The sequence below is a fragment of the Kineosporia sp. NBRC 101731 genome (assembly GCF_030269305.1).
Classification (GTDB): domain Bacteria; phylum Actinomycetota; class Actinomycetes; order Actinomycetales; family Kineosporiaceae; genus Kineosporia.
This window is the reverse complement of sequence record NZ_BSTC01000027.1, coordinates 1-43,816: the sequence shown is the minus strand read 5'-3', so window position 1 is coordinate 43,816 and position 43,816 is coordinate 1. Positions and strand designations below refer to the sequence as shown.

Sequence of the window (43,816 nt, the reverse complement as noted above, 5' to 3'; positions counted from 1 at the left end):
GGTCCTGCCCAAGATCCTGCGCCTGCCCACCAGCGCCTGGATCAACAAGCCCGCCGAACCCGAACCCGAACCCCGCCTGACACCAGTCGGTTAACACCCGCTGGCCTCAATCCCTTGACACTTACCGAGATGGGTGCCCACGACGGCCAGGACCGCTACGGCAAAGGCGATGTCGGTGGCGGTGGGGATGGCCCAACCCTGCAGCGCTCCGTCCCCGGTGGTGGCGTTGATCAGTACGTAGATCAGGGCCGGCACCGTCATGCCGCCCACTGCGGCCACGACCGGCACCAGGGCGCGGCGGGGGTCACGCAGATCACCGGCGACGAACTCGCGTTTGAGTTCTAGGCCGGCTAAGAAGAAGAAGATCGCCAGCAGGCCATCGGCTGCCCACTGCCCCAGGGACAGGTCCAGGTGCAGGGCGTGAGGTCCGACGGACGTATCACGCAGATCCGTGTAGGAGTCCGCCCACGGCGAGTTGGCCCAAGCCAGTGCCGCGATGGTGGCCAGCAGCAGCAGAGCGCCCCCGACGGTCTCCTTGCGCAGTAGTTGGGTGGCGCGCTGAGTTTCCGGCCACGAACCGCGACTGAGGAGTCGATGCTCAGGGGATGGAGTGCGGGGGTTCAAAGGTCTGGCCGCCTTCTGGTGAGAGGTTTTTTGGGATCCACGAAGGAATCGCCGACCAGACTTCCCGGCACACCAGTAATGAACGTATACGGCCTCCGTTCATGCGGCAACAGGGCCTTTACGGCTTCTTCATGATCCACCGGGCCGTTGCCGGGAGCGGGTCCACCACGATGGCGCGAGCCTTCCCATCTCGACGTGGTCGGCGTACCATTTTCACCAGGTGTGCCGGGAAGTCTGGTCGGTGGTCAATGTCCGCTGCCTGACCGGGGAGGCCACTTTCCATGACCGACATCGTTCTACGCGCCATCAGGCTGAGCAAGCGATACCGGCGGCTGACAGCAGTGGACGACCTCAGCCTCGACGTCGGAGCCGGTGAGGTGTTCGGCTTTCTCGGGCCCAACGGGGCCGGAAAGTCAACCACGATCCGTATGATGCTGGGTCTGGCCCGCCCATCGTCCGGGCAGGCCACCATCATGGACGTTGAGGCTCAAGATGTGGCCCGCGCACACAGGTCTCTGGCCTACGTACCCGCAGACGTCGCGCTGTGGCCTCAATTGACTGGTGCGGAAAACCTGCACCTGCTGGACCGGACCGGACCCGGGGCCGATCTCGTCTACCGCGATGAGCTGATAGAGCGGTTCGCTCTGGATCCAGCCAAGCCGGCGCGCACCTACTCGACCGGCAACCGGCAGAAAGTGGCGCTCATAGCCGCTTTCGCCACTCGCGCACCGCTGCTGATCCTCGATGAACCCACCAGCGGTCTGGATCCTTTGATGGAGCGCGAGTTCCGCACCGCAGTCGCCCAGGCCCGCGACCGTGGTCAGAGCGTCTTCCTCAGCTCTCACCAGCTCGCCGAGGTGGAAGCGGTCTGCGACCGGGTGGGGATCCTGCGCGCGGGCAAGCTGGTGGAGGTGGCCTCCATATCCCGTCTACGCGCGCTGCACCGCACCGAGGTCAGCGTGACGTTCACCGGCTCCCCACCGGACCTGTCAGGAGCCTCGGGAGTGGAAGCGGTTCACGATTCGGCCCCGGGACATCTACGGTTCTTTATCAGCGGCTCACCCGGCCCTGTCCTGGCGGCCCTGGCTGCGGCCGACGTCACCGCGATCGCCGTGCGGGAGCCGAGCCTGGAGGAGATCTTCCTCGACTATTACGGCGCCGAGGCCCGGCCATGAGCCTCGTGGCTGACTCCTCCGGCCCTGCCGTAACGGTCCTGGCCCTTCGGCAAACCTGCCGCGGTGGGCTCATCGTGGTGGCTCTAGCTGCCGGAATGTCCGGGCTCATCGTCGGCACCTACGCTGGGCTGACGACCGACCCGACCGCCGGTGAAGAACTGCAGAAACTGGCCGAAAGCCCTGCGCTGAGGATGTTGTTCGGCCGGCCGTGGTCTCTCGACACCGCCGCCGGTTTCACCGTCTGGCGATCAGGAACCGTCCTGGCCTGCATTCTCGGGGCGTGGGCCATCCTGGCCACCACTCGGATCACCCGCGGACAGGAGGAAGCAGGACGCTGGGACCTCCTGCTCTCGGGTCGTGTTCCGTTGCCCGCCGTCCTCGTCCGGCATTTCGCCGTCATCGCTGCTGTGCCGCTGGCCAGCGGCACAGCAGTGGCGGCAGTGCTATCGGCATGGAGCCCATCGAATTCAGCCGGTGCGCTCATCCACGGCACCGGTCTGATCTGCCTGGGGCTGTTCGCCGCCGCGACCGGTGCACTGACGGCCCAGATCTTTCCCACCCGGGCAGCCGCCTCCGGTGTCGCAGTCGCTGTGCTCGGGACGGCTCTGCTCGCCCGCATGGTCGCCAGCGGCATCGACGCCCTGGCCTGGCTGCTGTGGCTCTCCCCGTTTGGGCTGCTGGAGATCAGTGCGCCGTACGAACGCAACCGTCCTCTGCCCCTCATGCTGCTGACAGCAGCAACGATCGCCCTTTACCTGGCGGCCCTGCGAGCTGCAGCGAGCCGTGATGTGGGCAGCGGTCTGTTGTCAGCACCGGCCGGTCACCCGCCTCGTCTCCAGCTTCTGACATCGGTCGAGGCCTTCGCAGTGCGCCGACTCCTGGCCCCGTTGGCCGCCTGGACAGCAGGGGTGGGGGCCTACTTCCTCTTGGTGGGCCTCACCATCACCTCGCTCACCGATTTCCTGGCCGACAATCAGGCCTTCGCCAACGCAGCTGCCCAGGCCGGATACAGCGGTCTGGAAACCGCCGACGGCCTCACCGCCACGCTGTTCGCGCTGCTGGCCTTACCCGTCAGCGCGTTCACCGCGGCACGCCTGGCAGCCTTCACCACAGCTGAATCACACCGCCACCTCACCCTCCTCGCGGCAGGGCCCACCTCTCGCCTGCGAATGCTCGGCGCCGAAGCTGCCGCCACCACAGCCGGTGTTGTCACCCTCCTCGCCGTCGCCGCCGTCAGCATGTGGTTCGGCGTCACCGTCACCGGCGGCCGGTACTCACTCGCTGCTGCTATCAGCGGCACGTACAACATGTTGCCGATCGTCCTGCTCAGCCTCGGCGCTGGCCTGTTGGCCGTCGGGCTCGCGCCTACCACTGTCATGCTCGCCGGATCCATCCCAGCCACAGGGGGTTACCTGTTGAAAGTCATCGCTGACAGCACCGGTGCTCCGGCCTGGATCACGGCGATATCCCCGTACACCCACCTCGCCGCAGTACCTCTTGCAGGCGTCAACTGGTCGGGCGCTGTCGTCATGGCAGGCGCCGCCGGCATGCTCGGCGCGGCTGGGGCACGTGCATACCAACGGCGCGATCTGGCGGGATGAAATCATCTCGCCCGATGACCTGCCGGGCCCATCCTCATGGGACGGGGCCTGGCGGTCCTGACCGCGTTGGAGACCGAAGGGTTCGCTCGTGATCTACAGCCGCACGACGTGAACGTCAGAGACTGCACAGCCGCCATCGTGGACACAACGACATCCCCCGCCTCCAGGACTCCGGTCGGTTCCAGACCAACGGTCGGCTGCCACTGCCTGACCGCATCGATCAGCGAGGTCGTGAGAACACCTTCCCCGCCCTGACCTTCAACGTGCGGGAGGCCGGTTGCTCTCCCTGGTCTTTCCACGTGTCGGGGTCTGATTCCTTTGCCGGGGATTTGCCGGGCGCACGCCCGTCCCCTTCCCCGGTGACGTCCGGGGTGGGAGCGCGCCCCTGGGCACACCCAGATCAACCGCGATGTCCTTGATCGTCGCGCCGGGCGTGGACCGGTACCGATCCACCGCCTGCTGACGAAACTCCTCCGAGTACAACTTGCGTGCCACGAGAGGATCATCTCGCTTCCTCCAGCATCATGCCGGGCTCAGCGTGTTCAAGGTCCGGGGGTAAGTCCCGAATGCCGTTGTCCTCGGCGTGAAGCGCCCTGGGACTGGCGGAGGCTCTGAACCAGCACGGAGACTGGATCAGTGGCTGCACCGCGTAAGTACGACGATGAGACCCGTGCCCGGGCCGTGAGGATGGTCCAGGACCGCGTCCGTGAGCACAAGGATTCCCAGGTCGGTGCCCGCCGGCATGTGGGTGAGTTGTTGGGCATCAACCCTGCGACGTTGCGGAACTGGGTTGAGAGGGACGAGGTCGATGCAGGTCAGCGACCTGGAACACCGACCGAGGTGAGTGAGGAACTGGCCGCGTTGCGGCGGGAGAATGCAGAGCTGAAACGGGCGAACGAGATCCTCAAGACCGCTTCGGCGTTTTTCGCGGCGGGGGAGCTCGACCGCCGCTTCAAGTAGTCCTGGCCTACATCGACGAGCACAAAGACCGGTTCGGGGTCGAGCCGATCTGCCGCCTGCTGAGCCAGCACGGCGTCACGATCGCCCCGAGCACCTACTACGCCCGCCGCACCCGGCCCGCCACGGCCGCCGAGATCGAGGACGCCTACGCGGCCAACACGCTGATCGATCTGCATCGCGGCAACCGCGGTGTTGACGGCACCCGCACATGCTGGCACGCCCTGCGCCGGGCCGACCACCGCCTCGGCCGTGACTTGGGAAGAGATCAGGTGGCCCGGCTGATGCGCATGGCCGGGATCGACGGCATCCGCCGCGGCAAGCACCAGACCGTGACCACCCAACGCGATGAGAAGGCGCCCCGCCATCCAGATCTGGTGGATCGGCGCTGGGATGCTCCCACGGCTCCAGATCAAGGGTGGGTAGCAGATTTTACCTATGTCTGGACGCTGGCCGGGTTCGTTTACGTGTCGTTCGTGACCGACGTGTTCTCCCGCCGGATCCTCGGTTGGCGAGTTTCTACTACCAAGACCACACCGCTGGTTCTCTCAGCCCTGGAGCAGGCACTGTTCACCCGACGGCGGGCCAATACTCGTTTCACGGCAACAGGTTTGGTGCATCACAGCGATGCGGGAAGTCAATATACGTCGCTGGCTCTGACCGAGGCCCTCACTGAGGCCGGGATCGCCGGCTCGATCGGATCGGTCGGTGATGCACTGGACAACGCGCTCATGGAATCGACCATCGGGTTGTTCAAGACTGAGCTCATCGACCGGCAGCGGTCCTGGAGCGGCCGGGCCGAAGTCGAGCGGGAGACCGCGGCCTGGATCCACTGGTTCAACACCAGCCGACTGCACTCCTCGATCGGCTACCTGCCACCGGTCGAGTTCGAACAGCATTACCGTGACACCATCACAGAAGCAGCCTCAACCCCCGAGGTTGCTTGAACCGAGCCTCCATCAGATCCAGGGCGCTTCAGATCGTCTTCTTCGTCCTGCCGGGCCTTTTGGGTGGGGCCGGGTGACTGTGCGGCGGACCTTCGCGATCTGGCAGGCTCCGGGGAACTGGATCCAGGCAGGCGCGGTCGTGATCTTGATGGCGCGGTGAACTCGCCGGCCGTGACCGTTCTCGATGCCGCTGTGGGTCGGAATATGGTTTCAGGGCATTCGTTTGCAGGCCAGGTAAAGAGACTTCTGGTTCCCTGTGACGGTCAGGACGTAGTCTGCTTTAGCGGCGATGATAGCTTGCGCGGTCTCGATCTGGGTGTGCATGGCGTCGAGCGTGAGGACCGAGTCGGCCAGCATCTGTGCCTGGTCCAGGATGGTGAGCAGGTCACGGGCGGCCGGGATCTCGTTGCTCTTGGCCGCGACAGCGATCTGCCCCAGGAACGTGCCACTGCCATGATCGAACGCGGCGACCAGGTGCGGGGCGGCAGCGTCCCGGGTGCGGGCGCCGCGCACGGTCTTGCCGTCGATCGCGATCACCCGACGTCCGTTCACCAGCATGGTCGATGTGTGAAACCAGCTACCCAATAACAGATCCAGCTCGTCCGGGTCCACCATAGTCACGGCCCGCCGGAACATGGCTTCGCAGGGGCACCGGCGCAGACCCAGCCGGGCCAGCAGATCCAGTTCGGTGTCGGCGGCCCACTGCGCCATCGCGGCGAACGAGCAGGCCCCGGCCAGCGTGGCCGCCATCCCGGCAGCGAGGACGCCGGCCAGGCAGTGTCGCTGTCCGCGACGCGCCCGCGGGTCTGCAACCTGGCCGAGGAGATCGAGCAGAACTTGCTGCGGCGCAACCTGTTCAACGAACACACCATCGGCCCCACCGGTCTCAGGAACGCCCGTTGCGGCAGCAGGATCGACGGCAGTGCGAGAGGATGACATGGCGGATGTGGCCCCGGGGTCCGATGGTTTGGTGTGGTAACCCCATCAAAACGGTTCAGGTCACATCCGTCACCAATCGGACACGGAGTGTCACGCTATAACTTCGCAGGTCAGAGCCGGGTCAAAGGACTTTGACAGCCCCCTGTGGGGTTCGGCGACCCAGTTCATGCCGTGTGCACCGATGGGAATCCCCGGGCAGCCGGCGTTGACGAAGTCCATGAACCACACCCATAACGGCCGAAGGCTGTCGAGGGAGGCGTCGAGGTCGTTCCATGGACCCTGGGTGCTGAGGATCCAGTGGGACAGCTCTGCCAGTCGGTCCGGTTCTCTCGTGATGAGGGCGTCGCGGTAGGACTCGCCATCGCGTTTCGGCAGGTCGGGCAACTGGTAGTAGGGCACCAACATCTCCTTGGATCCCGGGGACGTGAAACGAAGGGTATTTTCACCGAGCTCAATTCATCGGCATCGCCGGGCTGAGTCCGGGGTAGTGTCGCGGCGCTACCCCGGACGGTGGATCACTCATCGGAGTTCGAGGCGCCGGGTGTGCGAACGCTGACCCGTTCGGGGACGTCGGCGCTGCGCGCGACCTGCTCCCAGGTGGTGACATCGGCGCGGATCTGCTCGAGCTTGTCCAAGGCGCCGTCCACGACATAGTTGCCGATCGGCAGACGCAGAGGTGGCTTTGTCAGCGTTCAGGGCCGTGATGATGGCTCTTGCGGCACGGTCCGGGTCACCGGCTTCGCTACCGGCACCGTCGGAGTAGGACGGGAAGCGGGCGTGGACGCTACGACCGGCGCGTCACGATCAAGCAGCACCACGACCCGGAAAATCTCTTCCGCGCGAACCACAACATCGCGGCCGCCGGCTGATCGACCGCTCTGCACCGGAAAAGCTTGCCGGGCAGAACTTCTCGAACCGGATGGTCTGTTGGGAATCTCGTTCTGGTTGCACCGCGTCGAGACCCGCCTACCGTGGACGGGCGACGGCCGTCACCGGTCCCTGGTCCCCGCCCGAAGTCGCCAGCCGGGCGCCGGACAAGGCCAGGGCATCCGGGGAGGGCCGCGGTGACAGGGGTGGGGCAGAGCGCTGGCCAACGCCCGGTACCCGGCCGGTAACCGGCGCCCTCACGTCCGGAAGATCATGATCGTGAGGCCCGCCTGCCCTCGGCCCGGACCTCACAATCAGGCAAACGCCAGCTACAGCTGGATATCGATGCCGCTACCGGTGGATGAGAGTCGGCTCAGGGGGCGGCGTTGAGCAGGTCCAGCGCCGTGTGCTGGCAAGCGTGGGCGCTGGGGACGAAGGGTCCGGCCAGGTGGATGCCATAAGCGTCCAGGCTGTTGCGGTCCTTGGCGTAGGCGGTGTCGGCCTGCCGGGTCAGGTACGCGTTGTACCTACCGCTGGTGGCCTGGTTCAGTACCCCGAGCCCGCGCAGGTACGAGCCCTTCCAGGACGGCTGGTCGCCGGTGCAGGATTCGCCTTCCCCCGGCTCGCGCAGGATTCCGTCCTTGTTCAGTGCGGTCGATGTCGTGGAGGCGTCACCGATGCGCTGGGCGGTGGCCAGGGCATCGGCGTTGCCGGTGGCCTTGTTCAGCTGCACGAGGGCGTTCATCAGGACGCCGGAGTTGTAGGTCAGGGGGCCGCTGGCACCCTTGCAGGTCTTGAGGTCGATGCCGTCGATGACGATGTTTCCGCTGGTGAGCATGCCAGTGCCCCTGAACCACGACCAGCCCGCGCTCGCCCGGGCGCGGTAGGTCGTATCACCCGGAACGCGCTGGGCGAGCGCGGCATTGAGCTGGATGTACAGGCTGTTGGCGATGGCGACCTTATTCTTGCGGTCGGTCTTCCACCAGATGCCGCCACCGCAGGTGGTGTCCCAGTACCGGTGCATGTGCTCGGCGTCGGCGCGGGCGGTGTCCAGATAGCGCTGCTCGCCGGTGAGGTCATAGGCCGCGATCCAGGCCAGGCCCCACCAGCCGGTGTCATCCAGGAACTCGTTGCGGAACTGGCCGTCGTAGGCGTTGACCTGCCGGTCGTAGGTGTTGGCGATGGCGTACCGGTAGCTGGCCATCTTCGTGGTCCGGATGTTGTCGATCAACGCTGTCAGCGCGTTGGCGCTGGTCCACCAGGCGTTCTTGTCGAAAAGCCCGGTGGACTGGTCGTAGCTCATCATCAGGTTGGTTGCCGCTGCGGTACGCCGGTTCCCGGCGTTCCAGGTGCTGCGCGTCCAGGCGGTACAGGTGATCTCGGTGCGGTCACCGGCCTTGCCACAGGCCCGCAGCGCACCCACTCCACGGGCGGCCCAGTCGTCGACGTTGAACATGGTGGTGCGGGTGCTGGTGGCGTTGGCCGCGATGCTGGTGGCACCCAGGCGGCTGCCGCTGCCCCAGGTCCTGCCGCCGTCGAAGGAACGGTCGAGCCAGACCTGGTCCCCGGCCTTGCCGGTGGCGAGTGTGGCCCAGCCCATCGAGGTGGTGTCGTCGATGTGCACGGTGAAGGTGCGCCCGTACAGGGTGGACGTCACGGGGGTGCGGTCCTTCGCGGTCCGGGCCGCGTCGAGGCCGTCGCACTGCTGGTTGCAGATGCCCGGCTCGGCGGCCGAGCTGACCCCGATCCCGGTCTGTGTCAGCACGCCGGCCGTGACGGCTACGGCCGCGCCCACAGCGGCGATCCTTCGCCAGTGCACCATGTGTTTCCCTCACCCATAACGCGCATCGACGCGACCGGTCATCCCGGGCGGGACCGTAGCCCCAGGGATGAGTTCTGCACCACAGCAACTTTGTTAAGGGAATGGGACTTACCCTGCATTTGACGGTGCCTCAACGAAACGGTCGCTGAGGGCTCTGAAGGTTGCCTCTACGGACGTTCGGGCTGAAGGAAAGAGACAGGAAGCGCCGGAACTCCCCGGGTGCATCTCGGATGACCCACCCGGGTGGACGGGCATACGTTCGGAACCGGGTCGTTCCTGTCCGGAGCGGCTCCGGATGGCGGAGGGATGATCATGTCGAAGGTGTTCGGCTTCACCCGGTACGGCCGTCCCGAGCACCAGGACTTCTGACATCAGCCGAAAATTGCTCCGGGAAAAAGCCATTTGCTCGTCGCTGTTCACGCCGCCGCGGTCAACCCGACGGCTGGAAGATTCGCGCGGGCTGGATGAAAGACATACCCAGTCCTGACCTGCCGCCGTTCTGGGGTAGGAGGCCGCCGGCGTGGTCGAGGCGTTGGGCCAGGACCTTGAGGCGTTTGCGGTCGGTGATCACGTGCTGGGTCCGAAGGCGCCGAACTCGGGTTCCTACGGCGAATAGGCTCTGCTGACGGCCGAACTGGCGGTCGGCGAACGGCGATGACGCCGGCGGGGAGGGTGGCGGCTCGGGTGCCGACGTCCCACCGCCGGAGGGGTTCACGATCTCGGCCGGGACGTTCCCGCAGGTGCGTACCGCGATCACCTGGGCCCTGGCGCGACGTTGGGGTTTACTGAGGGTTTTCCAACCTCCTCAGGAGTTAAGGATCAAGACCTGAACCGCGTTCACCAGGCACGTTGCGTGAGCCGGGCTGGAGCGGATCTTCTGAAGGATCCGCCAGTTCTTGAGCTCGGCGTTGGCTCGCTCGCCCGGAGCGCGCATCTGTGAGATCGACGTGTTGACGGCCTTTTGGCCAGTCGGAAGCTCACGACGAACGAACAGACGCGAGCCCGGGTCACGACGCACGCGGCGGAACGGCGCCCGGATCGTGGCCCCGGCACCGATGTAGGCCGTGTCGGCAAACGTCGTCACGCCGGCTCCACCGATCAGCCAACGGGGGGCTACGGCCCTCGTCGAAGCGCGTCTCACGACAGAGGCGGTCCAGCCTTGCGCTTAGCTGAACAGATCAGTATGGTTAAGCCATAACCGAACGGACCTGTTCAGTTAATGCATCGACCTGGGAGTCACCATGACCACGCCCGCCTACTTCGACAAGTACGAGAACCTCGCCTTCGAGCGGGGGGATGACGGCGTGCTCGTCCTTCGCTTCCACACCAACGGCGGGCCGCTGACCTTCACCGGTCAGACCCACGAGGACCTCCCTCAGGCACTCGAGGACATCTCCCTCGACCGCGACAACAAGGCCCTCGTGATTACCGGCACGGGCGAGCACTTCATGAAGGACATCGACGGCCCCAGCCTGGGTGAGATCTTTAAGCCCGCCGCATGGGAGAAGACCCGCGTTGAGGGGCGCAAGGTCCTCGAGCGCCTCCTCGACCTCCCGATGCCGGTCATCGGCGTCGCCAACGGCACCGCTACGATCCACTCCGAGTACCTCCTCCTCGCCGACGTGCACATCGCATCCGAGAAGGCGACCTACGGCGACTTCCCGCACCCCGCTTTCGGCATCACCGCCGGCGACGGCCTCCACGTGGTCTGGGAAGAGATCGCCGGCACCCAGCGCGCGAAGTACCTCCTGTGGACCGGCGAGAACATCGACGCCCAAACTGCGCTGCAGTGGGGCGTGGTCAACGAGGTCGTCGAGCACGACCGCGCTCTCGAGCGCGGCCTCGAGATCGCCCGCAAGCTCGCCGCCAAGCCTGCGCTCTACCGCTCCCTGCAGAAGCAGACCCTCAACCTCAACCTCCGCCGCCGCCTCACCCAGGACGTCCCCTTCGGCATGGCTCTTGAAGGACTCACCGCAGCCGACCTCGCCTACCAGCAGCAGAACTGACTCATCCCGCCCCTGTGTGGGCGCCACCCACACAGGGGGGCCTACGCAGGGGCGATCACGCAGCGGCGTAGAGTGAAGGATCGGGTTCAAGGAGGTCACTTTGGCAAGCACCACGCCCCGAACTCGCCGACGTCCTGCTCTTGAGCGGGTGGTGAAGACGGCAGATCATCTCTTCTACACCAACGGCATCCACGCTACCGGCGTCGACACGATCGCCGAGGCGGCCAACGTTTCCAAAGCATCCATGTACACGTACTTTCGTACCAAGGACGACCTGGTGGGAGCGTACGTAGCTGGGCGCAGCCTCGCCTGGCAAGAGCACGTGACCAAGCAGCTCGACGCATCTGGGGCCTCTCCGATGGAGAAGATCCTCATGGTCTTCGATCTCCTTGGGCAATGGTTTACCACCGAGGACTTCAATGGGTGTCCGTTCATCAACGCGGAGGCCGAGAGCACGAAAGACTCGCCGGCCCATACCGTCAACCTGAGCCATCGCAGCTGGGTGCGCAGCCTTTTCGCCGACCTCGCCCGGCAGGTAGGGGTCGACGATGCCGTTGCAACGTCGATCCGTTTAGCCATGCTGTACGACGGGGCAATGGTCGGAGCCCACGCTGAACCATCGATTGCTTGGGCCGCGGAGGCACGGCTGGCAGCTGCCCAGCTTCTGCAGTAGTGCCTCCGGGTGCTGCGGATCAAGCTGCACCGCGCGCCCCGCACCAGCGGGGCTCGGAACGCGTGTTTGAACCGCCCCGGAGTGTCCCGAGGCTGATGTGCCCCGTGTTGGCCGGAGTCGGGTTACTGGATTCTGGGTCAGGCTACTGACTCCGGCGGTGTTGGCCAGGGTCCAGCCGATCGGATCGGCGGAGAAGGTCCCGCCGGACAGCCAGTCGATACCGACCAGGGCGCCGGTGGAGGGCATCGTGTCCGAGACGATCATCGGCCACAGTCCAGGCGTCTGGTCATGGTCCTTCACCCAGGTCATCCGCTGGCAGTCGGCCACCGCTGCGGTGGCGGTGGCATGCATGGCCGTCTCGGCGACGTAATCCACGCAGGCCACGACGTAGTCGTCTCCTACGCGGCCCTTGATCAGGCCCATCGCCGGGACGAACCGCACCGACAGCTGGGGGGAGCCGGTGCTGGGTAGCTCTGCAGCGTTCAGCAGCTCGGTCATGGACTTGCTGACCGACCACGACGAGGGGGTCAGGCCGCCAGGTACCGCCCACGAACTGATGAGGGCGTGGCCACCGGTCAAGGACACCGACTCCATGGCGGCCTGATCGATCGCGGCCAGCTGGGCCACGGCACTCTCGGGCATGCGACCGAAACCGGTACTCACTCCCGCCGGGCCGATACCGGTAGCCGTCGGCACCTTCATCAGCTGTGGCTTTTCGCTCGTCATGTCCGAGGCAGGTGCGCATCCGGATCGCCGTTGTCCGGCATCGGCACGGCCGCCAGCTCATCGCGTGCAGCCTGGGTGTCTGCTCTGCGGTGCGGCGCAGCTGCGCCTGGGCCCGGGGCGCCGGCGGTGGCCGTCTGGGAACGGGTGTCGTCCATGCCGGTGCCGTCGATGGCCTGGATCACGGTCAGGGCCAGGCCCCAGACGATCATCACGACCAGCGCGAGGACCCAGACCAGCAGGGCGGCCAGCTGCAGGGGGAGTACGGGGTATCGGTGGGCCGCTGCGTGCGCGACCAGTGGGATCGGGGACGCCACAACATCGCAGGCACCCCTCGCCGGTCATGCCCAGCGCGATCCCGGGGACGGTCACATACAGGATCGCGCTGCCGATCACGACACCGATGACTTCAAGGCCCAGCCGAGCTCCTTGGGGTGGTTGGTGCCCCGGCCCCGGATCACCATGCCGACCCCTGCAGGAGCGGCTGAGGACGGATGGGCCCCTCACCACGTCACCGTCTCGCAGCGGCGTACGGCTCGTACTGGATACGGCGGCCCCAGCGTCGCCATCCAGGCAACGGGATGAGCGAGACCAGGCCGCCTCCGTATCCCGTTTCACGGACTATGCCCCCGCTGCTCAGCGCGAAGGCAACGGTCGATCTACTCGCGGCGAATGTCTCCACCACACGGCCTGCCACGACAGCCGCGACGAGGTCGCCCAGAAACTCAAGATCTGCAGCAGTCGGTTCCAGCTCCCATCGCCCGCCTTCGCGGCCTGCCTCAAACACGACCTCGTCCGTCCAGATCCAGGAGAATGCAAGACTACGAGGATTGGCCGGTATGGCGGAGACCATGTGTCCCCCAGCCGGACCGAACTGCTGATGGGTCATTGTGACCACGCTCCCCAGGTCCGACACAAGATCTTCAATGGACCGCAGATGCGCCTCCACCTGTGCGCTTTCCATCTCAGTCATGCAAGCCCGTCGACTCCCCACCCAAGAACGCTGCGAATCTACTTCTTCGCCGCAGTTGTTGCTCCATGACGGAACTCGACCACATCACTGTTTACGCCAGATCCTCAAACGATGCCTCGCCTGGGCGCCACACCATCAAGCTCCTGTCCTCGAACCCCGCCAGCATCGTGATCTCCGGACCAACGAGCTCGTCCAAGGTCGGATGCACAACCAGACGGCCGGATGGAAACGAGATGACGAGACCAACACCGGATTGCTCGACGGTTGCTGTCACTTCCTCGGGCACGAAGGAACGCAACGCATCCCCGTAGCCTGGATCAGGCTCGGCAAAGGTCTTTCCGGGCGCGCTCATTCAGGCGGGAGGAGGCTGGCGGCCGCTACGGCAGGGTCCTTTACAGCCAGAACGGCTAACCCTCCGGATAGGGCAGCGACGAGCTCTCGTAGACCGTGGGCAGATTCTGACTGTAGATGGCCGCGGTGTACCCGGAGGGGCCGGATCCGATGATCAGGACCTCGCGCACCGCGTCCTGGCTGTCGCCGGATGGTGTGGTGTCCGTGTCGGGGTCTGCGTCTGGGTCTGCTCGGGGCTGGCGCCCAGGGTGATGAAACCACCGGTGGGGATCATGTTCACGCCTGACCGGTCCCGGCGGCAGCACTGGGGGTGGCAGCGGGGGTGCTTGCCTGGGTGGGGACGCCGTCGGGCAGCAGGTCGGCCAGTAGGGCCTGGACCCGGTCGCGGATCTCGTCGCGGACCTGGCGCACGACCTCGATGCCCTGCCCGGCCGGGTCGGTCAGGGTCCAGTCCTCGTACCGCTTGCCCGGGTAGAAAGGGCACGCGTCGCCGCAGCCCATGGTGATCACGGCGTCGGAGGCCTGGACCGCCTCGGGGGTGAGAATCTTGGGCTGCTGTGCGGTGATGTCGATGCCGACCTCGGTCATGGCCTGCACCGCGACGGGGTTGATCTGCTCGGCGGGCATCGACCCGGCCGAGCGGACCTCGACGGCTCCGCCGGACAGCGCGGTCATGAAACCGGCGGCCATCTGGGAACGGCCGGCGTTGTGCACGCACACGAAGATGACGCTGGGCTTGGCGCTCATGAACGAGGACTCCTTGCTGATCAATGCTGAGGGGCTGACAGGTGCTGACGGGTTGCTGAGAGGTTCGGTGACATGCCGTCTAGGAGGCCGGAGTTCGGGCATGGTCGCGGCCGTGACGGCGGCCGGTCCTCACGACGGCTGTTGAGGACCGGCTCCATTCCTGCCGAGTGGCCTTAGCAGCCGGTGGATGCCGGGGAAGCGGCTTCGCCGGAGCGGCCGTGCAGGAAGCCGGTGGAGAAGCCCACCCCGGCGCCGATGGCGACCGGCTGCGGCGCGGGGGTGCCGCAGCAGGAACCGCCCTCGCTGGTGGAGGAATCGTCGATCTGCACCGTACCGTCCGTGGCCACGACCGGGGTGGAGGTGGAGCACACGCCGGTCTCGGGCAGGTCCAGGGCCACGTTCGCGGCGGCCTCGGTGTCCCCGGCCAGGTGCGCGGCGATCGAGCGGACCTGCTCGTAGCCGGTGGCCAGCAGGAATGTCGGGGCTCGCCCGTAGCTCTTCATCCCGGCGATGAAGAAACCGCTCTCGGGATGGGCCAGGACGTCGGCGCCGTGCGGGGGCACAGTGCCGCAGGAGTGGAACTGCGGGTCGATGAGCGGGGCCAACCGGGAGGGCGCCTCGACCCCGGGGTCGAGGTCCAGGCGCAGCTCACGCAGCATGCCCAGATCCGGGCGGAAACCCGTGGCCGCGGCGATGACATCCACCCTCTCGTGTCGCTCACCGGAGGGAGTCTGGAAGATGACAGTGACCTCGGCGCCGTGATCGCCGGCGTCCGTGCGCAGGGCACTGATGGTGGCGCCGGTGATCAGCTCGATGCGCCCGGCTTCGACGGCATCGCGCAGGCGTGAGCCCAGAGCGCCACGGGCGGGCAGACCGTCGAGGTCCCCACCACCGTAGGTGCGGGCCACCGAGGTGGCGCGCACGGCCCAGATGATCCGGGTGCCCGGCTCCTGCTCGGCCAGGCGCACCAGGTTCAGCAGGGTGTTGGTCGCGGAGTGCCCGGCGCCCACCACCAGGACTCGACGCCCGGCGAAACGCTCACGGTGGGAACCCAGGACATCGGGCAGCGGTCCGGCCATGACATCGGCGGCTTCGGCCTCACCGACCGCTACCAGACCCGAGACCCCCAGGGGATTGGACTGGCCCCAGGTGCCGGAGGCGTCGATGACCGCGCGGGCGTGCAGGTCGCTGATCGTGCCCTGGGTGGTCTGGACGCGTACGAGGAACGGGTGCAGTTCACGTCCGATGCTGTGGGTCTTGTCCAGGCCTACCCGGCTGACCGCGATCACGCGGGATCCGGTACGGATGCGCGGCGCCAGCGCAGGGGTGGCTGCCAGCGGTGCCACGTACTGCTCGACCAGGTCCGCGCCGGTGGGCAGGCCGGTCAGTTTCGGGTGGCTCCAACCGGTGGGCTCCAGCAGCCGGGCAGCGGCGGCATCGACGTTGTACCGCCAGGGCGAGAACAGGCGGATGTGCTTCCAAGCCCTGATGGCCGAGCCGGCCTCATCCCCGGCCTCGAGAATCAGCGGTTCCAGGCCCTGTTCGAGCAGGTGCGCCGCAGCGGCCAGGCCCACAGGTCCGGCACCGACGACGACGACGGGCAGACCGGCGAGGGCATCGGTACCGGCAGAGGTGCTGGAAGACGTGCTGGTGGGGGTGCTCATGGGAAGTGCCTCCTCGGTAGGTGGCTCAGCAGGTTCGTCCGTCGATGGGTCGGTGGTGCCAGCTCAGTGCCGGTGCTTCAGTGCGTAGCTGTCTTGGGGAGAAGATCGGCCAGTAGCCGGTGCACGTGGGCTTCGATCTCGCCGCGGATGGCGCGTACCGCGTCCAGGTTCTGGCCGAAGGGGTTGGCCACGTCCCAGTTCTCGTACCGTTTGCCCGGTTGGATGGGGCAGGCATCGCTGCAGCCCCTGGTGGTGACCATGTCGGCGGCCTGGACGACTTCATCGGTCAGCGGCTGGGGGAAGGGACCACGACCTGGCCGTCGGTGCCATCCGTGGTGTTGATCTGCTCGTTCGTCATCGGTTCCTGACCGTGGGGGTGGGGACGGTGGGATCACCGGGGAAGAAGCGCCGTCCGGCCCACAGGGCCACGTAGACCAGGGCGACCAGGACCGGCACCTCGATCAAGGGGCCCACCACTCCGGCCAGGGCCTGCCCGGAGGTGACGCCGAAGGTGCCGATGCACACCGCGATGGCCAGCTCGAAGTTGTTGCCGGTGGCGGTGAAGCTCAGGGTGGAGGTCTTGGCGTAGCTCAGGCCGATGGCCCGGCCCAGGGCGAAGGACCCGGCGAACATGATCAGGAAGTAGGCCAGCAGCGGCAGCGCGATCCGGGCCACGTCACCGGGCTGGGAGGTGATGGCATCGCCCTGCAGGGCGAAGAGCATCACGATCGTGAACAGCAGCCCGTACAGGGCCACTGGCCCGATCCGGGGAAGGAAGCGCTCCTCGTACCAGGCCCGGCCGCGGGCCCGTTCTCCCAGCGTGCGGGTCGCGAACCCGGCCACCAGCGGGATGCCCAGGAACACCAGGACCGAGATGACGATGGCGCCCACGGAGAAGTCCGCGCTGGTGGTCTCCAGGCCCAGCCAACCGGGCAGGACCTGCAGGTAGAACCAGCCCAGAGCAGCGAACGCGACGATCTGGAACAGCGAGTTGATCGCCACCAGCACCGCCGCGGCCTCCCGGTCCCCGCAGGAGAGGTCGTTCCAGATCAGGACCATCGCGATGCACCGGGCCAGGCCGACGATCACCAGGCCGGTGCGGTACTCGGGCTGATCGGGCAGCAGCAGCCAGGCCAGTGCGAACATCAGCGCCGGGCCGATCAGCCAGTTCAGCACCAGCGAGCTGATCATGAGCCGACGGTCGGCGGCGATGCGGGCGGTCTCGGAGTAGCGGACCTTGGCCAGGACCGGGTACATCATCAGGAGCAGCCCCACCGCGATCGGCAAGCTGACCGAGCCGACCTCCACGGCACTGAGGGCATCGTCCAGACCCGGGATCAACCGGCCCAGCAGCAGGCCCAGGGCCATGGCAGCGATGATCCACACCGGCAGGAACCGGTCCAGCACCGACAAGCGTGCCAGCACCGGGGCGTCCGGGGCGCCCTGCGGGTTCTCGGCGACCAGGTCGCTCATCAGGCACGTTCCTCTCATTGATGACTGTCTATGTCTACCCTGACAGTGGGCATTGACGGCTGTCAATATCGACGTCGATGAATGTCCATGGCATAGTGAGGTATGAGCATCACTCCTGCCATCACGCCGGTCAGGACTCTGCCGCTGGCCTCGCGGACACAGCCGGACCAGCCGCAGGTGGATGTGGAACCTGGTGCTGCGTGTTGTGCTCCGCTGGCCAGGCAGCCGCTGGACGCGCAGGAGGCCGCGAAGCTGGCGCGCACGCTCAAGGCCATTGCCGACCCGGCCCGGCTGCGGCTGCTGTCCCTGGTGGCCGCGCACGAAGGCGGCGAGGCGTGCGTATGCGACCTGATCGAGCCGCTAGGACTGAGCCAGCCCACCGTCTCGCACCACCTGAAGGTCCTGGTCGAGGCCGGGCTCTTGACTCGTGACAAGCGCGGGGTCTGGGCCTACTTCACGCTCGTTCCCGAAGCCCTCAATGCTCTGGCGGCTGTCCTGGTCGCTCCTGTCGGTATCTCCGCCGACTCCGTGGGCTGAGAACCGGCGCCAGAGCCGCAGGTTCGGGCAGGCCGCGTTCCCGATCGCTCAGCGGCGACGGCGTGGCGAGGGCATCGATGGTGCTCGGGCACCTGCATGGATGCGCGCAGCGGCCGCACCTGGGCAGAGGGGATCGGCGGTGACGAGCGAGCTCAGTCCTGGTCGTTGGTGACGGGGCGGGCACCGCGCGGGGAGTCAGCACGGTTGGTTGCCGCTACCCATGCGGTGCTGTGTTCCGTCAGCCGGGTTGCGGTCCAGGCCTCCAGGAGACGCAGCGCGTCCTCGGAAGGGCTACCGGATTCGGCGCTGAAGGTGTCGATGGCCAGGCCGCGTTCTGCGGGAAGCTCCAGGGCATCGAAGACCAGGTGCAGTTCGCCGACGACGGGGTGACGGAAGTGCTTGGAGCCGGTCTGGTGCAGATGGACGTTGTGCCGGGCCCAGAGCTCACGGAACGCGAGGCTGAGGGTTGACAGTTCGCCGATCAGGGCGGTCAGGTCGGCGTCCAGGGGATTGCGGCCGGCCTCGATGCGGAGCATCGAGGCACTGATCTCACCGGCGCCCTCCCACTCGGGGTAGAAGTCCCGGGCGCGCGGATCGAGGAAGATGAACCGCGCGATGTTCGCCGTCCGGTCGGTGTCGAAATGGGGCGCGTACAAGGCTCGGCCCATCTCGTTGGCCGAGACCAGATCCAGGCGGGCGTTGCGCACGACAGCAGGAACGTCCATCCCGTCCAGGACCCGCTGAATCGAAAGACGCACCACAGGCTGAGGACGCACATGCGGGCGACGCGAGCGGGTCGCCTCCACGGCGCGAGCGAGGTCGAACAGGTGCTCGCGCTCGGCATCGTCCAGCTGCAGGGCCCGGGCAATCGCCTCGATGACGCTCTCGGATGCACCCCCGAGCTTGCCTCGCTCCAGACGAGTGTAGTAATCCACGCTCACACCGGCGAGCATCGCGACTTCTTCCCGGCGCAGACCCGGCACCCGCCGCTCGCCACCGAACGTGGGCAGACCAGCTTGTTCCGGGGTGACCCGGGCACGTCTGGTGACCAGGAACTCGCGAATCTCGTGCTTGTCCACGCTCAGACGCTACGCCCGTTCCCCGGACCGTGGGAGGCCCTGACCTGCGGGGGTCCAAGAGGGCCTCCCACCCCACCCCGGAACCGCCGTAGCGTCGAAGAGCAGGACACCCCGGAGCCCGGCTGTCGAGTACGGCACCTGGTCAGCCCGCAGCCCTGCGCATCCAGAACATGCGGGATCAGCCCGCCAAGAAGGAGAAACCCACTCATGCGTGGTGCTGTCATCTACGCCCCCGGCGACGTCCGCGTCGAAGAGCGCGAGAACCCGAGGATCGCTCACCCGAGCGACGCCATCATTCGCCTGTCCGCCACCTGCGTGTGCGGATCGGACCTGTGGGACTTCCGCGGGATCAACCCGGTGCACCAGCCGACCCCGATGGGCCACGAGTACGTCGGCATCGTCGAGGAGGTCGGCGAGGACGTGAAGAACGTCAAGATCGGCGACTTCGTCGTCGGCTCGTTCTTCGCCTCGGACAACACCTGTGACATCTGCCGGGCCGGCTACCAGACCTCCTGCATCCACCGCGAGTTCGTCGGCGCCGGCGGCGCGCAGGCCGAACTGCTGCGTGTCCCACTGGCCGACGGCACCCTGGTCGCGACCCCCGCCATTCCCGACGCCGAGCTCATCCCCTCGTTCATGGCCGCCTCCGACGTCCTGGGCACCGGCTGGTTCGGTGCCGTAGCGGCCCAGGCGGGCCCGGGCAAGACCGTCGCCGTGGTCGGTGACGGCGCGGTCGGGCTGCTGGCGGTCCTGGCCGCCCAGCAGCTGGGTGCCGAACGCATCATCGCGATGAGCCGTCACGCCTCCCGCCAGAAGCTCGCCCTGGAGTTCGGTGCGACCGACATCGTCACCGAACGCGGCGACGAGGGCGTGGCCAAGATCAAGGAACTCACCGATGGGCTCGGCGCGCACTCGGTCATCGAGGCCGTCGGCACCCAGGAATCGATGATGCAGGCCATCCGCTCGACCCGCGCCGGCGGGCACGTCGGCTACGTCGGTGTCGCCCACGACGTGAGCCTGCCCGGCGAGGAGATGTTCTACTCCCACGTGCACCTGCACGGCGGCCCCGCCCCGGTGCGTCAGTTCCTGCCCGAACTGATCCAGCTGATCTGGGACCGCACGATCGAGCCCGGGAAGGTCTTCGACCTCGAGGTCGCTCTGGAAGACATCGCCGAGGGGTACCAGGCCATGGACGAGCGCCGCGCCATCAAGGCCCTCGTCCGTCTGTGAAACCCCACACGGCCCGGTCCTGAAAAAGCCAAGACAGATCCAGGTTTCGTCAAACAACCACCCGGGCAACGACCCGGGTGCGCAGCGGCGCGGTGGAACGGGCCGTGACAGCGCTCGCACCGGATGGGGGAGCCGAAGATCCGATCCACCCAGGATCGACGCGGCCTACCGGGAGAAGTACGGACGGTACGTGGACACCGGCTGGCCCAGGGCAATGTCCGCGATGGCCGTGGCCAAGCACGTCGTCAATTAGCCCTGACATCAGCCGAAACGGAGCCCGACATGGAACGTCGACCCACCACCTGGCTGGAACCTCTCACGCACGAGCAGTACCGCACCGCCAACCAGACGAAATAGCGCCGGGTCGCGGCACATTCTCGCAGAAGGGACGTCGTTCATGAAGACGCGCATCCTCGGCCAGGGCCTGGAGGTCTCGGCCATCGGGCTGGGCTGTATGGGCATGAGCCAGAGTTATGGCCGCAACCCCGGTGATGAGCAGGCCATGATCCAGGTGCTGCGCGACGCCGTGGAGCGAGGCGTCACCTTCTTCGACACCGCCGAGGTCTACGGCCCGTTCCTGAACGAAGAACTGGTCGGCAAGGCCCTGGCGCCCTTTCGTGACCAGGTCGTCATCGCCACCAAGTTCGGGTACGCATTCACCGACGACGGAAAGACGGTCGGCCCCTCCAGCCGGCCCGACCTGATCCAACGCGCGGTCGAGGGATCCCTGCGCCGCCTCGGCGTCGAGACCATCGAGCTCTACTACCAGCACCGCGTCGACCCTCAGGTACCGATCGAAGACGTCGCCGGTGCCGTCAAAGAGCTCATCCAGCAGGGCAAAGTACGCCACTTCGGGATGTCCGAAGCCGCCGCGAGCACGATCCGGCGGGCCCACGCGGTGCACCCGGTCACGGCGGTACAGAGCGAATACTCCCTGTGGCTGCGCACCCAGGAGAGCGAGGTGCTGCCCACCCTCGAAGAACTCGGCATCGGGTTCGTCCCGTTCAGCCCGCTCGGCAAGGGCTTCCTGACCGGGACGATCGACACCCGCACCAGCTTCGAGGCCGGCGACATCCGCGCCTCGATCCCGCGCTTCGAGCAGGACGCCCGCCAGTCGAATCAGGCGCTCGTCGCACTCCTGGCACAGGTGGCAGCCGGCAAGGGCAGCACCCCGGCGCAGATCGCCCTGGCTTGGCTGCTGGTCCGCAAACCCTGGATCGTGCCGATCCCCGGCACCCGCCGGATCGAGCGGCTGGAAGAGAACATCGGCTCGGCACAGATAGAACTGACCGACAACGATATCGCCGAGATCAACGCCGCAGCAGCAAACATCGAGATCCAGGGCGCCCGCTACCCCGAACACCTGGAACGCCAGACAGGACGGTGACCACCCGGGGCGCCAGCGGGCCGTCCAGGCTGCCGACAGTCAGCCGGAGGATCATGATAGTGCCCAGCCCGAGCGCGCTTCCGGTCCAGTGGTAGGCGAAAAGGTTGATCACCAACATGTTCAGCTAGTTGCCGAATGAGCTAGCCGCGTACGCACCGGCCAAGAACAGGAAGCGTTGGGCCTGGGCCGCGGCGTTCAGCGTCAGGACGTGCCTTTCGCAAGTGAGGAACTACGCGTGGTGGCCCACGACAGAGGGCGCGAGCAGGCCGCTGTCGACCCCTCGCGTCGCGTTGATCATGGCGGCCGGGCCGACGGCGACCCCGGCCAGGAGGACGATGGAAGCCAGGACGATCCAGCCCACCCAACCCAGATGCGTGGTCAGGAAGACGGTCAGGGCCGGTCCCACGATGCTGCCAGCTGCGACGCAGATGTTGAAGGCGCCAAGATATTCGGCCCGCGCCGACTCGGGGGCCAGCGCGAACGACATCCCCCACCGGCTGGCCGCTTGACGCAGTTCGCCGCCGGTCAGCACGAGAACGGCCACGGCCAGGGCAATTGTGCCTCCGAGTTGACCCAGTCCGGCGGTGACGGCGATGCCCACGCAGCCGGTTGCGACCAACCAGCTCGACTGCCGCGCGGCCCGGGCCGACCCCCGCACCTGCTCCGTTCCCCGAGCCGCGTACACCTGCAGGGTCACCGACAGCACGGTGTTCAGTGCGAACAACGCGCCGATGGCGGCCGGATCGATGGAGGTATGCCCGAGGACCCACAACGGCATGGCCACCGTCATGATTGACCCATGCAACCCGAGGAGCGTGGTGAGTGCCACCACGTAAAGGAACCGGAGGTCGCGCAGGGCGGTGAACCGGCGACTCCCCAGAGCCCGAGGGGCGTTCCGCGGAGGCGGAAGGACCCGGACCAGGAGGACGCAGGCCAGGTACGAGAAGGCGTTGGTCCCGACGAAGATGGCCAGGAGATGCCCCGAACGCAGGCCGACCGCGGCCGCGGCGAGGGATGACCCGCCGAAGAACCCGGCGTTGAATACGGATCGGAGGGCGGCCTTGTTGCGCACTACGCTGTCACCGGTGGAGGTGGCCTCTGCGATCACGGCGTTGAAGGCGCTGGCCTTGCCGAAGTCCAGGAACGAGATCGCCGCCACCAGGAGCGTGAACTGCCAGAACGCGTCGACCAGGAAGAAGAGCAGATAACTGATGCACTGCAAGGCGGTCAGCACCAGCAGCACGTGCTTGTGGCCCAGTCGGTCGGCCACCTGGCCCATCACCGACGTGGCGATCAGCCCGGCAAAACCGGCCAGGGACAGCCCGGTTGCGACCTGACCGGCGGAGAAACCGAAGATCTTCACGTAGAGCACCGAACTCCCGGCCAGGAAGACGCCGCTGCCGACCGCGTCGATGAGCTGGATGGCGGCCAGGCGCCGCATGCGTGGATCCACGAGCACGTCACGCACCCAGCTCACGGGCCCACCGCCGCGGCCAAGAGCGCGACTTCCCGCCCTGGACGACCGTTATGCTGCCTTACATGGGTGAAGAAAGAACAGACATCCGGTTGGTCGAGCCCTCGGACGCCGAGGCCCTGAGCACCCATCTGGCCCGGGACCGAGCTGCGTTCGCCCGCTGGGAACCGGCCCAGCCGGACGGGTATTACACCGCCGTCGGCCAGTCCGCGCGGATCGGGCGGCTGCTCGACCAGCACCGGGAGGGCCTCACCTGGCCCGGGGTCGTGCTGGCCGATGGGGTCGTGATCGGCCAGGCCACGGTGGGTTCGATCATCGCCGGCCCGTTCCGTAAGGGATCGGTGGGCTACTGGATCGGAACCCCACACCAGAACCGGGGTCACGCCCGGCGGGCCGCTGCCTTGCTGCTGGAACGGATGGCCGAGGAACTCGGTTTGCACCGGGCCGAGGCGAGCACACAACTCGAGAATCTCCCCTCACAACGGGTCCTGAAGGCCGTCGGATTCTCCCCTTACGGGATTGCCCACGAACACATCTTTGTCGACGGTGCCTGGCGAGACGGTCTGCTCTGGGAACTCACCCTGGGCAACTGAACCGGAGGCCGGTCAGCCGCCGGCGACCGCGCTGATCAGCGTGATGCGTTGCCCCGCAACGATGGTCGTGTCCAAGCCCTGAAGGAAGCGGACGTCGTCGGCGTCGATGTAGATGTTGACGAACCGGTTGACATCGCGTTCGGGTGTCAGCAGGAGATGGCTCAGATCCGGGTGCTGGTCGACGAGGGCGTCCACGGCCTCGCCGACCGTCCCGGCTCGTACCAGCACGGTGCTGCGCCCCCCGGCCGCGGATTGCATCACGCGGGGCAGGCTGATCGGGACGTCGGTGCCGGTGCTGGTGGTGTCCATGGAGGTCTCCAGTCGTCGCGAGATCAGTACACGGGCAGGGAGGGATCGACCTTCGCCGCCCAGGCCAGCACTCCACCGTCCAGATTGAGAACCCTTGCGAAGTCACGCTTGAGGGACCGGGCCACCTTCTCCGACCGGCCCCCGCTCTTGCAGTAGACGATAATCTCCCGGTCGGCCGGAAAACTGGCGGACTGGGCGGGGACCTGTCCCTGAGGGACCAGGCGGGCCCCGTCGATGTGGACGATGTCCCACTCGAACTGCTCACGGACGTCCAAAAGCAGGAAGTCATCCTCGTCCCGGTGCCGCCGTTCAAGCCGCTGGGCCAGCGTCTCAGGGGAGATCATCTCGACCGGCGTGGCCACCGGGGCGGCGCACACGTAGCTGAGGTCGGTCAGGTCGGTGATGGTAGCCGCGGAGCCGCACAGGGGACACTGCGGGTCCTTGTGCACCTTCAGTACCTGTGTTTCGGCCTCGGACCCGTCGTAAAGCCAGAGCCTACCCACGAGGGGACGCCCGTGGCCTAGGACGAGTTTGATCGCCTCGGTGGCCTGCACTGCCGCGACCGAGGCGCACAGCGCCCCGAAGACCCCGCCCTCCGCGCAACTGGGAGCCAGTTCCGGCGGCGGCGCCTGGGGATAGAGACAGCGGTAACAGGGCCCGGCCTTCTGGTTGAAGACGCTGGCCTGGCCGGTGAACTGGAAGACTGACCCCCACACGCACGGGATGCCGAGGAAGTGGCAAGCGTCGTTGACCAGGTACCGGGTGGGGAAGTTGTCCGAACCGTCGATCACCACGTCGTAGTCACGCAGGATGTCGAGGCAGTTGGCGGCGGTCAGCCGTGCGGCGATGCGGCGCACCTCGACCAGGGGGTTGATGTCTTTCATCCGCCTGCTTGCCGACTCCACCTTGAGCGTGCCCATTGTCGACTCTCCGTGGATGACCTGGCGCTGGAGGTTGGAGCGCTCGACGACGTCGTCGTCCACGATCCCCATCACCCCGACGCCGGCCGCGGCCAGGTACATGAGAGTGGGGGAGCCGAGGCCACCGGCCCCGACAACGAGGATGCGGGCGGCCTTGAGCCGGCTCTGTCCATCGACCCCGACGGAGTCGATGGAGATGTGCCGGGAGTACCGATGGAGTTCGTCGGCGGACAGGGTGCTGGTCATGGCGTCTTCCTTACTCGTTGAGGAAGGCGACGACGTTGCGGCGCAACCCCGCCGCGTCGAGGCCGTGGGCGATGTCGTGCTGACGGGTGCTGCCGTAGTGCCGCAGTTCTTCACGAGCCACGCCCAGGCTGAGCATCCGGTGTCGCAGACCGCGCAGGGCCGTCGTCACCTCGGACGCCGATGTGCCGGCCAGGTACGGTTCGACCAGCACGATCGCCGGATCCTCGAGCTCGGCGGCGCAGGCCCGGAGGGCCTTGCCGGCGAACGGGCGGATCCGGTTGGCGTAGAGCACGGTGACGTCCAGGCCCTCAGTCGCTGCGAGCACGTTGTCGGCCAGCGGCCCGACCGCCAGCACCACGCCCCGCCGGCCCGTGCGCAACGGGGTGAAGCCGTCCCCGGCACCCGCGTAGGCCCGCTTGTTCTCGCGGTTCGACAGCCGGAGGTAGACCAGGTTGTCGGTGGTGACCGCCTTCCTGAGCTGGGCCTCGGCCTCATCGGTATGACCGGGTACGTCGATGGTCCAGTCGGGCAGCGTGGACAGCAGGGCGACGTCGCCGGGGGACTGGTGGCTGCGGCCGCCGTTGGCGATGTCGTACGAGCCGCCCGCACTGACCAGGACCGCCCCGGCCCCCTGATGGTTGAGGTCCAGCTTGATCTGCTCGAAGGGTCGTTCCACCAGGAAAGGCGCGAAGCTGTGGGCGATCGGGCGTACCCCGGCCAGGGCCAGGCCGCCGGCCACGCTGATCAGCAGCTGCTCGCGGATCCCGACGTTGATCACGCGGTCGGGGTGTCGAGCCCGGACCTCGTCGAAGGCCTTGGCGGTGAGATCGGCGGTGAGGACGGCCAGGTGCGGGTTGGCGTCGATCAGCTCGGCGGTGACCTCGGTGAAGCGCTGTCGCATGACTCCGGGCACGGGCTGCTCCTGCGGATCAGTGCGTTCAGTGGGTGGGCAGGTGCTGCTCGACCTGGGCCACCACTACCCGGGGCTGCCCCGGACGGTCGGCAGCGAAGGCGGCCTCGAGGGCGGCCGGGTCGCGACCGTCGGTCCGGACGGCGGTCCAGCCCTCCAGCGTGAAGCGGGCCTCGATCCCGCCCGGCCAGCCATGACTGGCCGAGGCATTGTCGATCACCACGACGTTCAACCGCTCGAGCCCGGCCCGCCCGGCGAAGGCGATCGCCTCGTGGTTGGAGCCCTCGTCGAGTTCGGCGTCGCCGATCAGGACCCAGACCGAGGCCTCGGTCAGGCCCCGGATGCGCAGGCCCAGCGCTGTGCCGACGGCGAGCGGGAGCCCGTGCCCGAGGGAACCGCTGGAGATCTCCACACCGGGCACCAGATGGCGGTCCGGGTGCAGGCCGAGCCGGGAGCGGAAGCGACCGAAGCCGTCCAGTTCCTCGAGCGGGAAGAAGCCCTTAGCCGCGAGCACGGCGTAGTAGGCCATCGGGCCGTGCCCCTTGGACAGAAAGAAACGGTCCCGGTCCTCGGCCCAGGCAGGGTCCACCCGTAGCACCCGGTCATAGAGAACCCACAGTGTTTCCAGGGTAGAGCTGGCCGCGCCGGTGTGCTTTTCATCGCCTGTCATCCGGGCCATGAGGGCTTTGACGGCTGCAAGCCCGGTCATCGGGTCGGTCACGATGGTCATGGCCGGCTCCCGAAGTCGTCGCCAAGGGCCGCCGTTACCCGGGCGGGAGGGGCAGTCGCAGCGTCGGCCCGGGCGTGCGCGATCAGGGCATCCACGTCGGTCTCGGCGAGGGCCTTGGACAGCTTCGTAACCAGAGCCGCCACCTGGTGCCGAAGTTCGTCTGGGTCGGAGCCGACCAGGGGCGGCAAAATCTCTGCGGTCACTGTTCTTCCGGCCGTCTCCATCAGGTCATTGAGGACGTCGGTGATTTCCCAGGGACGGGCGGCGAGGGTCAGGTGTACGCTGGCCCGGTTGGGGGCAGCCTGGCCGTCGTGCCGCCATCCGCGGGGAATCCAGAGCACGTCGCGGGGTCCGAGGGCAACCGTTGTGGCTTCGTCCTGCTCGGAACGCCTGAGACGCCAAATTTTTTGGCCGGCGATCTGGACGAGGAAGGCACCGTAAGGGTCCGAGTGGTCACCAAAACCCTTGGCGCCCGGTGGTGTTAAAAATGCATTAATAAACATGCGGGCGCCAAGTGCGTTCGCAAGGTCTCGCATCAGCTGCGCGGCCGGAGGATGGAACAGCTGGAGGCCCTGCAGAATGAAGGTCGAACCGGCGGACATTTCCCGGAGAACGCCTGCAGCGTCAATCAATTGGTTTTGTGCCGAGCCGGCGTTCTTCTTAGGTGCCACGGTGTACCGAGAGACCGGGACCAGTGCGCCTTGGCGGGCCATCCGGAAGGACGGCACCCGCAGGCCTCGTGAACCGATCAGTTCATCGAGGTCGGCGGGTGAGAGAACCCGCAGAACAGCAGGTGAAGCGGTGCCGGTGATCGGTGTGGTGGGCCACCCGCGGGCGAAGACGTCCGCGGGAAAGCCGAGGTCGCGCAAACCCAAGACTCCCCCTGAGGGTTTGTTCCATTGGATCGCCCCACAGTAGGCACGAATCCTGCTCAATTCCAAGTACTTTCTGATTAGTGCAGGTCAAGTGCCATTCTTGCGAAGATGATTGAGGGATCAGTGAAAACTCGGTCTTGCGTGACTCGGGTCCCCGTGCGAGCGTGTTTCTGCCCATCTGTAACTCACTGGAGGACAAGATGAACGAGTCCATTCTCGACCCGTCCGAGGCCGAACTCCGGGCGGCCGCAATCGACGACGTGAGCGACTTCGACGGCGATGCGCCGATGGTGATCGAGAACATCGACTTCGCCTGAGTCGTGTGATCGGATGACACCGCCGGTGGCAGGCAAGCGCTGGCCTGCCACCGGCTCAGTTCTCTCTTTCTGCTTCCCCCTCCGGACCGGGAGCCGTGATGACCTCGAACGTGCTGTCCCCACTCGTCGAAGCCGGCGGTGTGCTCAATTCTGCCTACCATGGCGCGGAAACAGTGCTGTTGGAAGGCGCGGTCGACATCGGGGGCCTGCCCGGTGTCGGCGACATCCTCGCCTGGATCGAGGGTAGCCTGCTGCGCCGCCCCTACTTCGCGGTGCTGCACGAAGGCGTCCGACCACCCGACAGCGAGGTCCTGGCCACCCGGACCATTGACGGGACGAAGGTCAACGGTTTCGTCGACCCGGCCGGGGTGCGCCGGCAACTTGACGCGGGAGCCACCCTCAAGCTGAACCAGATCGAGGACTGGCACCCGCTCATCCGGACGATGAATGACCAGCTCAACGCGATTTTCCCAGCCGAGTCGAAGGCCTACCTGTTCTATACGCCTGCCGGTAGGCGCGGCATGCTGCCGCACCGGGACGGCTCGCGCGTCATTGCCGTCCAGCTCGCCGGAGTCAAGGAGTGGCACCTCTACGCGGAGCCCGAGCAGGCCGGGGCCCGGGCGGGCCTGGACGTGGACACCTCGAACGAGCACATCGTCCTGCTCCGGCCGGGCGACGTGCTCTATCTGCCGCACGGTTACGGTCACGCGGCAACCGCGGTGGACGGCACGTCCCTGCACCTCACTTTCACCCTGGCCGAACCGACGCCGGCCGCCCTGGCCCGCGCCTACATCGCTCAGTGGGTGGCCTCCGGCGGACCGGAGCGCACTCTGGGAGAACAGGATCCGCAGGCGTCCCTGGCCGCGGTCAAGGCGTTGCTGGACGATCTGGGCGACTCCGGCCGGACCGATGGGGACATGCTGCTGCAGCAGGCCCTGCAGACCGTTCGCACCAAGGATGCATCGTGAAGGGGAGTTCCGTGAAAGACGTGACCGATACGTTGGATTCATGGTTCGCCGAACTTGCCGAAGCGGAGAGCCGCGCCGTTGCGGCGCCGCCCGGGCTGACCCTGCCCCGGGCCGGTGACCTTCGCGCAACGATCGAATGCGGCCTGCTGGCCTGGCCTTACCTGCAGGTGCTGGGGCCGGACGGCGCAGCGGTCGCGCACGAGAATGTGTTCACCACCCGCACGGTGCAGAACCACGCGGTGCCCGGCTATGTGCACCGCAGCCGGGTACTGGCTCTTCTAGCCGGCGGTGCCACTCTGCGATTTCCCTCGGTGGGAGACTGGCGGCCGGAGATCCGGCCGGTGGTGCAGGCCGCGCAGCGGGCGCTGGTGTCGGGGGTCGAGGCCACGGCCTGGCTCACGGCCGGGGGAGCAGACCCGGTGCTTCCGGAGCACAGCGGGGAGATAGTCGTGGTGGTCTGCTCGGGAACGCTGCGCTGGAAGATGCCATCGGTCGGCCGCGTCGTCGAACTCGGTCCCGGCCAGGCCCTGAAGGTGGTCGCCGGCCCGGGCTCGGGTCAGGTGGCCGGCCCGGACGACTGCCTGTTCATCACCCTCGCCCGGCGGGTTCCAAGTGCTCGCGAACTAGTCGCCGCCGTCCAGGAAGCCGGGCTCGCTCACCTCGCCGGACTCCCGCAGACGGCCACCCACCACCTGATGCCGGCGGCAGCGAAGGCCGAGTGGGTTCGCACCGAACTGAACCGCTTCTACGCCGACCTCGACGCCGCCGAACTGCTGCATTCGCTGGTGCGGGTGCCGTGACGGCGAACACCGCGCGATCACTCGGCAGCGGGCTGGCTCTGCGCAGCCGGAGCCTTGACGAGGTCGAGGTCCTGGCCGACGCGCTGCTCGAGCGCACCGGCATCACCCGCGTCAGCGACGTCACCGGCCTGGACGTGCTCGGCATCCCGGTGTTTCAGTCGGTGCGGCCGCGCGCGGCGGCCGGGCTCAACACCGTGACCAGCGGTAAAGGGATCACGGCGCAGGGCGCCCGGGTCGGCGCCAAGATGGAGGCCATCGAGCGCTTCTACTGCGAGCCGGCAGGGCGAGCCCCCACCCCGGTTCCGCTGGCCGATCAGCGTGAGCGCATGCTGACGCTCGACCCGCGCCGGTTGATCCCGCGCCGCACCCACACCTGGACCCCGCCGACGCCACTGGCCTGGTGGCCGATGCGCTGCCTGCGCAGCAGCGCCGAGATCGCGGTGCCAGCCCTGGCCGTCTTCACCCCGTTCCCCGGTGAGGCCTCCCTGATGCAGTCCAACACCATCGGGCTCGCGGTCGGCAACGACCTGGTCGACGCCACCGTTCAGGGCCTGTACGAGGTGATCGAACACGACTGCACGGCGTTTGGCGAGAAGCTGCGGCTCGGCTACCGCGTCCCGCCCGAGACGGTGCCGGACACGGCCCGCGAGCTGATCGATCGCTTCGAGCGGGCCTCGATCCGGGTGACGGTGCACGCCTACACCGGAGGCCTGCCGGTGCCCGCCTTCTTCGTCACCACGGAAGACACCTACGCCCGCGACGGCATGTTGTTCAACGGCGGCGCGGGCTGTCACCTGAATCCCGAGATCGCCCTGCTGCGGGCGCTGACCGAGGCCGCCCAGTCCCGGCTGGCCGTGATCGCCGGGGCTCGCGAAGATCTGGACGAGCAGGCCTACCGGCGGCACTCCTCCTACGACGAGCTGCGGGGCTACCTGCACGCGTGGAGCGCCGGACGTCCGGAACGGCCGTTCGGGGCGATTCCTGACCGCAGCACCGGGGACAACGAGCAGGACCTGGCCCTTCTCCTCGACATTCTCGGGCAGAACAGCCTCGATCTGGTGTTGCGCACCGAACTGGCACCGCCGGGGCTGCCCTTCACCGTGGTCAAGATCGTGGTCCCCGGCAGCGAGTTCGCGCATGTCGACAAGCTCCGGATCGGAGCCCGGCTGGTGGCAGCCCGGGACTTCGGTGGCAGCGATTGGATCAACGCATGAGCCCGGTCCTGACGGTTTACGCGGGAAGCTCGCTGATCAGAGAGGACTTCGATCGCCTGGCCGCCCGGGCCGCTGCATCCGGGGTCGAGCTGCGGTTCCGGCCTCCCATCGTCCGCGGCGACCTGCTGCGCACGCCACCGGCCGCCGACTGGCAGGAGCGCGTGCTCATCCTGGACGGCCACTTCGGGCAGGACATGGCGGTGTCTGTGGCCGAGGTGCGCGCCTACCTGGACCGGGGCGCCTACCTGGCCGGAGCCTCCTCGATGGGAGCGTTACGGGCGGCCGAGTGCTACCCGCTGGGCATGGTGAGTCATGGCTGGGTGGCCCAGCAGTACCGCTCTGGGCGGATCGACGCTGACTCCGACGTGGCTCTGCTGATGGCGCCGAGCACGTCCGAGGCGCTGACCATCCCGCTGGTGAACGTGCGCTGGCTGCTGCTGCAGCTGTCGGGGGAAGGGCTGGAGACCGCGCTGGAGATCGCGGCGGGCCTGCACTACCGCAATCGTTTGCCACAGATCCTGGCGGCGCGTCTCGAGGAAGGTCTGCCGCCGAAAACCGCCAGCATGCTGACCGGGTACCTTGAGCCGCAGGCCATCCCGGGCTGGGACCGCAAACGGCTGGACGGCGTGGAGGCCGTCGAGTCCGAGATCCGCGCCCTCTCCGCAGGACTGGCCGGGGCGTCCTGAATGGCCGGGCTGCGCTTCGGGCTCAATCTGACCCGGCTGGAGGAACGGGCGTCATGGATCGCCAAGTGCCGCCGGGTGGAAGATCTCGGCTATGACGTGATCACGGTTCCCGATCACCTGGGTATGCCTTCGCCGTTCCCCGCCTGCCTGTTGACGGCCGAGGTGACCCAGCGCGTTCGGGTCGGCACCTTCGTCAGCAACACTGCCTTCTACCCGCCGCCCCTCTTCGCCCGGGACGTGATCTCGACCCAGGCCTTCTCCGGCGGGCGGCTCGAGACCGGGCTGGGAGCAGGCTGGAGGAAGAAGGACTTCGACGAGGCCGGAGTGCCCTTCGAGGCGGCTGGCCGGCGAGTCGACCGCCTCGAAGCGACACTGCAGGAACTGGAGCGGGCGCGCCGGACGGGCTCGCTCGATCCGGTGGGGCCGGTCATGGTCGGCGGCAGCGGCGACCGGGTGCTGCGTCTGGCCGCCCGGCACGCGGGGATCGTCTCGTTCGCCGGCACCCGGTTCGATCCGGCCGGCCGGGGAATGATCTACCAGACGGCGGAACAGTTCGACGAACGTGTGTCTCTGGTCGATCGGTCCGTGGCCGAGGCAGGGCGAGAACGCCCTGAGTACAACGTGATCGTGCTCCGTACCCAGGTGGTCGGTGACCGGCCGACAGCGCTGGAGAAGTACGCCTCCTCCTTGGGAGGTGCCTTCACCCCTCAGCAGATCGGCGACTTACCGGCCGTTCTGATCGGCAGCCCCGAACACATCGCCGAGCAATTACTCGCCCGGCGAGAACGGTTCGGCCTCACATACTTCACCGTTCAGGAAGCTGCCCTGGATTCCTTCGCCAAGGTCATCGCCCGGCTACGCTGATCGCGTCTCTTCCGGTGAATCCGCTGATGTGGAGGCCCACAGTGGTGTCAGGCGGGCCGGGCTGCTCATCGGCATCGCCCCGATCGACGACCACCCACATGATCACGTCGGTGACGCGCTCGCCATGATTCAGGGCGGGTGCTGGCCGACGTGACCATCAATTGCTCGTCGTCACGACTGGTCTCCGAAATTCCAGGTCCCGGTAGCCCGCTTCGTAGGCGGCATCGGTCGACGGCCAGGGAGCAGCAGGAGGGACGGCCGGCTCAGCACCGGCGGCGACGAGCCAGCGAGTGCCGTTCCAGACCATGCGCTGGCAATCGGCGATCGTGATCTGGGTGTTCTGGTTGCCGCGGACGATGTCGACGGTCATGTCGAGGCAGGGCACGGCCCAGTCGTTTCCCACGGCTTGATCAGCGGTGCTTTTCAGCAGCCCCATGGACGGTGCAGCCGACATCGCGACGTTCGCGGATCCGGTGGCGGGAGCACCGAAGTCGGCCAGGAGTTCGGTCATGGCCGCTGTCCATGCCCAGGAGGATGCTGTCGGCCCGCCCGGTGCGCTCCACTGCTCGATGACCGCTCGGATGCCGGTGGTCGAGGCCGAGCGGATGACCGTGACCTCGATGCTGGCTAGCTGTGCGAGTGCGCCTTCCTGGGTCGGGGGATACCCGGACCGCACGCCGGCGATGCTGGAGCCGTCGTCGGCAGGTAGTAGGAGCGGCGCCGGTGTGGACGTGGCTTCTTCGGGCCGGCCGTAGGGGCGGCCGCTGCCGGTGTCGGGGAGTGGACTTGCAGCGACGCGGTCCCGGGCCGCCGCAACGGGTGGGGAAACCTCTCGAATCCGTTGCGCTGCTGTAACTTCCCGTTGCTCTGGCGCGGCCGGCGATGACGAATGGACCGTGACAGCGGCGAGCCCGTTGATCCAACTGTCTGTGCCGAACACGGAACTCCAGACGAGCCACGTTGCTATCGCGGTGATGACGACGGCACCGGCGATGCGGTGTCGACGCGAGGTCCTCTTCGTCGTCGGCCGCTTCGAGCGATAGCCGTCGGATGGGCCATCTGCGCGGTGAAGCATCAGCTGTCTCCCTCGAGAATGAGTGCCTGTCCACTCATTCAGTCGAAGGGACCGTCCATGCTTCGTTCCACACAGCGTTCTGACGACATACCCGCGGGGAGCTCACCGGGTCAGGGACGGTCCGGTTCCGGGTCGCCAGACGGGCGAGGGGCGGGGCAACGGGGCGAGGCACCGGACTCCTGCGCCGGTGCCGCAATCAACGCTCGATCGCTGTCGGTCGGGTCAAGCCCATGGAGGTGGCGTACGGGCCGATGCCCATGCTCACGACCCCCTTGATAGCCTGGAATGAGCTCAGACTGGAGATTCGGCAGCGGAATGTCGACGGTGGGATCAGGCTTCTGGAACCCGAGATCCGGGCTGTTTCAGAACCAGATGGATGAGTTCCTCGGAGGTGGACAGTGACCGAGCCATTGCGTGTCCCCGTTGAGGTGCTTCGCCGCGCGAGCCAGATCCTCCTTGATCATCTTGAGGGCATCGAAGGGGAGGTTGTCCTCCTCGATCCGGACTTCTTCTGGGCCATCTCTCCCGAGCAGGTCTACGACGTGTTCAACGAGCCATCGGAGTTCACCGTGGGGCAGCTCACTGAGTGTTTGAAGCATCTTGAAGAGATTGTTGAAGATCCCTCGCGGTCCCTGTCTTACGGCTTGGTCTGGTTGGCGGACGTGATCCGGGCGGCCGGTGCGGCGTCGGTGCGATAAGCGAGCCGGCTGCGCGAGGATCCTGGCGGATTGAGCCAGCCGACGTCCAGAGACGCCGGTGTCCAGCTGATCATCACAGATGGGGGCGGTAGCTCACCGGGCTACGCGAGGACATCGAACGGGTCCTGCCGCTGGTCGCCGTACAGATGCCCGAGTGTCCGGTTCAGGGCGCCGCCGAATGAGTCATCCTTCCCTCGAAACTGCTCGAGCAGGTGGTTGATGTAGTCGGTCCCGATGTCCTGGCCTGCCGCCAGCACCCCGGACTCGCGGTCCCCGGCCACCAGGTAGGCCAGGAGCGGGGCAACCGGTGAGGCGCCGGACTCTCGCGTGGGCACCGGAATCCCCGTCGCCGCCGCGATCAACGCCCGATCGCTGGCGGTCAGGTGGGACAGGCGCGCCCAACTGGCTTCGCTGGTCTCGTCCCGTACGCCAGCGCTGTTGGGCACCTGCGATGCGCCGGACGCGGCCACGGCGGGGGTCATGGGCAGGTACGAGGAGAAGAAGGCCCCCGAGACTCCGCTGATACTCATGCCGGCTTTATCGGAAGGCTGCCACGGAGATTCAGTCCGCGGCCGGCTCGCTCCGCAGGTGCTCCCTGCGGACAGAGCCATCCCGCGGCCCTGGACCCGCAGCGTCCTCTCGGCGAGACGACCAGGAGGCCAGCGTCCCCAGAGGTCCCGGAGTGGAATGAACCGCGGACGTGCGCGTGGAACAAATCGTGGACGGGCGCGGCCGTGGGATGGGCGCACGAACGGGACGCAGAGTGCAAGGAGCCCCGATGCGAGATCACCATCCTCACCCCCACGACAACGGAGGGCCTGGCCGCGACCACCACGTCACCGGCAGTCGTGACCGGAGCCGACCGAGGCTGATCGGCGAGGTGCACGGCCCGCTCGAGCTGCCGTTGCGCCGGTTGTCCGGCATCCGGGTGATACCCCGTGCAGCGTCGGCCGCCGGGGGACGGGAATGAGCTGCGCGCCGCGGCGTTTTCGAGCAGGGGTCCTGGCAGTTGCCGCTGCGGTCGCTCTGGTGTTCCTCCTCCTGGGGCCACCAGTCGTCCTCTGCCTCGTAGCCGCAGCACCGTGGGAGACAGCCCAACGATGCCTTCAGGCTGCCTACACCGCGGAGGTCAGGTCAGCGCTGCTTCACCTGACGGTCCTGGCGGGATGGGGCTGCTGGCTCCGCCTTCTCGGACGGACCGTGCAAGCGGTCAGTGCTGTGCGCCGGGCCCGACGACAGCAGCTCAGCCTCACCCCATCGCTCGCGCAGACTGTCCACCAGAGGACGATGGTGCCCAGTCGCGTGGGTGGCCTGATCGGAGGTCTCCTGCTGGCCTGCCTGGCCGTACCCGCGTCCGCATCGACCCACCTCCCGTCGACGCACGCCACGGCCACCGACACCAGGAGCATCGCCGACCACGCAGACGCAAACGTGCCGGCGGAGCCGGGACGCGTAGCGGCCGCCGGCACCTCGACCCCGCCGCTCTCCCCGGTGCAAGGGAAGAGCGCAGTACGGGTTCAGCCCTCCGGGCCGACCTCCACCCTGTGGGGACTGGCCGAGGAGTACCTCGGCGACGGCACCCGGTGGCGGGACATCTGGGCCCTCAACGCCGGACGTCAGCAGGCAGACGGCACCCTCATGCACTCCCCGGGCATGCTGATCCCCGGCTGGACAGTCCTGGTCCCCACCAGTGCGCACGTGCCCGCGGCCGACGCCCCCGATGCCTCCGCTAGCCAGAACGACGATGGCGGGCTGCAGTACACCGTCGCCGCCGGCGACCGGCTCGGTGACATCTCCGCCAGATCGACGTCGACACCCGCGCCTTCGAACAAGCCCTCACCACCATCCAGAACGCCAGCACCCCCAGCGCTCGCGAAAGCGCTCTGCGGCAGGCACTCGCCCTGCACACCGGTCGCCTCGCCGATCGATCCAGCCTCGACTATCCCTGGCTGCAAGCTCATCGCCGTCGCCTGCTGCGAGCCGGTGCGAAGGTTCGCATCGCTCTGGCCGAGATCATCCACGACGAGCACCCCGAGGAGGCTGCCGCTCTTCTGCACGAGGCAGCCCAGCTCGACACCACGGACCGCGCGATCCACGAACGCGTCAACAGCATCCGCGCCCAGATCACCGCCTCACCCGCCCGCACGCGTCCAGCATGAGGATCTCCATGCCCACAACTGAGCAGCAGCAACCACTGACCGCCGTCATCGCCTGGATGCGCGCCGATCCGGACCGCACCGGCGCCGCCGTCGTCCTGGCCGGTCTGGGGCTCATCAACCTGGCCGGATCGGCCACGCACGTCCTGCAGGTGGGCGCCTACCCGGACGTGGGGGTGCGCGGCTGGATGGTCTGGACCGTCGCCGGAAGCCTGGAAGTGCTGGCCGCCTATGCCGCCTGGGAGATGCGCCGGCGCAGCGACTGGCGCCGGATCATCCCGGCCCTGGTCCTGCTCCTGGCCGTGGCCTTCATCATCCTGGCCAACCTGGCCGCAGCCGACCCCCACAGCTGGGCCGCTCAACTGCCGTGGGCCGAAGCTTTCGCCGTCGCACCACCGATCTCCTTCCTGTCCGTCGCCGCGATCGCCGAGACCCGCGGCTGGCAGCGCGCCGGTCGCCGCCCCCGCACAGCCACCGCCCGCCAACGACCGGAAGAGCCAAAGGCCACCACCAGGCAGCGTCGCCAGGCCACCCGCGGTGCTCCCACGGACGCTCGTCCATCACCGCCGGCCCGAGGCCGGCCCCGCCGCAGCGCCGACGACCACGGGCCGCAGTCGCTGACGGTCGAACCCAGCGACAAGGACAGGACCCACACCATCTTGCGGTGGCTGTCCCAGGGCCACGACGAGAAGACGATCCGTTCCCGGGGACCGGCGATCCTCGGGGTGAGCGAATCAACGATCAAACGGGAACTGCGAGGCGTCTCAGCCCGCGACACCGACCATCGCGACCGGCCCTCTGACCGGCGACCGGAGCCGATCAACGCCTCCGCCGCCTGAAAGGGCGCGGGCGACCTGTCAGCGATCGGCGACTGAGTCATCCATCTCTCACGAAGGACGAAAAGGCGCTTCCATGGTCTGGTTCACCATCGACGACGGCTTTCCCGAACATCCCAAAACCGTCGGCATCCAGCGCAGCTACCGCCTGAATGCCATCGGTCTGTGGACGGTGTCGGGCATCTGGGCCTCCCAGCAGCTGACCGACGGACGCCTACGCACCAGCCTGGTCACCGAGAAGGGCGGCCGCACCCTCCACATCCGGGCGCTGGTGACGGCGGGCCTGTGGCACGACAGCGACTCCCAGTGCCGTCATGGCGCCAGCCACTGCCCCGGCATCCCGGACAAGGGCGGCCTGACCTTCCATGACTGGTTCGACTGGCAACGCAGCCGCCGCCAGATCCTGCGCGACCGCGAACGCAAAGTGGCAGCCGGACGCGCTGGCGGGAGGGCCTCCGGAGCCAGCCGGCGCGAACGCAGCCCCAGCAAACCTGAAGCACCTGCTTCGCCAACCGTTGAACCCCCTGTCCCTGTCCCTTACCTCAAACCCCAACTACTGACTTTGGTCTGTCGTCGTCTGTTTGGTGGGGCGAGCCTCGAAGAGACGACGGTGGACGAACTGGTCGCCGTCTGGCGCTCGACCGTCGGCGCCGGTGACCTCGACACCGAGCTGCGAAGCTTCCTGATTCACAACGCCGACACCGACCTGCGCAACCCGGTTGCGGCCCTCCAAGGATGGCTGGCCGTAGCAGCCGAAAGGTCCAGGAACCCTGGACCCAGGCCCGTTCTCGGCTGCGCGGGATACGCCTCAGGGTGGCTGCCGGATCATCTGGAAACGGGGATGCCGGTGCCCTGCCCGGTGTGTAAACCTCACCGCTATGTCGCTCGTGCCGGCTCCAGTGCGCTTCCAGCAGGTCAAGCAGCTCACGCGCCCGGGTAGTGGCCATCTGCTGATCGTGCCCGGCCCCGGGTGAATCCCGCTGTCACCCCAATGCGCAGCCCGACCTGAACGATCAAGCCTGATCAGGCCCGATCCGCAGCGATCGGTGCCTCGGTGTCAGGAAGTTGTGAGGATCCGGGCCTGACGCGTCAAGGTCCCGTCAAGGCATCTGCCGTCCCTTTCCTCCCGGTGGTCTGCTGGCATCTGCCCGGCAGGAAGCCGGGCCTGATCCATGGAAGTGAGAGGGATTGCGGTGCTTGACCTGGTGTTCCTGCTGGTGACGCTGGCGCTGTTCGGCGCCTTGGCGATGATCGTGCGGGGAGTGGGGCGGCTGTGACTCTCGTGAATGTGGCCGGACTGGTGATCGCCGTCGGCCTGACGATCTTCCTGCTCGCCGCTCTGCTCTACCCGGAGAAATTCTGATGAGCTCAACCACTGCGGGTGTCATCTTCATCCTGACCCTCGTCGTCGCCCTCGCCGCCGCCTACCGGCCCGTCGGTGACTATCTGTACGCCGTGTTCACCCCCACCCGGCATTCCCGGGTCGAGCGCGGTGTCTACCGGGTCATCGGGGTCGACCCCGAGGGCGAGCAGCCCTGGGCGGTGTACGCCCGTAGCGTCCTGGCCTTCTCCGTGGTCTCGCTCGTCTTCCTCTATGCGTTCATGCGGCTCCAGAGCCACCTGATGCTCTCGCTCGGCTTCGATGACGTGTCACCGGCGCTGGCGTGGAACACCGCGGTCAGCTTCGTCACCAACACGAACTGGCAGGCCTACTCGGGTGAGTCGACCATGGGCCACCTGGTCCAGATGGCCGGGCTGGCGGTGCAGAACTTCACCTCGGCCGCGGTCGGTATCGCGGTGGCCGCGGCCCTGGTGCGCGGCTTCGCCCGGCACCGCAGCGAGCACCTCGGCAACTTCTGGGTCGACCTGGTCCGCATCGTCCTGCGGGTGCTGCTGCCCCTGGCCGTCATCGGCGCGGTCGTCTTCGTCGCGGCCGGCATGGTGCAGAACTTCTCCTCCGGCACCGAGATCCAGACGCTGACCGGGGGTGCTCAGGCCATCACCGGCGGCCCGGTGGCCAGCCAGGAAGTGATCAAGGAACTGGGCACCAACGGCGGGGGCTTCTACAACGCCAACAGCTCCCACCCGTTCGAGAACCCCGCCACCTGGACCAACTGGCTGGAGATCTTCCTGATCCTGCTGATCCCGATCAGCATGCCGCGGGCCTTCGGCCGGATGGTGGGCAGCAACCGGCAGGGCTACGCGATCGTGGCGGCGATGGGCATTCTCGCCCTCACGAGCATCGCCCTGATGAATCTGAGCCAGGGGATCGGCAGCGGCACCGTCCCGACGGCAGCCGGTGGGGCCCTGGAGGGGACGGAAACTCGTTTCGGTGTCCTGCAGTCGGCCACCTTCGGTGCCGCAACCACCCTGACCTCGACCGGTGCCGTGAACTCGTTCCACGACTCCTACACCTCCTTCGGTGGCGGGATCGCGATGCTGAACATGATGCTCGGCGAGATCGCGCCCGGCGGTGTGGGTTCGGGCCTGTACGGCATGCTGGTCATCGCCGTGATCACGGTCTTCGTCGCCGGGCTGATGGTCGGGCGCACCCCGGAGTACCTGGGCAAGAAGATCAGTTCCCGGGAGATCAAGTTCGCCTCCCTGTACCTGCTGACCACCCCGGCGATCGTCCTGATCGGCACGGCCGTTGCGATGGCCGACCCGACCGCGCGCACCTCCATGCTCAACGCCGGAGGTCACGGGTTCTCCGAGGTCTTGTACGCGTTCACCTCGGCCGGCAACAACAACGGTTCCGCCTTCGCGGGCATCTCGGTGAACACCGGCTTCTACAACACGGCCCTGGGCATCGCCATGCTGCTCGGTCGCTTCCTGCCGATCATCTTCGTGCTCGGCCTGGCCGGATCGCTGGCCCGGCAGAAACCGACCCCGGAGTCGGCGGGGACGCTGAAGACCTACCAGCCTCTGTTCGTCGGGATGCTCGTGGGCGTGATCGTCATCGTCGTCGCCCTGACCTACCTGCCGGCCCTCGCTCTCGGCCCGCTGGCCGAGGGTCTGAGCTGAACTTCCCTGGATCTTAAGGACTTGCGATGAGTACGACAGACACCGTGGAGCGCCCTGCGGCGCAACCGTCACTTCCCGAACCCGGCAGAAAGAAAGTCGGGGGAGGCCTTCTGGATCCGAAGCAACTGTGGATCTCGCTGCCGGACGCCCTGCGCAAGGTGGACCCGCGCACGTTGTGGCACAACCCGGTCATGTTCATCGTGGAGATCGGTTCGGTCTTCACCACGGTCCTGGCCATCACCGATCCGTCGGTCTTCGCGTGGGTGACCACGATCTGGCTCTGGCTGACCGTGGTGTTCGCCAACCTGGCCGAGGCTGTCGCCGAGGGCCGGGGCAAGGCTCAGGCGGACACGCTGCGCAAGGCCAAGCAGGACACGGTCGGCCGTCGCCTGCAGGGATGGACGACCAACAGCGAGGTCCTGGACGAGACCACCGTCGGTGCGCCGGAACTCAAGCTCGGGGATTTCGTCGTGGTGGACGCCGGCGAGGTGATCCCCGGGGACGGCGAGGTGGTGCAGGGCATCGCCAGCGTCGACGAGTCGGCCATCACCGGCGAATCGGCGCCGGTCATCCGGGAATCCGGCGGTGACCGATCGGCGGTCACCGGCGGTACCCGGGTGCTGTCCGACCGGATCGTCGTACGGATCACCCAGAAGCCCGGCGAGAGCTTCGTCGACCGGATGATCGCGCTGGTCGAGGGCGCGAACCGGCAGAAGACGCCGAACGAGATCGCGCTCAACATCCTGCTCGCGTCGTTGACCGTGATCTTCCTGCTGGCGGTGGCAACGCTGCAGCCGATGGCGATCTACGCGGTGGGCGATCAGGGTTTCGGTACCGATGATGCGGTGCTGAACGCCAACGGCGTCACCGGCATCGTTCTGGTGTCCCTGCTGGTCTGCCTGATCCCGACCACGATCGGTGCGCTGCTGTCGGCCATCGGTATCGCCGGCATGGACCGCCTGGTGCAGCGCAACGTGCTGGCCATGTCGGGCCGTGCGGTCGAGGCGGCCGGCGACGTCAATGTGCTGCTGCTGGACAAGACCGGAACGATCACGCTGGGCAACCGCCAGGCCAGTGAATTCGTTCCCGTGCACGGTGTCGCGGTGGCCGAGCTGGCCGACGCCGCCCAGTTGTCCAGCCTCGCGGACGAGACGCCGGAAGGCCGATCCATCGTCGTCTTCGCCAAACAGGCCCACGGCCTGCGGGAGCGGGCGCCGGGCGAGCTGCGCGATGCGGCGTGGGTCGAGTTCACCGCCCAGACCCGGATGTCCGGCGTCGACCTGAGCGAACCCAACGGCCCGGCACGGCGTCTGCGTAAGGGTGCCGCGTCATCGGTCATCGAGTGGGTCCGCACCGAAGGCGGCCACATCCCGGACGATGTCAGGGACATCGTCGACGGAGTGTCCTCGGCCGGCGGGACGCCGCTGGTGGTGGCTGAGCAGATGGACGACGTCGCGCGGGTTCTCGGCGTCATCCATCTGAAGGATGTCGTGAAGAACGGCATGCGGGAGCGTTTCGAGGAGATGCGGCGGATGGGTATCCGCACGGTGATGATCACCGGCGACAACCCACGCACCGCCGAGGCGATCGCGAAGGAGGCCGGCGTCGACGACTTCCTCGCCGAGGCCACCCCCGAGGACAAGCTCGCGCTGATCAAGCGTGAGCAGGAGGGCGGCAAGCTGGTCGCGATGACCGGCGACGGCACGAACGACGCGCCCGCCCTGGCCCAGGCCGACGTCGGCGTGGCGATGAACACCGGCACCTCGGCCGCGAAAGAGGCCGGGAACATGGTGGACCTGGACTCCGACCCGACGAAACTCATCGAGATCGTCGAGATCGGCAAGCAGCTCCTGATCACCCGAGGCGCCCTGACCACGTTCTCGATCGCCAACGACATCGCCAAGTACTTCGCGATCATCCCGGCCATCTTCGCGGCGGTCTACCCGGGTCTGGACACGCTGAACATCATGCGCCTGGACAGCCCCACCTCGGCGATCCTGTCCGCGGTCATCTTCAACGCGATCATCATCGTCGCGCTGATCCCGCTGGCCCTGCGTGGCGTGGCGTACCGGCCCTCCGACGCCGCCACGATGCTGCGCCGCAACCTGCTGGTCTACGGCGTCGGCGGCATCGTCACCCCCTTCATCGGGATCAAGGTCATCGACCTGCTGATCTCGAACATTCCCGGAATCTCCTGAACCTCTGTTCCAGAAAGAAGTTTCGTCATGAGAATCCCGTCCTGGATGGGCCAGCACATCGCCGCGCTGCGCGTGCTGCTGGTCATGACCGTGGTGCTGGGGTTGGCCTATCCGCTCCTGATCACCGCCGTCGCCCAGATTCCCGGCCTTCAGAACAAGGCCGAGGGATCGCTGGTCGAGGTCGATGGCCGCACGGTCGGATCGTCCTTGATCGGCCAGTCCTTCACCGGCGGCGACGGCAACGCGCTGAAGCAGTACTTCCAGTCCCGTCCTTCCGCCGCCGGCGACGGGTACGACCCGACCTCGACCAGCGCCTCGAACCTTGGACCCGAGGACGTGGTGGACACCCTCAGCAACGATGAGGAGAGCGCCTCGCAGAGCCTTCTCACCCAGATCTGCGCGCGGAGCCTGGCCGTCGGTGAACTCGAGGGCGTGGACGGCTCCCGGCCCTACTGCACCGCCGATGGTGTCGGCGCTGTGCTGGGCGTGTGGCACGCGGACGGACCGATGGGGAAGATCACCCGGGTGGTCAGCCTGAACGAGGCCTGCACGACAGCGGCACGGCCGTTCGTCGCGACCTACCAGGGTGTGAGGGTGGAGTGCGCCGAGCCCGACACCGCGTACACCGGCTACGTCACGACCCCGGTCCGAGGGGATGCACCGGATGAGCCGGTCGTGCCGGCCGACGCCGTGACCGCCAGCGGCAGTGGCCTGGACCCGCAGATCAGCGTGGCCTACGCCGACCTGCAGATCGCGCGGGTGGCCAAGGAACGAGGAATGGAATCCGCCCAGGTCCAGGACCTGGTCGACGAATACACCACGGGCCGGGCGCTGGGCTTCATGGGGGAGCCGGGCGTCAACGTGCTGCAGCTGAACCTGGCACTCGACCGGGCCGCGGCCCAGGCGTAGCGGGAGGAACCGAACAGCGATGGCCGGCCAGCTGCGGGTGCACCTCGGGGCCGCCCCGGGCGTGGGTAAGACGTACAAGATGCTCGAGGAGGGTCACCGTCGTCGTGAGCGTGGCACCGACGTGGTCGTCGGGTATGTCGAGACTCACGGCCGGGAGGCGACCGAGGCGATGATCGGAGACCTCGAGGTGCTCCCGCGGCGGGTGGTGTCCTACCGGGGTGCCACGTTCACCGAGATGG

The 43,816-nt window shown here is 67.4% G+C and carries 47 protein-coding genes, 2 pseudogenes and 1 other annotated feature; of the genes and pseudogenes, 24 read left to right on the top strand and 25 right to left on the bottom strand.

Translation table 11 applies throughout. The features are described from left to right. Positions 1–126: 126 nt before the first annotated feature. Positions 127–624 (bottom strand): annotated as a pseudogene (locus tag QSK05_RS35585) (Na+/H+ antiporter NhaA); the annotation flags it as partial. A gap of 281 nt (positions 625–905) precedes the next feature. Here QSK05_RS35585 and QSK05_RS35580 point away from each other — a divergent pair. Both QSK05_RS35580 and QSK05_RS35575 read left to right on the top strand, forming a co-directional pair. After that, positions 906–1,799, top strand: coding sequence for an ABC transporter ATP-binding protein (locus QSK05_RS35580; RefSeq protein WP_285601824.1), 894 nt, complete (start codon positions 906–908; stop codon positions 1,797–1,799). Continuing rightward, the gene (locus QSK05_RS35575; protein ID WP_502879881.1) at positions 1,796–3,400 is read left to right on the top strand and encodes an efflux permease Rv1217c-related protein; all 1,605 of its coding nucleotides are present in this window, start codon (positions 1,796–1,798) and stop codon (positions 3,398–3,400) included. The genes QSK05_RS35580 and QSK05_RS35575 overlap by 4 nt, the downstream gene beginning before the upstream one ends. Positions 3,401–3,658: 258 nt before the next feature. Here QSK05_RS35575 and QSK05_RS36720 read toward each other — a convergent pair whose 3' ends face one another. Continuing rightward, entirely contained in the window at positions 3,659–3,895 is a 237-nt protein-coding gene (locus tag QSK05_RS36720) for a transposase (RefSeq protein ID WP_502879880.1), read from the bottom strand. Between the two features lie 141 nt (positions 3,896–4,036). Between QSK05_RS36720 and QSK05_RS35565 the strand changes: the two genes are divergently transcribed. Next, positions 4,037–5,304 (top strand): IS3 family transposase gene (locus tag QSK05_RS35565; protein WP_502879879.1). Its coding sequence is split into 2 segments (ribosomal slippage): positions 4,037–4,328 and positions 4,328–5,304, totalling 1,269 coding nucleotides; the frame shifts between segments, so codons are not numbered across the junction. Further along, positions 4,318–4,449 (top strand) — a sequence feature (AL1L pseudoknot). It overlaps the preceding gene by 132 nt. A gap of 210 nt (positions 5,305–5,514) precedes the next feature. Here the strand turns inward: QSK05_RS35565 and QSK05_RS35560 are convergent. The 3 genes from QSK05_RS35560 to QSK05_RS35550 all read right to left on the bottom strand — a co-directional run bounded on the left by QSK05_RS35560 (position 5,515) and on the right by QSK05_RS35550 (position 6,890). Next, on the bottom strand, positions 5,515–6,171 hold the full coding sequence (locus QSK05_RS35560) for an ISAs1 family transposase (protein WP_285601821.1): 657 nt from the start codon (positions 6,169–6,171) through the stop codon (positions 5,515–5,517). 162 nt (positions 6,172–6,333) lie between these two features. Beyond that, positions 6,334–6,642 carry a hypothetical protein gene (locus QSK05_RS35555; protein ID WP_285601820.1) on the bottom strand — a complete coding sequence of 103 codons (309 nt, stop codon included), beginning with the start codon at positions 6,640–6,642 and terminating at the stop codon, positions 6,334–6,336. Positions 6,643–6,758: 116 nt separating this feature from the next. Next, on the bottom strand, positions 6,759–6,890 hold the full coding sequence (locus QSK05_RS35550) for a hypothetical protein (RefSeq protein WP_285601819.1): 132 nt from the start codon (positions 6,888–6,890) through the stop codon (positions 6,759–6,761). A gap of 66 nt (positions 6,891–6,956) precedes the next feature. On the opposite strand from QSK05_RS35550, the gene QSK05_RS36580 reads away from it, so the two are divergent. Further along, positions 6,957–7,112: a BBE domain-containing protein gene (locus QSK05_RS36580; protein ID WP_352303783.1), complete on the top strand. Its 156-nt coding sequence runs from the start codon at positions 6,957–6,959 to the stop codon at positions 7,110–7,112. Positions 7,113–7,483: 371 nt separating this feature from the next. Here the strand turns inward: QSK05_RS36580 and QSK05_RS35545 are convergent, their stop codons facing one another. After that, positions 7,484–8,932: a glycoside hydrolase family 76 protein gene (locus tag QSK05_RS35545; RefSeq protein ID WP_352303780.1), complete on the bottom strand. Its 1,449-nt coding sequence runs from the start codon at positions 8,930–8,932 to the stop codon at positions 7,484–7,486. A gap of 805 nt (positions 8,933–9,737) precedes the next feature. After that, complete coding sequence (locus tag QSK05_RS35540; RefSeq protein ID WP_285601817.1) at positions 9,738–10,016, bottom strand: transposase family protein; 279 nt, start codon at positions 10,014–10,016, stop codon at positions 9,738–9,740. 157 nt (positions 10,017–10,173) lie between these two features. Between QSK05_RS35540 and QSK05_RS35535 the strand changes: the two genes are divergently transcribed. Together QSK05_RS35535 and QSK05_RS35530 are read left to right on the top strand one after the other, a co-directional pair. Further along, positions 10,174–10,938, top strand: coding sequence for an enoyl-CoA hydratase/isomerase family protein (locus QSK05_RS35535; protein ID WP_285601816.1), 765 nt, complete (start codon positions 10,174–10,176; stop codon positions 10,936–10,938). Positions 10,939–11,038: 100 nt separating this feature from the next. Next, entirely contained in the window at positions 11,039–11,611 is a 573-nt protein-coding gene (locus QSK05_RS35530) for a TetR/AcrR family transcriptional regulator (protein ID WP_285601815.1), read from the top strand. Here the strand turns inward: QSK05_RS35530 and QSK05_RS35525 are convergent. The 8 genes from QSK05_RS35525 to arsB form a co-directional block, all read right to left on the bottom strand. Beyond that, on the bottom strand, positions 11,510–12,313 hold the full coding sequence (locus tag QSK05_RS35525) for a hypothetical protein (protein WP_285601814.1): 804 nt from the start codon (positions 12,311–12,313) through the stop codon (positions 11,510–11,512). The two genes, QSK05_RS35530 and QSK05_RS35525, sit on opposite strands and share 102 nt — an antisense overlap. 20 nt (positions 12,314–12,333) lie before the next feature. Further along, complete coding sequence (locus QSK05_RS35520; protein ID WP_285601813.1) at positions 12,334–12,651, bottom strand: hypothetical protein; 318 nt, start codon at positions 12,649–12,651, stop codon at positions 12,334–12,336. A gap of 194 nt (positions 12,652–12,845) precedes the next feature. After that, positions 12,846–13,307: a hypothetical protein gene (locus QSK05_RS35515; RefSeq protein WP_285601812.1), complete on the bottom strand. Its 462-nt coding sequence runs from the start codon at positions 13,305–13,307 to the stop codon at positions 12,846–12,848. A gap of 91 nt (positions 13,308–13,398) precedes the next feature. After that, positions 13,399–13,659 (bottom strand): hypothetical protein, encoded by a 261-nt coding sequence (locus QSK05_RS35510; protein ID WP_285601811.1) that lies wholly within the window; start codon positions 13,657–13,659, stop codon positions 13,399–13,401. A 275-nt stretch (positions 13,660–13,934) separates the two neighbouring features. Then, complete coding sequence (locus QSK05_RS35505; RefSeq protein ID WP_285601810.1) at positions 13,935–14,405, bottom strand: arsenate reductase ArsC; 471 nt, start codon at positions 14,403–14,405, stop codon at positions 13,935–13,937. Positions 14,406–14,578: 173 nt separating this feature from the next. After that, a complete protein-coding gene (locus tag QSK05_RS35500; RefSeq protein WP_285601809.1) occupies positions 14,579–16,069 on the bottom strand; it encodes an NAD(P)-binding domain-containing protein in 1,491 nt (496 codons plus the stop codon). A gap of 77 nt (positions 16,070–16,146) precedes the next feature. Then, entirely contained in the window at positions 16,147–16,329 is a 183-nt protein-coding gene (locus QSK05_RS35495; protein WP_285601808.1) for a low molecular weight phosphatase family protein, read from the bottom strand. 94 nt (positions 16,330–16,423) lie between these two features. Continuing rightward, the gene (gene arsB, locus QSK05_RS35490; protein WP_285601807.1) at positions 16,424–17,542 is read right to left on the bottom strand and encodes an ACR3 family arsenite efflux transporter; all 1,119 of its coding nucleotides are present in this window, start codon (positions 17,540–17,542) and stop codon (positions 16,424–16,426) included. 102 nt (positions 17,543–17,644) lie between these two features. Between arsB and QSK05_RS35485 the strand changes: the two genes are divergently transcribed. Further along, positions 17,645–18,079 carry an ArsR/SmtB family transcription factor gene (locus QSK05_RS35485; protein WP_285601806.1) on the top strand — a complete coding sequence of 145 codons (435 nt, stop codon included), beginning with the start codon at positions 17,645–17,647 and terminating at the stop codon, positions 18,077–18,079. A 152-nt stretch (positions 18,080–18,231) separates the two neighbouring features. Here QSK05_RS35485 and QSK05_RS35480 read toward each other — a convergent pair whose 3' ends face one another. Further along, positions 18,232–19,158 (bottom strand): helix-turn-helix transcriptional regulator, encoded by a 927-nt coding sequence (locus QSK05_RS35480; RefSeq protein WP_285601805.1) that lies wholly within the window; start codon positions 19,156–19,158, stop codon positions 18,232–18,234. Positions 19,159–19,365: 207 nt separating this feature from the next. Here QSK05_RS35480 and QSK05_RS35475 point away from each other — a divergent pair, with 207 nt between their 5' ends. Both QSK05_RS35475 and QSK05_RS35470 read left to right on the top strand, forming a co-directional pair. Then, positions 19,366–20,388, top strand: coding sequence for a zinc-dependent alcohol dehydrogenase family protein (locus QSK05_RS35475; RefSeq protein ID WP_285601804.1), 1,023 nt, complete (start codon positions 19,366–19,368; stop codon positions 20,386–20,388). A gap of 397 nt (positions 20,389–20,785) precedes the next feature. Then, entirely contained in the window at positions 20,786–21,775 is a 990-nt protein-coding gene (locus QSK05_RS35470; RefSeq protein WP_285601803.1) for an aldo/keto reductase, read from the top strand. Between the two features lie 229 nt (positions 21,776–22,004). Here QSK05_RS35470 and QSK05_RS35465 read toward each other — a convergent pair whose 3' ends face one another. Then, positions 22,005–23,252 (bottom strand): MFS transporter, encoded by a 1,248-nt coding sequence (locus tag QSK05_RS35465; RefSeq protein WP_285601802.1) that lies wholly within the window; start codon positions 23,250–23,252, stop codon positions 22,005–22,007. A 62-nt stretch (positions 23,253–23,314) separates the two neighbouring features. Between QSK05_RS35465 and QSK05_RS35460 the strand changes: the two genes are divergently transcribed. Then, positions 23,315–23,842 (top strand): GNAT family N-acetyltransferase, encoded by a 528-nt coding sequence (locus tag QSK05_RS35460; RefSeq protein ID WP_285601801.1) that lies wholly within the window; start codon positions 23,315–23,317, stop codon positions 23,840–23,842. 12 nt (positions 23,843–23,854) lie between these two features. On the opposite strand, the gene QSK05_RS35455 is transcribed toward QSK05_RS35460, so the two are convergent. The 5 genes from QSK05_RS35455 to QSK05_RS35435 are packed head-to-tail and all read right to left on the bottom strand — an operon-like array spanning position 23,855 to position 27,826. After that, positions 23,855–24,151: a MoaD/ThiS family protein gene (locus QSK05_RS35455; RefSeq protein ID WP_285601800.1), complete on the bottom strand. Its 297-nt coding sequence runs from the start codon at positions 24,149–24,151 to the stop codon at positions 23,855–23,857. Between the two features lie 23 nt (positions 24,152–24,174). Next, complete coding sequence (gene moeB / locus QSK05_RS35450) at positions 24,175–25,317, bottom strand: molybdopterin-synthase adenylyltransferase MoeB (protein WP_285601799.1); 1,143 nt, start codon at positions 25,315–25,317, stop codon at positions 24,175–24,177. Positions 25,318–25,327: 10 nt separating this feature from the next. After that, positions 25,328–26,218 (bottom strand): transketolase family protein, encoded by an 891-nt coding sequence (locus QSK05_RS35445; RefSeq protein WP_352303789.1) that lies wholly within the window; start codon positions 26,216–26,218, stop codon positions 25,328–25,330. A 37-nt stretch (positions 26,219–26,255) separates the two neighbouring features. Next, positions 26,256–26,957, bottom strand: coding sequence for a thiamine pyrophosphate-binding protein (locus tag QSK05_RS35440; RefSeq protein ID WP_285601797.1), 702 nt, complete (start codon positions 26,955–26,957; stop codon positions 26,256–26,258). Continuing rightward, positions 26,954–27,826, bottom strand: a complete 873-nt coding sequence (locus tag QSK05_RS35435) for a JmjC domain-containing protein (RefSeq protein ID WP_285601796.1) — start codon at positions 27,824–27,826, stop codon at positions 26,954–26,956. The genes QSK05_RS35440 and QSK05_RS35435 overlap by 4 nt, the downstream gene beginning before the upstream one ends. 421 nt (positions 27,827–28,247) lie before the next feature. Here QSK05_RS35435 and QSK05_RS35430 point away from each other — a divergent pair, with 421 nt between their 5' ends. The 5 genes from QSK05_RS35430 to QSK05_RS35410 are packed head-to-tail and all read left to right on the top strand — an operon-like array spanning position 28,248 to position 32,681. Next, positions 28,248–29,117 (top strand): JmjC domain-containing protein, encoded by an 870-nt coding sequence (locus QSK05_RS35430; protein ID WP_285601795.1) that lies wholly within the window; start codon positions 28,248–28,250, stop codon positions 29,115–29,117. Next, complete coding sequence (locus QSK05_RS35425; protein ID WP_285601794.1) at positions 29,114–29,917, top strand: hypothetical protein; 804 nt, start codon at positions 29,114–29,116, stop codon at positions 29,915–29,917. Before QSK05_RS35430 ends, QSK05_RS35425 begins: the two co-directional genes overlap by 4 nt. Continuing rightward, positions 29,914–31,131, top strand: a complete 1,218-nt coding sequence (locus QSK05_RS35420; RefSeq protein WP_285601793.1) for a YcaO-like family protein — start codon at positions 29,914–29,916, stop codon at positions 31,129–31,131. The genes QSK05_RS35425 and QSK05_RS35420 overlap by 4 nt, the downstream gene beginning before the upstream one ends. Then, positions 31,128–31,817: a TfuA-like protein gene (locus QSK05_RS35415; RefSeq protein WP_285601792.1), complete on the top strand. Its 690-nt coding sequence runs from the start codon at positions 31,128–31,130 to the stop codon at positions 31,815–31,817. The genes QSK05_RS35420 and QSK05_RS35415 overlap by 4 nt, the downstream gene beginning before the upstream one ends. Then, positions 31,818–32,681 (top strand): TIGR03621 family F420-dependent LLM class oxidoreductase, encoded by an 864-nt coding sequence (locus QSK05_RS35410; RefSeq protein ID WP_285601791.1) that lies wholly within the window; start codon positions 31,818–31,820, stop codon positions 32,679–32,681. It begins immediately after the preceding gene. A 157-nt stretch (positions 32,682–32,838) separates the two neighbouring features. Here QSK05_RS35410 and QSK05_RS35405 read toward each other — a convergent pair whose 3' ends face one another. Continuing rightward, a complete protein-coding gene (locus tag QSK05_RS35405) occupies positions 32,839–33,192 on the bottom strand; it encodes a hypothetical protein (protein WP_285601790.1) in 354 nt (117 codons plus the stop codon). Between QSK05_RS35405 and QSK05_RS35400 the strand changes: the two genes are divergently transcribed. Then, positions 33,191–33,436, top strand: coding sequence for a hypothetical protein (locus tag QSK05_RS35400; protein ID WP_285601789.1), 246 nt, complete (start codon positions 33,191–33,193; stop codon positions 33,434–33,436). The genes QSK05_RS35405 and QSK05_RS35400 overlap by 2 nt on opposite strands. A 718-nt stretch (positions 33,437–34,154) precedes the next feature. Continuing rightward, on the top strand, positions 34,155–34,454 hold the full coding sequence (locus QSK05_RS35395) for a hypothetical protein (RefSeq protein WP_285601788.1): 300 nt from the start codon (positions 34,155–34,157) through the stop codon (positions 34,452–34,454). A 101-nt stretch (positions 34,455–34,555) separates the two neighbouring features. On the opposite strand, the gene QSK05_RS35390 is transcribed toward QSK05_RS35395, so the two are convergent. Together QSK05_RS35390 and QSK05_RS35385 are read right to left on the bottom strand one after the other, a co-directional pair. After that, on the bottom strand, positions 34,556–34,984 hold the full coding sequence (locus QSK05_RS35390) for a hypothetical protein (RefSeq protein ID WP_285601787.1): 429 nt from the start codon (positions 34,982–34,984) through the stop codon (positions 34,556–34,558). A gap of 1,086 nt (positions 34,985–36,070) precedes the next feature. Further along, positions 36,071–36,550, bottom strand: coding sequence for a hypothetical protein (locus QSK05_RS35385; RefSeq protein ID WP_285601786.1), 480 nt, complete (start codon positions 36,548–36,550; stop codon positions 36,071–36,073). A 71-nt stretch (positions 36,551–36,621) separates the two neighbouring features. On the opposite strand from QSK05_RS35385, the gene QSK05_RS35380 reads away from it, so the two are divergent. The 7 genes and pseudogenes from QSK05_RS35380 to QSK05_RS35350 form a co-directional block, all read left to right on the top strand. Beyond that, positions 36,622–37,449, top strand: coding sequence for a hypothetical protein (locus QSK05_RS35380; protein WP_285601785.1), 828 nt, complete (start codon positions 36,622–36,624; stop codon positions 37,447–37,449). 73 nt (positions 37,450–37,522) lie between these two features. Next, the gene (locus tag QSK05_RS35375) at positions 37,523–38,386 is read left to right on the top strand and encodes a hypothetical protein (protein ID WP_285601784.1); all 864 of its coding nucleotides are present in this window, start codon (positions 37,523–37,525) and stop codon (positions 38,384–38,386) included. A 333-nt stretch (positions 38,387–38,719) separates the two neighbouring features. Then, positions 38,720–38,809, top strand: coding sequence for a K(+)-transporting ATPase subunit F (kdpF, locus tag QSK05_RS35370; RefSeq protein ID WP_285601783.1), 90 nt, complete (start codon positions 38,720–38,722; stop codon positions 38,807–38,809). Next, positions 38,809–40,470, top strand: a complete 1,662-nt coding sequence (gene kdpA / locus QSK05_RS35365) for a potassium-transporting ATPase subunit KdpA (protein WP_285601782.1) — start codon at positions 38,809–38,811, stop codon at positions 40,468–40,470. The genes kdpF and kdpA overlap by 1 nt, the downstream gene beginning before the upstream one ends. A gap of 26 nt (positions 40,471–40,496) precedes the next feature. After that, complete coding sequence (gene kdpB, locus QSK05_RS35360; RefSeq protein ID WP_285601781.1) at positions 40,497–42,668, top strand: potassium-transporting ATPase subunit KdpB; 2,172 nt, start codon at positions 40,497–40,499, stop codon at positions 42,666–42,668. Positions 42,669–42,695: 27 nt separating this feature from the next. Beyond that, complete coding sequence (locus tag QSK05_RS35355; RefSeq protein ID WP_285601780.1) at positions 42,696–43,577, top strand: potassium-transporting ATPase subunit C; 882 nt, start codon at positions 42,696–42,698, stop codon at positions 43,575–43,577. A 19-nt stretch (positions 43,578–43,596) separates the two neighbouring features. Then, positions 43,597–43,816 (top strand): annotated as a pseudogene (locus tag QSK05_RS35350) (sensor histidine kinase KdpD); the annotation flags it as partial.

What these genes read in the sequence shown, in the direction of transcription:
- QSK05_RS35580 (WP_285601824.1), top strand. Translation starts at nt 906, where the DNA reads ATGACCGACATCGTTCTACGCGCCATCAGGCTGAGCAAGCGATACCGG.
- QSK05_RS35575 (WP_502879881.1), top strand. Translation starts at nt 1,796, where the DNA reads ATGAGCCTCGTGGCTGACTCCTCCGGCCCTGCCGTAACGGTCCTGGCC.
- QSK05_RS35545 (WP_352303780.1), bottom strand. Translation starts at nt 8,932, where the DNA reads ATGGTGCACTGGCGAAGGATCGCCGCTGTGGGCGCGGCCGTAGCCGTC.
- QSK05_RS35535 (WP_285601816.1), top strand. Translation starts at nt 10,174, where the DNA reads ATGACCACGCCCGCCTACTTCGACAAGTACGAGAACCTCGCCTTCGAG.
- QSK05_RS35525 (WP_285601814.1), bottom strand. Translation starts at nt 12,313, where the DNA reads ATGAAGGTGCCGACGGCTACCGGTATCGGCCCGGCGGGAGTGAGTACC.
- QSK05_RS35515 (WP_285601812.1), bottom strand. Translation starts at nt 13,307, where the DNA reads ATGACTGAGATGGAAAGCGCACAGGTGGAGGCGCATCTGCGGTCCATT.
- QSK05_RS35510 (WP_285601811.1), bottom strand. Translation starts at nt 13,659, where the DNA reads ATGAGCGCGCCCGGAAAGACCTTTGCCGAGCCTGATCCAGGCTACGGG.
- QSK05_RS35505 (WP_285601810.1), bottom strand. Translation starts at nt 14,405, where the DNA reads ATGAGCGCCAAGCCCAGCGTCATCTTCGTGTGCGTGCACAACGCCGGC.
- QSK05_RS35500 (WP_285601809.1), bottom strand. Translation starts at nt 16,069, where the DNA reads ATGAGCACCCCCACCAGCACGTCTTCCAGCACCTCTGCCGGTACCGAT.
- QSK05_RS35495 (WP_285601808.1), bottom strand. Translation starts at nt 16,329, where the DNA reads ATGGTCACCACCAGGGGCTGCAGCGATGCCTGCCCCATCCAACCGGGC.
- arsB (WP_285601807.1), bottom strand. Translation starts at nt 17,542, where the DNA reads ATGAGCGACCTGGTCGCCGAGAACCCGCAGGGCGCCCCGGACGCCCCG.
- QSK05_RS35485 (WP_285601806.1), top strand. Translation starts at nt 17,645, where the DNA reads ATGAGCATCACTCCTGCCATCACGCCGGTCAGGACTCTGCCGCTGGCC.
- QSK05_RS35475 (WP_285601804.1), top strand. Translation starts at nt 19,366, where the DNA reads ATGCGTGGTGCTGTCATCTACGCCCCCGGCGACGTCCGCGTCGAAGAG.
- QSK05_RS35470 (WP_285601803.1), top strand. Translation starts at nt 20,786, where the DNA reads ATGAAGACGCGCATCCTCGGCCAGGGCCTGGAGGTCTCGGCCATCGGG.
- QSK05_RS35460 (WP_285601801.1), top strand. Translation starts at nt 23,315, where the DNA reads ATGGGTGAAGAAAGAACAGACATCCGGTTGGTCGAGCCCTCGGACGCC.
- QSK05_RS35455 (WP_285601800.1), bottom strand. Translation starts at nt 24,151, where the DNA reads ATGGACACCACCAGCACCGGCACCGACGTCCCGATCAGCCTGCCCCGC.
- moeB (WP_285601799.1), bottom strand. Translation starts at nt 25,317, where the DNA reads ATGACCAGCACCCTGTCCGCCGACGAACTCCATCGGTACTCCCGGCAC.
- QSK05_RS35445 (WP_352303789.1), bottom strand. Translation starts at nt 26,218, where the DNA reads ATGCGACAGCGCTTCACCGAGGTCACCGCCGAGCTGATCGACGCCAAC.
- QSK05_RS35440 (WP_285601797.1), bottom strand. Translation starts at nt 26,957, where the DNA reads ATGACCATCGTGACCGACCCGATGACCGGGCTTGCAGCCGTCAAAGCC.
- QSK05_RS35430 (WP_285601795.1), top strand. Translation starts at nt 28,248, where the DNA reads ATGACCTCGAACGTGCTGTCCCCACTCGTCGAAGCCGGCGGTGTGCTC.
- QSK05_RS35415 (WP_285601792.1), top strand. Translation starts at nt 31,128, where the DNA reads ATGAGCCCGGTCCTGACGGTTTACGCGGGAAGCTCGCTGATCAGAGAG.
- QSK05_RS35410 (WP_285601791.1), top strand. Translation starts at nt 31,818, where the DNA reads ATGGCCGGGCTGCGCTTCGGGCTCAATCTGACCCGGCTGGAGGAACGG.
- QSK05_RS35400 (WP_285601789.1), top strand. Translation starts at nt 33,191, where the DNA reads ATGGCCGCTGTCCATGCCCAGGAGGATGCTGTCGGCCCGCCCGGTGCG.
- QSK05_RS35405 (WP_285601790.1), bottom strand. Translation starts at nt 33,192, where the DNA reads ATGACCGAACTCCTGGCCGACTTCGGTGCTCCCGCCACCGGATCCGCG.
- QSK05_RS35390 (WP_285601787.1), bottom strand. Translation starts at nt 34,984, where the DNA reads ATGAGTATCAGCGGAGTCTCGGGGGCCTTCTTCTCCTCGTACCTGCCC.
- QSK05_RS35380 (WP_285601785.1), top strand. Translation starts at nt 36,622, where the DNA reads ATGCCCACAACTGAGCAGCAGCAACCACTGACCGCCGTCATCGCCTGG.
- QSK05_RS35375 (WP_285601784.1), top strand. Translation starts at nt 37,523, where the DNA reads ATGGTCTGGTTCACCATCGACGACGGCTTTCCCGAACATCCCAAAACC.
- kdpA (WP_285601782.1), top strand. Translation starts at nt 38,809, where the DNA reads ATGAGCTCAACCACTGCGGGTGTCATCTTCATCCTGACCCTCGTCGTC.
- kdpB (WP_285601781.1), top strand. Translation starts at nt 40,497, where the DNA reads ATGAGTACGACAGACACCGTGGAGCGCCCTGCGGCGCAACCGTCACTT.
- QSK05_RS35355 (WP_285601780.1), top strand. Translation starts at nt 42,696, where the DNA reads ATGAGAATCCCGTCCTGGATGGGCCAGCACATCGCCGCGCTGCGCGTG.